Annotated in this window: 48 protein-coding genes and 1 pseudogene; 32 read left to right on the top strand and 17 right to left on the bottom strand. The window is 66.2% G+C overall.

Going from position 1 to position 54,459, the window contains the following annotated elements; genetic code table 11:
* The 7 genes from hrpB to VF631_RS06670 form a co-directional block, all read right to left on the bottom strand.
* A partial coding sequence (gene hrpB / locus VF631_RS06700) for an ATP-dependent helicase HrpB (RefSeq protein WP_431849505.1) occupies positions 1-1,493 on the bottom strand: 1,493 nt, incomplete at its 3' end.
* A gap of 65 nt (positions 1,494-1,558) precedes the next feature.
* Positions 1,559-2,500, bottom strand: a complete 942-nt coding sequence (mmsB, locus tag VF631_RS06695) for a 3-hydroxyisobutyrate dehydrogenase (protein ID WP_431849504.1) — start codon at positions 2,498-2,500, stop codon at positions 1,559-1,561.
* Between the two features lie 202 nt (positions 2,501-2,702).
* The gene (locus VF631_RS06690; protein ID WP_431849503.1) at positions 2,703-3,479 is read right to left on the bottom strand and encodes an enoyl-CoA hydratase; all 777 of its coding nucleotides are present in this window, start codon (positions 3,477-3,479) and stop codon (positions 2,703-2,705) included.
* A gap of 2 nt (positions 3,480-3,481) precedes the next feature.
* Positions 3,482-4,528, bottom strand: coding sequence for an enoyl-CoA hydratase/isomerase family protein (locus VF631_RS06685; RefSeq protein WP_431849502.1), 1,047 nt, complete (start codon positions 4,526-4,528; stop codon positions 3,482-3,484).
* Complete coding sequence (locus tag VF631_RS06680; RefSeq protein WP_431849501.1) at positions 4,525-5,667, bottom strand: acyl-CoA dehydrogenase family protein; 1,143 nt, start codon at positions 5,665-5,667, stop codon at positions 4,525-4,527. Before VF631_RS06680 ends, VF631_RS06685 begins: the two co-directional genes overlap by 4 nt.
* Before the next feature lies 1 nt (position 5,668).
* Positions 5,669-6,274: a glutathione transferase GstA gene (gene gstA, locus VF631_RS06675; RefSeq protein WP_431849500.1), complete on the bottom strand. Its 606-nt coding sequence runs from the start codon at positions 6,272-6,274 to the stop codon at positions 5,669-5,671.
* An 11-nt stretch (positions 6,275-6,285) separates the two neighbouring features.
* On the bottom strand, positions 6,286-7,782 hold the full coding sequence (locus VF631_RS06670) for a CoA-acylating methylmalonate-semialdehyde dehydrogenase (RefSeq protein WP_431849499.1): 1,497 nt from the start codon (positions 7,780-7,782) through the stop codon (positions 6,286-6,288).
* A gap of 116 nt (positions 7,783-7,898) precedes the next feature.
* On the opposite strand from VF631_RS06670, the gene VF631_RS06665 reads away from it, so the two are divergent.
* Together VF631_RS06665 and VF631_RS06660 are read left to right on the top strand one after the other, a co-directional pair.
* The gene (locus VF631_RS06665) at positions 7,899-8,228 is read left to right on the top strand and encodes a hypothetical protein (RefSeq protein ID WP_431849498.1); all 330 of its coding nucleotides are present in this window, start codon (positions 7,899-7,901) and stop codon (positions 8,226-8,228) included.
* A 30-nt stretch (positions 8,229-8,258) separates the two neighbouring features.
* Complete coding sequence (locus tag VF631_RS06660; RefSeq protein ID WP_431849497.1) at positions 8,259-9,266, top strand: fumarylacetoacetate hydrolase family protein; 1,008 nt, start codon at positions 8,259-8,261, stop codon at positions 9,264-9,266.
* Here VF631_RS06660 and VF631_RS06655 read toward each other — a convergent pair.
* Positions 9,263-12,862, bottom strand: coding sequence for an ABC transporter permease/M1 family aminopeptidase (locus tag VF631_RS06655; protein ID WP_431849496.1), 3,600 nt, complete (start codon positions 12,860-12,862; stop codon positions 9,263-9,265). The two genes, VF631_RS06660 and VF631_RS06655, sit on opposite strands and share 4 nt — an antisense overlap.
* Positions 12,859-13,737, bottom strand: a complete 879-nt coding sequence (locus tag VF631_RS06650; protein ID WP_431849495.1) for an ABC transporter ATP-binding protein — start codon at positions 13,735-13,737, stop codon at positions 12,859-12,861. Before VF631_RS06650 ends, VF631_RS06655 begins: the two co-directional genes overlap by 4 nt.
* Before the next feature lie 171 nt (positions 13,738-13,908).
* Here VF631_RS06650 and VF631_RS06645 point away from each other — a divergent pair, with 171 nt between their 5' ends.
* Positions 13,909-15,330, top strand: coding sequence for a M28 family peptidase (locus VF631_RS06645; protein ID WP_431849494.1), 1,422 nt, complete (start codon positions 13,909-13,911; stop codon positions 15,328-15,330).
* A 44-nt stretch (positions 15,331-15,374) separates the two neighbouring features.
* On the top strand, positions 15,375-17,696 hold the full coding sequence (locus VF631_RS06640) for a ribonuclease R family protein (protein WP_431849493.1): 2,322 nt from the start codon (positions 15,375-15,377) through the stop codon (positions 17,694-17,696).
* Here the strand turns inward: VF631_RS06640 and VF631_RS06635 are convergent.
* Positions 17,689-17,967 carry an usg protein gene (locus tag VF631_RS06635; RefSeq protein WP_431849492.1) on the bottom strand — a complete coding sequence of 93 codons (279 nt, stop codon included), beginning with the start codon at positions 17,965-17,967 and terminating at the stop codon, positions 17,689-17,691. The two genes, VF631_RS06640 and VF631_RS06635, sit on opposite strands and share 8 nt — an antisense overlap.
* A 131-nt stretch (positions 17,968-18,098) precedes the next feature.
* On the opposite strand from VF631_RS06635, the gene VF631_RS06630 reads away from it, so the two are divergent.
* Positions 18,099-19,343, top strand: a complete 1,245-nt coding sequence (locus VF631_RS06630) for an amidohydrolase family protein (RefSeq protein WP_431849491.1) — start codon at positions 18,099-18,101, stop codon at positions 19,341-19,343.
* Between the two features lie 13 nt (positions 19,344-19,356).
* On the opposite strand, the gene VF631_RS06625 is transcribed toward VF631_RS06630, so the two are convergent.
* From VF631_RS06625 to VF631_RS06615, 3 genes are all read right to left on the bottom strand, one after another.
* Positions 19,357-19,590 (bottom strand): hypothetical protein, encoded by a 234-nt coding sequence (locus VF631_RS06625; RefSeq protein ID WP_431849490.1) that lies wholly within the window; start codon positions 19,588-19,590, stop codon positions 19,357-19,359.
* A gap of 153 nt (positions 19,591-19,743) precedes the next feature.
* Positions 19,744-20,298, bottom strand: a complete 555-nt coding sequence (gene dcd, locus VF631_RS06620; RefSeq protein WP_431849489.1) for a dCTP deaminase — start codon at positions 20,296-20,298, stop codon at positions 19,744-19,746.
* Positions 20,299-20,302: 4 nt separating this feature from the next.
* A complete protein-coding gene (locus tag VF631_RS06615) occupies positions 20,303-20,770 on the bottom strand; it encodes a UPF0262 family protein (protein WP_431849488.1) in 468 nt (155 codons plus the stop codon).
* 134 nt (positions 20,771-20,904) lie between these two features.
* Here VF631_RS06615 and VF631_RS06610 point away from each other — a divergent pair, with 134 nt between their 5' ends.
* Positions 20,905-22,416 carry a replicative DNA helicase gene (locus VF631_RS06610; RefSeq protein WP_431849487.1) on the top strand — a complete coding sequence of 504 codons (1,512 nt, stop codon included), beginning with the start codon at positions 20,905-20,907 and terminating at the stop codon, positions 22,414-22,416.
* A 70-nt stretch (positions 22,417-22,486) separates the two neighbouring features.
* Here the strand turns inward: VF631_RS06610 and VF631_RS06605 are convergent, their stop codons facing one another.
* Both VF631_RS06605 and astD read right to left on the bottom strand, forming a co-directional pair.
* Complete coding sequence (locus VF631_RS06605) at positions 22,487-22,780, bottom strand: GIY-YIG nuclease family protein (RefSeq protein WP_431849486.1); 294 nt, start codon at positions 22,778-22,780, stop codon at positions 22,487-22,489.
* A gap of 89 nt (positions 22,781-22,869) precedes the next feature.
* The gene (gene astD / locus VF631_RS06600; RefSeq protein ID WP_431849485.1) at positions 22,870-24,306 is read right to left on the bottom strand and encodes a succinylglutamate-semialdehyde dehydrogenase; all 1,437 of its coding nucleotides are present in this window, start codon (positions 24,304-24,306) and stop codon (positions 22,870-22,872) included.
* 273 nt (positions 24,307-24,579) lie between these two features.
* On the opposite strand from astD, the gene VF631_RS06595 reads away from it, so the two are divergent.
* The 10 genes from VF631_RS06595 to VF631_RS06550 all read left to right on the top strand — a co-directional run bounded on the left by VF631_RS06595 (position 24,580) and on the right by VF631_RS06550 (position 33,977).
* A complete protein-coding gene (locus VF631_RS06595) occupies positions 24,580-25,455 on the top strand; it encodes an alpha/beta fold hydrolase (protein ID WP_431849484.1) in 876 nt (291 codons plus the stop codon).
* Positions 25,452-25,730: a GNAT family N-acetyltransferase gene (locus VF631_RS06590; protein ID WP_431849483.1), complete on the top strand. Its 279-nt coding sequence runs from the start codon at positions 25,452-25,454 to the stop codon at positions 25,728-25,730. The genes VF631_RS06595 and VF631_RS06590 overlap by 4 nt, the downstream gene beginning before the upstream one ends.
* A 26-nt stretch (positions 25,731-25,756) precedes the next feature.
* Positions 25,757-26,890 carry a glycosyltransferase family 4 protein gene (locus VF631_RS06585; protein ID WP_431849482.1) on the top strand — a complete coding sequence of 378 codons (1,134 nt, stop codon included), beginning with the start codon at positions 25,757-25,759 and terminating at the stop codon, positions 26,888-26,890.
* 49 nt (positions 26,891-26,939) lie between these two features.
* On the top strand, positions 26,940-28,346 hold the full coding sequence (locus VF631_RS06580; protein ID WP_431849481.1) for an NAD(P)H-dependent flavin oxidoreductase: 1,407 nt from the start codon (positions 26,940-26,942) through the stop codon (positions 28,344-28,346).
* 95 nt (positions 28,347-28,441) lie between these two features.
* Positions 28,442-28,927: an SH3 domain-containing protein gene (locus VF631_RS06575; protein ID WP_431849480.1), complete on the top strand. Its 486-nt coding sequence runs from the start codon at positions 28,442-28,444 to the stop codon at positions 28,925-28,927.
* A gap of 40 nt (positions 28,928-28,967) precedes the next feature.
* Positions 28,968-29,708, top strand: a complete 741-nt coding sequence (gene otsB / locus VF631_RS06570) for a trehalose-phosphatase (protein ID WP_431849479.1) — start codon at positions 28,968-28,970, stop codon at positions 29,706-29,708.
* A complete protein-coding gene (locus tag VF631_RS06565) occupies positions 29,705-31,495 on the top strand; it encodes a glycoside hydrolase family 15 protein (RefSeq protein WP_431849478.1) in 1,791 nt (596 codons plus the stop codon). The genes otsB and VF631_RS06565 overlap by 4 nt, the downstream gene beginning before the upstream one ends.
* 15 nt (positions 31,496-31,510) lie before the next feature.
* Positions 31,511-32,902, top strand: a complete 1,392-nt coding sequence (gene otsA, locus VF631_RS06560) for an alpha,alpha-trehalose-phosphate synthase (UDP-forming) (protein ID WP_431849477.1) — start codon at positions 31,511-31,513, stop codon at positions 32,900-32,902.
* Between the two features lie 37 nt (positions 32,903-32,939).
* Complete coding sequence (locus tag VF631_RS06555) at positions 32,940-33,566, top strand: L,D-transpeptidase family protein (protein ID WP_431849476.1); 627 nt, start codon at positions 32,940-32,942, stop codon at positions 33,564-33,566.
* Between the two features lie 72 nt (positions 33,567-33,638).
* Positions 33,639-33,977: a DUF6481 family protein gene (locus VF631_RS06550; protein WP_431849475.1), complete on the top strand. Its 339-nt coding sequence runs from the start codon at positions 33,639-33,641 to the stop codon at positions 33,975-33,977.
* Positions 33,978-33,993: 16 nt separating this feature from the next.
* On the opposite strand, the gene VF631_RS06545 is transcribed toward VF631_RS06550, so the two are convergent.
* Entirely contained in the window at positions 33,994-35,190 is a 1,197-nt protein-coding gene (locus VF631_RS06545; RefSeq protein ID WP_431849474.1) for an acetyl-CoA C-acyltransferase, read from the bottom strand.
* A gap of 107 nt (positions 35,191-35,297) precedes the next feature.
* Between VF631_RS06545 and VF631_RS06540 the strand changes: the two genes are divergently transcribed.
* The 12 genes from VF631_RS06540 (at position 35,298) to VF631_RS06485 (ending at position 48,941) form a co-directional block, all read left to right on the top strand.
* Entirely contained in the window at positions 35,298-36,449 is a 1,152-nt protein-coding gene (locus VF631_RS06540) for an isovaleryl-CoA dehydrogenase (RefSeq protein ID WP_431849473.1), read from the top strand.
* Positions 36,446-36,769, top strand: coding sequence for a hypothetical protein (locus tag VF631_RS06535; protein WP_431849472.1), 324 nt, complete (start codon positions 36,446-36,448; stop codon positions 36,767-36,769). The genes VF631_RS06540 and VF631_RS06535 overlap by 4 nt, the downstream gene beginning before the upstream one ends.
* Positions 36,766-38,361 (top strand): carboxyl transferase domain-containing protein, encoded by a 1,596-nt coding sequence (locus VF631_RS06530; protein ID WP_431849471.1) that lies wholly within the window; start codon positions 36,766-36,768, stop codon positions 38,359-38,361. The genes VF631_RS06535 and VF631_RS06530 overlap by 4 nt, the downstream gene beginning before the upstream one ends.
* A 3-nt stretch (positions 38,362-38,364) precedes the next feature.
* Entirely contained in the window at positions 38,365-38,793 is a 429-nt protein-coding gene (locus VF631_RS06525; protein WP_431849470.1) for a hypothetical protein, read from the top strand.
* Positions 38,790-40,694 (top strand): acetyl/propionyl/methylcrotonyl-CoA carboxylase subunit alpha, encoded by a 1,905-nt coding sequence (locus VF631_RS06520; RefSeq protein ID WP_431849469.1) that lies wholly within the window; start codon positions 38,790-38,792, stop codon positions 40,692-40,694. The genes VF631_RS06525 and VF631_RS06520 overlap by 4 nt, the downstream gene beginning before the upstream one ends.
* Before the next feature lie 180 nt (positions 40,695-40,874).
* On the top strand, positions 40,875-41,330 hold the full coding sequence (locus VF631_RS06515; protein WP_431849468.1) for a MaoC family dehydratase: 456 nt from the start codon (positions 40,875-40,877) through the stop codon (positions 41,328-41,330).
* On the top strand, positions 41,327-42,172 hold the full coding sequence (locus VF631_RS06510) for an HpcH/HpaI aldolase/citrate lyase family protein (protein ID WP_431849467.1): 846 nt from the start codon (positions 41,327-41,329) through the stop codon (positions 42,170-42,172). Before VF631_RS06515 ends, VF631_RS06510 begins: the two co-directional genes overlap by 4 nt.
* 106 nt (positions 42,173-42,278) lie before the next feature.
* A complete protein-coding gene (locus VF631_RS06505; protein ID WP_431849466.1) occupies positions 42,279-42,662 on the top strand; it encodes a hypothetical protein in 384 nt (127 codons plus the stop codon).
* Positions 42,663-42,712: 50 nt separating this feature from the next.
* The gene (locus VF631_RS06500; RefSeq protein ID WP_431849465.1) at positions 42,713-43,510 is read left to right on the top strand and encodes a prepilin peptidase; all 798 of its coding nucleotides are present in this window, start codon (positions 42,713-42,715) and stop codon (positions 43,508-43,510) included.
* A gap of 21 nt (positions 43,511-43,531) precedes the next feature.
* Positions 43,532-44,356 carry a hypothetical protein gene (locus VF631_RS06495; protein WP_431849464.1) on the top strand — a complete coding sequence of 275 codons (825 nt, stop codon included), beginning with the start codon at positions 43,532-43,534 and terminating at the stop codon, positions 44,354-44,356.
* 189 nt (positions 44,357-44,545) lie between these two features.
* On the top strand, positions 44,546-46,126 hold the full coding sequence (locus VF631_RS06490; RefSeq protein ID WP_431849463.1) for a hypothetical protein: 1,581 nt from the start codon (positions 44,546-44,548) through the stop codon (positions 46,124-46,126).
* 64 nt (positions 46,127-46,190) lie between these two features.
* Positions 46,191-48,941, top strand: coding sequence for a TonB-dependent receptor domain-containing protein (locus VF631_RS06485; RefSeq protein WP_431849462.1), 2,751 nt, complete (start codon positions 46,191-46,193; stop codon positions 48,939-48,941).
* Between the two features lie 3 nt (positions 48,942-48,944).
* Here the strand turns inward: VF631_RS06485 and VF631_RS06480 are convergent, their stop codons facing one another.
* Complete coding sequence (locus VF631_RS06480) at positions 48,945-49,565, bottom strand: prolyl hydroxylase family protein (RefSeq protein ID WP_431849461.1); 621 nt, start codon at positions 49,563-49,565, stop codon at positions 48,945-48,947.
* 194 nt (positions 49,566-49,759) lie between these two features.
* Here VF631_RS06480 and VF631_RS06475 point away from each other — a divergent pair, with 194 nt between their 5' ends.
* The 4 genes and pseudogenes from VF631_RS06475 to VF631_RS06460 all read left to right on the top strand — a co-directional run.
* Complete coding sequence (locus tag VF631_RS06475; protein WP_431849460.1) at positions 49,760-50,596, top strand: type II secretion system protein N; 837 nt, start codon at positions 49,760-49,762, stop codon at positions 50,594-50,596.
* Positions 50,593-52,761: a type II secretion system secretin GspD gene (gene gspD, locus VF631_RS06470; protein WP_431849459.1), complete on the top strand. Its 2,169-nt coding sequence runs from the start codon at positions 50,593-50,595 to the stop codon at positions 52,759-52,761. The genes VF631_RS06475 and gspD overlap by 4 nt, the downstream gene beginning before the upstream one ends.
* A 5-nt stretch (positions 52,762-52,766) precedes the next feature.
* Positions 52,767-54,275 carry a type II secretion system ATPase GspE gene (gene gspE, locus VF631_RS06465; RefSeq protein ID WP_431849506.1) on the top strand — a complete coding sequence of 503 codons (1,509 nt, stop codon included), beginning with the start codon at positions 52,767-52,769 and terminating at the stop codon, positions 54,273-54,275.
* Positions 54,268-54,459: pseudogene (locus tag VF631_RS06460) on the top strand (type II secretion system protein GspF); the annotation flags it as partial. The gene gspE and the pseudogene VF631_RS06460, both read left to right, overlap by 8 nt.

Below are 54,459 nucleotides of genomic sequence, written 5' to 3'. Positions count from 1 at the left end.
CCCTCTCCCAACCCTCTCCCCTGAAGGGGAGAGGGCTTGAGGAGCCGTAGCCACCGCCGCGCAAGACCTCGCGCGGCATCGGCTCGCTTGCCGCGGTCGGAGCGCCAGCGGCGATGCCTCAACTCCAGGTCCGTGTCATTCCCGCCCAGACCACGCTCCGACAGCAGCACGGCCACTTCAGCCCCGGTTTCGCCCCAGCCGCGCGCCTCCGCCTCGATCAGCATGTGCGCGAGCCGGGGCGGGAGGGGCAGGGCGGCGATGCGGCGCCCATGCGCAGTCACGCGCCCGCTCTCGTCGAGGGCGCCGAGCGAGAGCAGGCGCTTGCGTGCTTCCTCGACGGCCGCGGCCGGGGGCGGATCGATCCAGCGGAGGGTGCGCGGGTCCGAGACGCCCCAGAGCGCGCAATCGAGCAGCAGGGCGCTGAGGTCCGCCTCCAGGATTTCCGGCGGATCGAAGCGGGGCAGGCCGGCGGTGGCGGCTTCCTCCCACAGGCGGTAGACGGTTCCGGGGCCCTGCCGTCCGGCGCGGCCAGCGCGCTGGGTGACCGACGCCTGACTCGCCCGCTCCGTGACGAGCCGGGTAATGCCGGCGCCGCGATCGTAGCGCGGGCGACGGGCAAGGCCGCTGTCCACGACAACGCGAACGCCGTCCAGCGTCAGGCTGGTCTCGGCGATCGAGGTGGCGAGCACGATCTTGCGCCGGCCCGGCGGAGCGGCGCGGATCGCCGCGCGCTGCTCGGCCGGATCGAGCGTGCCGTGCAAGCGGTGCAGGTCGACGTCCGTCGGCAGCCGGTTGAGCCGTTCGGCGGTGCGCTCGATTTCGGCCACGCCGGGCAGAAAGGCGAGCAGCGACCCTGCGCTCTCGCCCAGCGCGCGGCGGATCGCGCCCGCCATCTCCTCTTCCACGCGCCGTTCCGCCGTACGTCCAAGATGGACAAGCGCGATGGGATGGCTGCGGCCCTGGCTTTCGATCACCGGCGCATCGTTCATCAGAGCGGCGAACCGTACCCCGTCGAGCGTTGCCGACATGGCGAGGACGCGGAGGTCCGGCCGCAGCGCCGCCTGCGCATCGAGCGCAAGCGCCAGCCCGAAATCGCTGTCGAGGCTGCGCTCATGCACCTCGTCGAACAGCACGGCCGAGACCCCGGCGAGCTCGGGATCGGCCTGGATGCGGTTGCGGAAGATGCCCTCGGTCAGCACCAGGATGCGCGTGCGCGCCGATCGCTTGCTGTCAAGGCGGGTGAGGTAGCCTATCGTCCCGCCGACCGGCTCTCCCGCAAGCTCCGCCATCCGCTCAGCCGCCGCGCGCGCGGCTAGGCGGCGGGGCGAAAGCAGCAGGATCTCGCCCGCGCACCAGGGCTCGGCCAGCAGGGCGGGCGCAACCGCCGTGGTCTTGCCGGCGCCCGGCGGTGCGACGAGCACGGCGTTCGGAAAGTCGCGCAAAGCGGCGAGCAGGTCCGGGAGAACCGCGTCGATCGGCAGGGGAGCAGCCATCAGCGTTCCTTAGCGGGCGGCTCGATCGAACAGCAGGCCCGCATTCTCCTCGACGCGCTTCGAAGCTATTTCGGCAAGCGCAATCCAGGTGGCGGTGCGGCCGGATCGCTGGTGGGCGGGGACCAGCTGTCGTCGATCATCTTGATGATGCCGGAAAAGTCCTTTCCCGCCCCGCCGAGCTTCTCGGCGAAGCGAGTGTAAAGCTCCTCCGCCTCCGACCCCATTGGCGTGTAGGCGTCCACGCTCGTGGCCGCCTCCATCGCCAGCCGAAGGTCCTTCAACATCAATGCAGCCGCGAAGCCGCCGTCATAGTTGCGGTCGGCCGGGGTCTCCGGACCGACGCCGGGCAGCGGGCAATAGCTCGTCATCGACCAGCATTGGCCGGACGCCCTGGACGCGATGTCGAAAAAGGTCTGCGGATCGAGCCCGAGCTTCTGCGCCAGGACGAAGGTCTCGCAGGTGGCGATCATCGAGGCGCCGAGCAGCATGTTGTTGCAGATCTTGGCGGCCTGACCGGCACCCGGGCCGCCGGCGTGGATCACCGCCTTGCCCATCTGCTCCAGGAACGGCCGGGCGCGCTCGAACGCCTCGGCCTCGCCCCCGACCATGAAGGTGAGGGTGCCGCCCTCCGCGGCCGCGATGCCGCCGGATACCGGCGCGTCGACCATGTCATAGCCTTGCGCCGCAGCTTTCCCGGTCTCCTCGCGGGCCGTCGTGACATCGATGGTGGAGCAATCGATCAGGATTGCGGTAGCCGGAGCGACGCCGATCACGTTGGCCTCGTAGACATCGCGAACATGCTTGCCGGCCGGGAGCATCGTCACCACCGCCTCAGCCTCGGCTACCGCTTCCGCCGCGGAGCCCGCGCGCCGGCAGCCGCGCTCCTCCGCCTTGGCGAGCGCCGCTACGGAAAGATCAAATGCGCGCACCTCGTGCCCCGCCTTGGCAAGGTTCGCGGCCATCCCGCCGCCCATATTGCCGAGCCCGATAAATGCTACGCGTGCCATGTATCTGCCTCTCTTACTGCCCCTCTCCCCTTGCGGGAGAGGGTTGCGCAGACTTGGCAGCTTGCTGCCTAGTCGAAGCTGGGAGAGGGGTCATGCGCTCGCACTTGCGAGCGCGCGAAGCTTCGCTTCGCACCCCTCTCCAACTCCGCCTAAGCGCTGCGCGCCAAGGCTGCGTATCCTCTCCCGCAAGGGGAGAGGAGATTCACTTACCCGTCCACTGCGCCTTACGCTTGGCGACGAAGGCGCTCATGCCTTCCTTCTGATCCTCGGTGCCGAACAGGCCGTGGAACAGCCGCCGCTCGAAGTTGATGCCTTGCGCCAGCGTCATCTCGTAAGCGGCGTTGACCTGCTCCTTGGTCGCGATCGCGGCGAGCGGGGCCATGGAGGCGATAGCCTCGGCAGTATTCAGCGCCTCTTCCACCAAGCTGACCGCTGGCACGACCCGGGCGACGAGCCCGGCGCGTTCCGCCTCCTCCGCGCCCATCATCCGGCCGGTGAGGCACATCTCCATCGCCTTGGCCTTGCCGACCGCATGCGTGAGCCGCTGCGATCCGCCCATGCCGGGCGTGACGCCGAGCTTGATCTCCGGCTGGCCGAATTGGGCGTTGTCGCCGGCGATGATGAAATCCGCCATCATCGCCACCTCGCAGCCGCCGCCGAGCGCGTAACCGGCAACCGCCGCGATCCACGGTTTGCGGGTCGCGGTCACCTTTTCCCAGCCCTGGAAGAAGTTGGACTGATACATCGAGGCGAAGCCCTGGCTCTCCATCTCCTTGATGTCCGCGCCGGCGGCGAACGCCTTTTCACTGCCCGTCAGCACCGCGCAGCGCTGGTTTTCGTCCGCGTCATATTCAGCGAAGGCCGCGATCAATTCGCGCAGCACGGAGGTGTTGAGGGCGTTCAGCGCCTTTGGCCGGTTCAGCGTGATCAAAGTCACCGCGCCACGCTGCTCGACCAGGATGTTCTCGTATTCAGCCATGCTCAAACTCCAAGTGGGGTCCACTGCTGCTCATCCGGCAGCGGCGCGAAGATGATGTCGATCATGTGATCGGTGACAGCGCCCGGCGTGGCCGGCTCCCAGCGCGGGGTGGCGTCCTTGTCGATCAGCACCGAGCGGACCCCTTCGACGAAATCGTGGCGCTGCACGACGTGCGAGGCCACCGAATATTCCTGCCGCATCTCGTCGGCGAAATCGGCCATCCGCGCACCATCCGAAAGAAGCCGGAGTGAGACCTTGCACGCCTGGGGGCTCTTGCACCTCAGCGTCACCAGTTCGGCTTTGGCCCAGTCGGAGCCGTCATGCTCGAGCGCGGCGATGATATCCTCAAGGCGGTCGGAGGCGAACAACCGGTCGATGCGCTCCCGGTTTTCCGCGATGCGGGCTGGGGGAGGGGGCGTGCTCGCCTCGTTGAGGATCGGTTCCAGCTGCTCGGGCTCGGCGGCGATCCGCGCCTTTACCTCATCCAGGCCTGCGCTCGGCAGATAATGGGTCGCGAGGCCCAGGTGCTGGCACTCGGCACCATCAAGCCGCGCTCCGGTCAAGGCCAGGAACTGCCCGGTCCGGCCGGGCAGGCGCGAGAGATACCAGCCGCCGCCAACGTCCGGGAACAGCCCGATCGCCGTCTCCGGCATGGCGAAGCGGGTATTTTCAGTCGCCACCCGGTATCGGCAAGGCTGCGAGATGCCGACGCCGCCGCCCATCGTGATCCCGTCCATGAAGGCCACGATCGGCTTTACCGAGCTGAACAGCAGGTGGTTGAGCCGATATTCGACCATGAAAAAGGCCCGCGCCTCCGATCCATTGCCCGCGCCGCTCTCGGCGAGCATGCGGATGTCTCCTCCGGCGCAGAAGCCGCGGCCCTCTGCGTGATCGATGAGAATCACCTGGGTGGTGGGATCGCTGCGCCAAGCCACGAGCGCGTCGGTCATCTTCTGGCACATGTCTCGGGTCAGCGCATGCAGCGCCTTGGGCCGGTTGAGCCTGATCCGCCCAGCCTTGCCGTCAACCTCCGTTCGAACGTCGCTCACTGGCGCAGCATTTCCCGTGCGACGACGTGGCGCATGATCTGGTTGGTGCCTTCCAGGATCGAATGGACGCGAAGGTCGCGCCAGAAGCGTTCGATCGGGTAATCCTGGAGGTAGCCGTAGCCGCCGTGAAGCTGCAGCGCACGATCAACAACGGATGAGCCGGTGTCCGTCGCCAGCCGCTTCGCCATGGCGGCGAAGCGGGTCTTGTCCGGCGCGTTCTCCGTCACCTTCACGGCCGCCGCGTAGAGCAGCATCCGGGCCGCCTGGAGCTCCGTCTCCATGTCCGCGAGCGTGAACTGCGTGTTCTGGAAGTCGGCGAGCGGCTGGCCGAACGCCTTGCGTTCCTTGGTGTAGCGCACCGATTCATCGAGGCAGCGCTGGGCGCCGCCGAGCGAGCAGGCGCCGATGTTAAGACGGCCACCGTCCAGACCCATCATCGCAATGCGGAAGCCCTCGCCCTCCGTCCCGACCAGATTCTCTGCGGGCACACGCACTTCGTCGAAATTGACCTGGCAGGTCGGCTGCGAATGCCAGCCGAGCTTCTTCTCCTGCGCGCCGAAGCTCACGCCCGGCATGTCCTTCTCAATGACCAGCGCGCTGATGCCCTTGGGCCCGTCGACGCCGGTGCGGGCCATGGTGACGTAAATCTCGTTCTCGCCGCCGCCCGAGATGAAAGCCTTGGAGCCGGAGACCACGTAGAAGTCGCCGTCCTTGACCGCCTTGGTCTTCAAGGCCGCCGCGTCCGAGCCGGAGCCGGGCTCGGTCAGCGCATAGGAGCCGAGCTGGTCCATGCTGACCATCTGCGGCAGATACTTCTGCTTGACCGCCGCCGACCCGAATCGGTCGATCATCCAGGCGGCCATGTTGTGGATCGAGATGAACGCGCTGGTCGAAGGATCGCCATAGGCCATCGCCTCCATGATCAGCGCGGCCTCGAGCCGCCCAAGCCCGATCCCGCCGCTTTCCTCCGATACATAGATGGCGCCGAAGCCGAGCTCGGCTGCCGCCTTGATCGTGTCGCGCGGGAAGATGTGCTTCTCGTCCCACTCCGCCGCGTGCGGGGTGAGCGCATCAGCCGTAAATTGCTGCGCCAACTCCTGGATCTGGCGCTGATCGTCGGTAAGATCGAATTGATTCATCTCAGCCTGCCAGCCCTTCAGCTTTCAACGCCGCTTTAACGGACGGCCGCTCGCCGACCCGCGCGACGAAGCCCGCCAGGCCCGGCCAGCGCTGAAGATCGATCCCGTGGATGCGCGTCCAGTTCAGGATCACGAACAGGTAGGCGTCGGCGATCGTGAACTCCGGGCCGGTGAGAAACGGCCCTTCGCCCATGCCCTGCTGGACGAAATCGAACTTCGTGCCGATCAGCTTGCGAGTCGATTCCTTCTGCTCCTCCGGCGTGGACGGGTTCCAGAGCGGGCCGAAGCCCTTGTGCAGTTCGGTCGCGATATAGTTGAGCCACTCGAGCAGGCGGTAGCGGCGGATGCCCGACAGCGGGATCAGTTCACCGCCGCTATGCTCGTCGGCGATATATTGCAGGATCGCCGCATTTTCCGTCAGCACCGAGCCGTCGGCCAATTTGAGCGCAGGCACCGCTCCCTTGGAGTTGATTGCGCGATAATCGGCACCATCCTCCGTCTTCTTGGCAGCAAGATCGACCTTCACGAGAGTGATCTCGGCCCCGGTCTCACGAAGCGCGATGTGCGGCGCCTGTGAGCAGGCGCCCGGTGCGTAGTACAGCTTCATAACGGGTCTCCTCAGCCCATGGTCGGAATAACGAACGCATTCTCGCCGGTGACGGAGCCGTCCGGCCAGCGCTGTGTGATCGTCTTGGTCTTGGTGTAGAAGCGCACGCCTTCCATGCCGTGCTGGTTGATGTCGCCGAAGCCGGAGCGCTTCCAGCCGCCAAACGTGTGGTAGGCGACGGGGACCGGAATCGGCACGTTGATGCCCACCATGCCGACTTGCACTCGGCTGGCGAATTCGCGCGCGGCGTGGCCGTTGCGAGTGAAGATTGCGACGCCGTTGCCGTATTGGTGATCGGAGGGGAGGCGGACCGCTTCGTCGAAGCTGTCGGCGCGGACCATCTGGAGGACGGGGCCGAAAATCTCCTCCTGGTAGGAGCGGAAGCTGGGCTTCACCCGGTCGAAGAAGGTCGGGCCGATGAAGAAGCCCTCCTCATGCCCTTGGAGCTTGAAGCCGCGGCCGTCGACGACGAGTTCGCCGCCTTCGTCGACGCACATCTCGATATAGCCCTCGATCCGCTCCTTGTGCACCTGCGTGACGACCGGACCGTAATGCGCCTCGGTATCGGTGGAGACGCCGACGCGCAGTGCGTTGATCGCCGGGATCAGCTTTTCGCGCAGATTGTCGGCGGTTTTTTCGCCCACCGGGACTACAACCGGTAGCGCCATGCAGCGCTCCCCCGCCGAGCCGAAAGCGGCGCCGGCGAGGTCGTTCACCACCATGTCGAGATCGGCATCGGGCATGACGATGCCATGATTCTTGGCGCCGCCGAAGGCCTGGACGCGCTTTCCGTTCGCTGTGCCGCGGCTGTAGATATGTTGGGCGATGTCGGAGGAGCCGACGAAGCTCACCGCCATGATGTCCGGCTCGTCCAGGATCGCGTCGACCATCTCCTTGTCGCCGTGCACGACCTGAAGGATGCCGTCGGGGAGCCCCGCCTCCTGCATCAGCTCGGCAAGCCGCACCGGCACCGACGGGTCGCGCTCGGACGGCTTGAGGATGAACGCATTGCCGCAGGCGATCGCGACGCCGAACATCCACATTGGGATCATCGCAGGGAAGTTGAACGGCGTGATGCCGGCGACGATGCCGAGCGGCTGGCGCATCGAATAGACGTCGATGCCGGGGCCGGCGCCTTGAGTGTACTCGCCCTTCAGCGCATGCGGGATGCCGCAGGCGAACTCGATCACCTCAAGACCGCGCTGGATGTCGCCCTTGGAATCGGCGATCACCTTGCCGTGCTCGGAGGAGAGCAGGTGGGCGAGGGCGTCCATATTGGATTCGACCAGGTCCTTGAACTTGAACATCACGCGCGCCCGGCGCTGCGGATTGGTCGCAGCCCATGCGGGTTGCGCGGCGCGGGCATTATCCATGGCGCGGGCGAGATCGGCCGCATTGCCGAGGCCGACGCGGGCCTGCACGCCGCCATTGTTCGGGTCGAAGATGTCGCCCTGGCGCTCGCCGGACGCGTGAGGCACGCCGCCGATGAAATGATCGATTTGCCGCATGGAGGTCCTTCGGGGGTGATGGGATCGTGGCGGCACTAGCCAAGCCACGATGGAAATGCCAGTTGCGTCGAGGCCGCGCCCGAGAGCAGGGCGTGCCCGGCTCGGGAGTTCGTGAGGTGGCGGATTACAAGCTGCAGGGCTTCGAGAACGAGACCTTCAACGAGTTCATGCTGGTCGCGACACACCCGGCGCCGGTCGGCACGCACCTCGTCTATGCGCACAAGGACGGCAGCTCGCACCGGGTGCCGGTCGTGCTGTGGGGCGTGCTGCAGGACGGAAGCCCGGTCCCGATCACCATGTCAGGCGTGTGGGACGGCGTGCAGAACGACAACGTCTTCATCCTGCACCCCGACGGATATTGCTCGGCCTTGGAAAGGTCGTGGACCAGTCTCGAAGAAGCGGTCGGCGAGATGAAGAGCATGGACGAACCGCAGGGCTCGGCCTGAATTGGCGCTCCCCTACAAATCAGAGGTGACATGAAGCTCGGATCATTGAAGGGCGGCCGCGATGGACGCCTCGTCGTCGTCAGCCGCGATCTCGCCTGGTGCGCGGAGGCGACGCACATCGCGCCGACGCTGCAGGCTGCGCTCGACGATTGGGCGAACGTCGCCCCGGCCCTGGAGCTGCTCGCGACCGACCTTGCCCATGAGGCGATCCCGATGATGCGCTTCCACGAGCGTGCAGCCGCCGCGCCGCTGCCGCGCGCCTACCAGTGGGCGGACGGCTCGGCTTATGTGAACCACGTCCAGCTGGTCCGGCAGGCGCGGGGCGCGAAGATGCCCGAAAGTTTCTGGACCGACCCGCTCATGTACCAAGGCGCGTCCGACGAGATGCTGGCGCCGCGCGATCCGATCCCGCTGGCTGATGAGAGCTGGGGATGCGATCTGGAAGCGGAGGTGGTGGTGGTGACTGGCGATGTCCCGCGCGGCGTCACCCCAAGCCAAGCGCGCGAGCACATCCTGCTGGTCGGGCTCGTCAACGACGTGAGCTTGCGCAACCTCATCCCGGCCGAGCTCGCCAAGGGCTTCGGTTTTCTGCAGTCCAAGCCCGCCTCGGCTCTCTCACCGGTGCTGGTCACCCCCGACGAGCTCGGCGACCGTTGGAAGGACGGCAAGCTGCACGGGCCGCTCAAGGTCGATCTGAACGGCCAGCCGTTCGGCCGGGCCGATACGGGCGTCGACATGACCTTCGATTTCGGCACCCTTATCGCCCACCTCGCCAAGACCCGGAAGCTGGGCGCGGGCTCGATCATCGGCTCAGGCACCGTCTCCAACCGCGGCGAGGACGGCGGCCCCGGCAAGCCGATCGCGGCGGGCGGCCTGGGCTATAGCTGCATCGCCGAGGTGCGGACGGTCGAGACGATCCTGGATGGCAAGGCGTCGACGCCGTTCCTCAAGACCGGCGACACCGTCCGGATCTGGATGGACGACGGACAGGGCCACGCCATCTTCGGCACGATCGAGCAGACCGTGGCGGCGGCCTAACTCACCGCCCCGACGTTGTCCGCCGAATTGCGGTCGACGTAGAAGTTGTACGGATCGACGCCGGCATGGGTCGGCTTCCTGTCGGTCACGAACTTCAGGACCTGGTTGCCCGAGCGGATAGGCTGGCGTTCCATGCGGATCACGTTCTTGGCGTCGAACGCGCCGCGGCCGGGCTCGGCGGTGAAGAGGCCGATCTCGATCGGCTCGGCCAGCCGCGCCTCTTTCTCGACACCCTTGCCGTCGGCGTAGAACTTCTTGGCCTCGACCGGAACGCTCACCTCCCACTTGCCGTCGGGACGGCGCACCGCAGTGGGTTCGGCGACCTTGAGGTCATACAGGGTGATCCGCTCGAACAGGTCGGTGATCAGCGCCTGCTGCTCGGGCGTCTTCGCTTCGAGGCGAAGTGCTTGGATGACATCGAGCGAGCGGGGATAAGGAGCACCCTTGAACTTGTAGCGCTCCAAAACGCTCCTGAGCGCCCGATTGACCGCCTCCTCGCCGAGCCGCTCCTGAAGCAGGTACATGGCGACCGAGCCCTTGCGGTAGTGGATATATTGCTGGTTCTCGACGCGGCCGAGGGGCAGTTCCTCGAGCGCTTCGCTCGTGCGGCCGCGCAGATAGCTGTCCAGCTCATATTTGAGGAAGCGCCGGATCTGGTCCTCGCCATGCAGCTTCTTCATGACCATCAGCGCCGAATATTGCGACAGCGTCTCGACCAGCAGGGTGCCGCCCTGCATCTCGGCGCCGGCGATCTGGTGACCCCAATATTGATGCGCGAGCTCGTGCGCGGTGATGTAGGTGACGTAATCGATCTTCTCCGGATCGCTGAAATCCCCCGCGAAGCCGAAATTCTCGGTGTATGGAATGGTATTGGCGAAGGCCTGCGCGAAACTCTGGTAGCCGGGGAATTCGATGATCCGGACCTGGTCGAACTGGTAGGGTCCGAAGGCGGGCCGGTAGTAATCGAGCCCCGCGACCAGCGCATTCAGCATCCGGTCGACGTTCTGGCCATGCCCCGGATGATGGTAGATGGTGAGATCGACGCCCTTATGGCGCCGTTTGCGCTCGGCATAGCGGGCGGACTGGACGGAGAAGAAGTTCAGGATCGGCGCGTCCGACACGAAACGAACGGTCCGGCGATTGCCCTGGACGACGTCCGAGACCTTTTTGCCGGGTGCGATCGGCGTCTGGTCGGCGCTGGTCGAGACGGTGATCTCGGCGCGCGTCCAATCGCCGATGTAGTTCTTGTTGGTGGCCGTGAGGTCCTCGAGCTTGGGCACCCGCAACTCGGCGGGGAGGCCGAACTTGCGGCGCTTGGATCGGTCGCTGAGTAGAAAGCCCCGGTCCATCCCGATCATCGGCGCGAATTCGGAATTGTTCAGGAAGGTGCCGTTGCGGACCAGTCGGGTGTCATAGCCGCTGTTGCGAAAGCCTCGTTGCCAGCGCTGCGTGCGGAACGAGAAGGCGCGGGTTTCGCCAGGCATCATCGGCCGGTCGAGCCGGAAGATGCGGTAATCAAATGCTTGGTCGTGACTGACCAGCTTGGCGCCCTCGATCGCCACGGACTTGATGGCGAGATCAACATCGGCCTTGCGGACGTGAACGTCCCGGATCGGCGCGGCGGTGTTGTTCCTGAGCAGATAGTTGCCGCTGATCTCCGCCCGCGTCTCGGACGGGAACAGGTCCACCCGTAGTTTCACGTCCACGACCGAGGGCTGCGGCAGCTTCTCGTACTTCAGATACTTCTTCTCGAAGTCCGCCCGGAGCTGGTCCAGCTCGTCGCTGGTGCGATACTCGTTCAGGACATTGGTGTTGTGGTAGATGTAGGCGCCCGCGCCGCTCGCGACGAGCAAGCCGCCAAGCGCGATCACGCCGGGAACGCCGACCAGCGCGCGCGGCAACCGCGCGAGGCGAGGCTTCAGTCGCTGCTCCGTGCCACGCCGCCAGAGCAGGTGGGCGACGACCAGCATGATGAGCGCGATCGCGCCCCAGTACAGGCCGAACCACCGGGTCCCGGCGAAAAAGCCGCCGCTCCCGTTCAGGTCCGACAGGGGAGCGATGCCGACGCTGCCATAGTCGTACAGATTATGCTCGAAGCCGAGGCTCTCCATCGTGACGCTGAGCACGATGTAGAGAACCATGATGCCCCAACCCGCGTACTTGTTCGGGCTGAGCGCCTGGACCACGACCGCCAATATGGCGGTGAACGCCGTGTTGATGCCGAGCGGCACCATGTACCAGACGAGATACTGGCCCAGCGATATGTCGGTGTAGCCCCGCACCAGCTGGATGGTGATCGCGACAACAGCTCCGATCGCGATCGTGGACAGCAGGACCATGATCACGCCCAGCATCTTGGGGACCAGGAAGGCCCAGTTCGCGATCGGCGTAGCGTCCACGATCTCGTTCATCTTGCGCTCGCGCTCGCGCCAGACGACTTCGCCCGCATAATAGATCGCGATGATGATCGAGATCAGGCCGAATGCGGCGGACAGGTTCGGAATGATCAGCACCGTGCGCGGCAGGGACGGAGTGCCGTAAATCTCGCCCCCCGACCACAAGTTCGTAACGACCAGCACCGCCGCGAGCAGCAGAAGAACCAGATAGGCAGGGCTCCGGAAGATATGCCGCATCTCGAACCGCGTCCGCGTGACGAGCTGCTGCCAGGCGGGCGGGCGGGCCGCCGCGTTCGGCAGGGGACCCGCCGCGATGGACGGGGAAGGTTCGGCGAACGCCTGTGCTTCCGCCCGCTTCTGCTTGCGCTGCTTTCGCGGCGACAGACCTCGCTCCGCGAACCGGAAAATCGAATAAGCCGCGGCGAGGCAGGCGAGACCGATCCCGATCCAGAGCACGCGGTTCCATAACAGGAACCCGAAAAGGCTGGGATTGCCCGCATTACGCTCGGCGGTTGTCCAGTATCGCGTCTCGAGACCGTAGGCGGCGAGGCCCCACGCATCGCCGATGGCCAGCAGCTCTTCGAGTTGAGGTTGTTGCTGAAGGGCGGAGTTGGCGATCGAGTACAGGATGAAGAAGGCGACTACGCCCAGATAGGTCCACATCATCGATCGCGTCGCCGTCGCGAGCGCAAAGAAAATTGCGCACATCGCGAACAGGTTCGGCACCGCGAGCAGGAAGAAAGAGTAAGCGTAATCGAGCGGGCGGTTCGGTCCCAGCGTCTCCTTGTCCAGCCACGGCATCAGCGAGCCGAGCAGGATCGCGAGCGGAATGCTCGCCAGCACGAGGGTGGCCGCGCCGAACGCGCCCAGGAAGCGCCCGAAAAGATAGTCGAATTTGGTGATCTGCGTGGAGCGCAGGATTGGCCCGAACTTGGTCTCGTCGTCGCGCACGATCACGTTGGCCACGAACGCGGTCGAGGCGAACATGAAGAACAGGCTCCACACCATGTGCTGGGTCGAGATGGCGAACGGGCTGTTGGCGTGGACGTTGCCGCCCGAGCCGACCTGGATCTCGTCGATCGTCATGCCCGCGAAGGCGAGCAGGAAGAACAGGATGAACGTCACCCAGAAGACCGGGCTGCGGGTCTGGAAGCCGAATTCGAACTTGGCGATCTGGCCGAGCATGTCGTCGCCCCTCAAGCCGCGCGGCGCGATTGCGCGAGCGTCGAGAAGTAGACGTCTTCCAGGCCGCCCGCGACGGAGGCGAAGCCCTCGCCGGGATCACCGTCCGACATGATGTGGACGACGGTGCGACCGGCGAACAACCGGGTCGAGATGACCTCGTAGCGCTGCTTGTATTCGGCCAACTCGGAGCGATCGATCACCTTCATCCAGATCCGCCCCTTAGTGGATTGGATGAGTTCGAGCGGGGCGCCTTCCAGCTGAATGCGGCCGCCGGCCAGCACCGCCATGCGCGGGCAAAGGTCTGAGACGTCCTCGACGATGTGGGTGGAAAGGATGATCACCACATTCTCACCGATCTCGGCGAGTAGGTTGAGAAAGCGGTTGCGCTCCTCGGGGTCGAGGCCGGCGGTCGGCTCGTCGACGATGATGAGCTCGGGATTCCCGATGAGCGCCTGCGCGATGCCGAAGCGCTGCCGCATGCCGCCTGAAAAGCCGGCCAGGGCCTTCTTCCGGACCGACCAGAGATTGGTTTGGTTGAGCAGCGTTTCGACCGTGGTCCGACGATCCGAGGCCGAGGCGATGCCTTTCAGCACCGCCATGTGATCGAGCATGTCGTAGGCCGAGACTCGCGGATAGACGCCGAAATCCTGGGGCAGGTAGCCGAGCGTGCGCCGCAGCCGCTCGGGCTCGCGGATCACGTCGATGTCGCCAAAGCGGATCGCGCCCTCGGTCGGGGTCTGAAGGGTCGCGACCGTGCGCATCAAGGTCGACTTGCCGGCGCCGTTGGGGCCGAGCAGGCCGTACATGCCGCGCGGAATGGTGAGAGTCACATGATCGAGCGCGCGTGTGCCGTTCGCATAGACATGGCTAACGTCGTTCAGCTCAAGCATTTTTCAGTCCCCCCGGAGTGCGCTCGTCTGCCAGCCCGCCCGATCCCTGTAAAGGAGGGTTGGTCGAACCGGCCGGTCGGTTTGCAGACGTCGGGCCTTGCTGGCCTTGCCCTGGGCCGGACCTTGAAGGAGGCCTTGAACGGATCGGTCGGGCGGTTCAGGGGTGATGGCATGAAGCACCTTATCCTCCTCGCCGCAGCGGCTTTTCCGGTCGCTGCTCCGGCTCTTGCCCAGCGTTCCCGCCCGGCGCCCGCGCCGGTTCCCGCCCGCCAGATCGCCGACGATGTGTCCGGGCAGAGTCTGCGCGCGATGGTGGAGCGGCTGGTGAGTTTCGGCACCCGTCACACCTTGTCCTCGCAGACCGACCCGCGGCGCGGGATCGGCGCGTCGCTCCGATGGACCGAGGCCGAATTCCGCCGCTATTCGCGCGCTTGCGGCAATTGCCTCCAGATCGCGACGCCGTCCGACACGGTGACCGGCCGGCGCGTGCCGACGCCAACCCTGATCAAGAACGTCTTCGCCATCCAGCGCGGCACGAGCGAGCCGAACCGGGTCGTCATCATCTCCGGCCATATCGACAGCCGCGTGACCGACGTGCTGGACGCCACCAAGGACGCGCCGGGCGCCAATGACGACGGCTCCGGCACCGCCGCGACTATCGAGGCGGCGCGGGTGCTGAGCCGGTACAAGTTCCCGACCACGATCGTCTATGCCGTGCTGTCGGGTGAGGAGCAGGGCCTGCTCGGCGGCAAGATCATGGCCGACTACGCCAAGGCTCAAGGCTGGGAGGTGATCGCCAACCTCAACAACGACATCATCGGCAACAGCTGCGGCTCGGACGGCAAATGCGACGCCGATCATGTCCGCGTCTTCTCCGAAGGTCCGCGCTGGCAGGGGCGGGAGGACCTTGCGGCGCGCCAGCGCAGCCTCGGCGGCGAGAACGATTCGCCTTCGCGCAACCTGTCGCGCTGGCTGGATGACCTTGCCGACGATCTCAGCCTCGGCCTCGACGTCCGCCAGATCTGGCGCAACGACCGCTTCGGCCGCGGCGGCGACCATACGGAGATGCTGAACGCGGGGTACCCGGCAATCCGCTTCTCGGTCGCGGTCGAGAACTACAATCACCAGCATCAGGATCTGCGGGTCGAGAACGGCATCGAATATGGCGACACGATCGACAAGATGGATTTCGCATACCTGACCAAGGTCGTGAAGCTGAACGTGGCGGCGTTGGCCGCGCTGGCGAGGACCGCAGGGGTGCCCGAGCCAACGGTTGAAGGCGCGGTTTCGACTGATACTACGCTCAAATGGCAGCCGGTCCGGGGCGCTCAGGCTTACGTCGTGCGCTGGCGTCCAACCGACGCGACCAATTGGGAGGACAGCGTCCGGCTGACGGACCCTTGCGTGATCCTCCCCACGGATCCGCCCGTGGACGGCGGGTGCGGTCACGTATTGAAGGGGGTGCGCGTCGATGACTCTGTGTTCGGCGTCTCCTCCGTCTCGGCGGACGGTCATGAAAGCCCGGTCGCCTCTGCCGTGCCGGGCGGTGCATTCCGGCCCTACACACCACCCCCGCCTCCGCCCGCGCAATAAGGTGGAGTCCGGATCAAGTCCGAGGTGACGGGGTTAGACTTCACATGCCAAGCAAGCACCGCACCGGACTGCCCACCCGCGAACAGATTCTCGAGTTCATCGAAACCTCCGACCAGCCCGCGGGCAAGCGCGAGATCGCAAAGGCGTTCGGCTTGTCCGCTCAGGACAAGATCGCGCTCAAGCAGCTGTTGCGCGACATGGGCGACGAAGGGCTGATCGATGCCGGCCCCGGCCGCGCGTACAACAAAATGGGCGGCGTGCCCAAGGTGACGGTGCTCCGCGTCGTGGACGTCGATGACGGCGGCAACGTCTGGGCGGTGCCGGAGCGGTGGGAGAGCGAGGCGCCCGAGCCGCGGCTGCGGATCCTGGAGCGCGGGCGCAAGGGCGCGTTGGCGGTCGGCGATCGCGTCCTCGCCCGCACCGAGGAGAAGGGCAACGGCTTCATCGCGCATCCGATGAAGAAGCTGATGAAGGGCTCCGAACTCGTCCTCGGGGTCGTCCACCAGGAAGGCGAGCGCCACTGGCTGCGCCCCGTCGATAAGCGCGGACGGCGTGAGCTGCCGATCTCCGATTTGGGCAAGGCGGAAGTAGGCGATCTCGTGCTGGCCGAGAAGACCGGCCGCCCGCCGCGGCTCAGCGCGCGCGTCGAGACCATCCTCGGCGATCCGTTCGCGCCCCGCAGCTTCAGCCTGATCGCGATCCACAAGCATGGCATCCCGCACGAGTTCACCGAAGCCCTCCTAGCGGAGGCGGAGCGGGTGGCTGGCCTCGACCTCGGCTCACGCGAGGACCTGACTCACATTCCGATCGTCGCGATCGACCCCGCCGATGCGCGCGACCATGATGATGCCGTCTGGGCCATGCCCGACGACGACCCCTCCAATCCGGGCGGCTGGAGGGCGATCGTCGCCATTGCTGACGTCAGCTTCTACGTCCGCCCCGGCTCGGCGCTCGACAAGGAGGCCCGCAAGCGCGGCAACAGCGTCTACTTCCCGGACCGGGTGGTGCCGATGCTGCCCGAGCGGCTTTCGGCCCACGTTTGCTCCCTGGTCGAGGGCGAGGACCGCGCCGCACTCGCCTGCCATTTGCAAGTAAGCCGCGACGGGCAGCTAAAGAACTGGCGCTTCACCCGCGCGCGCGTCCGCATCGCCGCCAATGTCGCCTACGAAGACGCGCAGGCCGCGATCGACGCGGGCCAGGGGCAGGACCGGATCGAAGTCGCTTCGCCGACGTGCGACATGCCCGAAGTCGAGTCTTCGGGGCAGGCAGTCGAGCCGGAGATCGTTGAGGGTACCCTCAAGCCCCTCTGGGATTGCTGGCGCGCGCTTTACGCTGCGCGCGAGAAGCGCGGACCGCTCGATCTCGACCTGCCCGAACGCCGGGTCCAGCTCGACGAGAAAGGCCGCATCCTGTCCGTCGCCCCGCGCGAACGGCTCGATGCGCACAAGCTGATCGAGGATTACATGATCGCGGCCAATGTCGCGGCCGCCAAGGCGCTGGAAGCCAAGAAAGCGCCCGTCATGTATCGCGACCACGAGCCGCCGAGCCGCGAGAAGCTCGTCGCGCTCAAGGATTATCTCAAGACCTTCGACGTCGAGTTCGCGCTCGGCCAGGTGGTCCGCCCGGAGACGTTCAACCGCATCATCGAACGGGTGGGCGAGGCGGACTTCAAGCCGGAGATCATGCAGCAGATCCTGCGCTCGCAGACCCAGGCCTATTACGGTCCGGAGAATCACGGTCATTTCGGCTTGGCGCTCGGCTCGTACGCGCATTTCACCAGCCCTATCCGGCGCTATGCGGACCTTCTCGTCCACCGCTCGCTGGTCCGCGCCTACCGCCTGGGGGAGGGCGGGCTCACCGACGCCGAGGCCGAAGCTATGGACCTGATCGGCGAAAGCATCAGCCAGTTCGAACGCCGCGCGATGGAAGCGGAGCGGGAGACTATCGACCGCTATGTCGCCGCGTTCCTGTCCGAACGGGTCGGCGATCTGGTGGATTGCCGGATCACCGGCGTCCAGCCGTTCGGCTTCTTCGCGACCGTCGAGGGCCTGGGCGGGGACGGCCTGGTTCCGGTCAGCACGCTCGGCGCCGATTACTTCTGCTACGAGGAGGCGAGCCAGACGCTGATCGGCGACGACACCGGCCAGCGCTTCACGCTCGGCCAGCGCCTGAAGCTCAGACTCGCCGAGGCCAACCCTGTCTCCGGCGGCCTGCGCTTCGAGCTTGCCGACGCCGAAGCGGCTCCGCGCCGCACCATCCGCCGAGACGGCAAGCGGGGGGACGAGAAGAAGGGCAGGGTGCAAGGCAGACGCGGTCGCCCGGGCAACATCCGGCACCAGGGCAAGAGGTCGAAGCGGCCTAGTTGATCGTGATCACGCCATCCACCGCCCGGAACTCGGCGGGGCGGATCAGATGTTGGTGCGCCACCCTGATGGAATGAAGCGTCGCCTCGATCTCGCGCCTCCAATGGTCGAGGAAGCGATGGAGCTCCGGAAAGCCCGGAGCGAGATCGTAGGTCTGCCAGACGAACAGCTGGATGAGCTTGGGGTGGTCCGGCATCCAATAGCTGATCTCGGCGGTGGTCAGGCCATAGCCTCTGACTTGGGCCAGGAAATCGGGGCTGGGCTTTGCGACCATTTTGCTCTCCCAATCGAAACCGGGGCTTACGAAACTCAGCGCATGCAATCTCGTTCCGTTACCATATCGAATGCTTGTTAACAGCGGCAAAACGTGCGTGTTCTACCGGTCGCCTCTGCTAGGGACGGAGGATGCGACTTTTCCTGTTCCTGCTCATCCTGATTAGCGCCCCTGCTGCTGCCCAGGACATCATCCTGCTCCGCCCCGCGCGGGTGTTCGACGGCCTGAACCCTCGTCTCCACGAAGGCTGGTCCGTGATCGTGCGGGGCGAGCGCATCGAAGCGGTCGGGCCGGGGCTCTCCGCACCACCGGGCGCGCGGGTGATCGAATTGCCCAGAACGACCCTGATGCCGGGCATGATCGAGGGTCACAGTCACCTGTTCCTCCACCCCTATAACGAGACGAGCTGGGACGATCAGGTCCTGCGCGAGCCCGAATCGCTGCGCACCGCGCGGGCGGTGAACCACGCCAGGGCGACGCTGCTGGCCGGATTCACGACCGTGCGCGATCTCGGCACGGAAGGAGCGGGCTATGCGGATGTCGGCCTGAAACAAGCGATCGAGCAGGGCATCGTTCCCGGGCCGCGCATGCTGATCGCGACCCGCGCCCTCGTCACGACGGGCAGCTACGGCCCGAAGACCGGACCGGAAGAGCCGGTCAAGGGCGCCGAGGAGGCAGACGGGCCGAACCTCGTCGTCGCGGCGCGCCGGCAGATCGGCGCAGGGGCGGACGTGGTCAAGCTCTACGGCGACTATCGCTGGCGTCCCGGCGAGGACAGCCGGCCGACCTACACGCTCGGCGAACTGCGGGCCGTTGTGGAAGCCTCGCATGCGGCTGGCCGGGACGTGGCCGTCCACGCCAGCACCCCCGAGGGCATGCGCAACGCCATCCTGGCGGGCGCAGACACGATCGAGCATGGCAATTCAGGCACGGCCGAAATCTTCCGGCTCATGCGGGAGCATGGCGTCGCCCTGTGCCCGACGCTGGCAGCGACGGACGCGATCTCCCGATATCGGGGCTGGAACGGCGCGGCGCCGGAACCGGCGGCAGTTGCCGAGAAGCGGAGAAGCTTCGCCGCCGCGCTCGCCGCGCGGGTCCCGATCTGCATGGGTGGTGACGTCGGAGTCTACGCTCATGGCGACAATGCGCGCGAGATGGAGCTGATGGTCGCCTACGGAATGCCGCCTGCCGATGTGCTGATCGCCGCCACATCCGGCAATGCCCGGCTGTTCGGTCTGGCTGAGAAGCTCGGCTCGGTCCGCTCAGGCTTGCTCGCCGATCTCGTCGCGGTCGAAGGTGATCCGACCCGAGACATCGCCGCCGTCCGGGCTGTGCGCCTGGTCATGAAGGGTGGCGTGGTCGTCCGCGCTCCTTAGGCGCAGCGCAGACTTAGTTCCGGCGGGATCCACCTTGCGTCACGCTGCGGAGCGTGCACCCGCCAGCCGAAAGCTGGGCCATCGAGACGCACACCAGCACCGGATCATTCTTGGACGCGCGCGGATCGACAATCACAGTCGGGGGTGACATGCTACCCGCCTCGGGGATGAGGACGATGGTCTGCGCCTGTGCGGCGCTCAGCGGCGCCATCGCCAACAAGCTCGCGATCAAGACACGCTTCAGCATTTTCGGTCCCCTTCGAAGCGAACAAGCGCCTCACCTTCTGAACGCATAGTGAACCAAAGCTAAGCGATTGGAAAGACGGCTGCCGAAACTTTGTGGGCGGCCAGCAAACCCGGCGAACGAGTTCCGAGTCGCGACTCGGGCTGCCGAGAGAGCTCAAAGCTTCGGGAGCGTCACCCCGCGCTGACCCATATATTTGCCGGCCCTATCTGCGTAGCTCACTTCACACGGTTCGTTGCCCTGGAGGAACAGGAACTGACATGCGCCCTCGTTGGCGTAGACTTTCGCTGGAAGCGGCGTGGTGTTGGAGAATTCCAACGTGACATGGCCTTCCCAGCCGGGCTCCAGCGGTGTCACATTCACGATGATCCCGCAGCGCGCATAGGTCGATTTGCCGAGGCAGATGACGAGCACGTCGCGCGGCACCCTGAAATATTCGACCGTATGGGCGAGCGCGAAACTGTTCGGCGGGATGATGCACACGTCGGTCTTGCGATCGACGAAGCTGTTGGCCTTGAAATCCTTCGGGTCGACGATCGCGCTGTCGACGTTGGTGAAGATTTTGAACTCGTCGGCGACGCGCGCGTCGTATCCGTAGGAGCTAAGGCCGTAGCTGATCTTTCCGTGGCGCCGCTGCCCGTCCTCGAACGGCTCGATCATGCCGTCCCGAAGCGCGCGCTCGCGGATCCAGCGGTCGGCCATGATGCTCATGCAATTACCCCCTTATGTGCAGCACGCAGATCAGCGTGAACAGGCGCCGCGCCGTGTCGAAGTCGAGCTCGATCTTGCCCGACAAGCATTCCATCAGCAGTTCAGCCGCCTCGTTGTGGAGACCGCGCCGGGCCATGTCGACAGCCTCGATCCGGTGCGGCGTATCGGATCGCACCGCCTTGTAGTAGCTGTCGCAGATCGCGAAATAATCCCGGATCAGACGACGGAAGCGAGCGAGGCCGAGCCGGATCGTGTCGAGCGGCCGGTCGGCTTCGTCTTGGACGTCGATGGCGAGCCGGTTGTCCTCGACGCGAAGCAGGATGCGAAACGGCCCCTCCAGCCCCGCCGGGGCGAAGTGGTTGCCCTCGAGCAGATCGAAGATCGCGATGCGGCGCTCCTGCTCGACATCCTCGTTGCGGCGGATGATGGTGCGCTCGTCGAGACGGACGTCGATGATGCGGGGCTCGCCCATGGCCCGGGCCTGTTAGCGGGCGCAGCATCGGCTTGGAAGAGCGGGAGATTATCCACAGCGCGTCCACAGCGGCCTTCCGGAAATAAGACCCGCGACGCTAGGCGTTGAGCCCGTGGCGGTTTAGGGTCGCCACTATGGCCGACATCATCAGACTTGCCGATCCCGGACCCGCCGCCGCGCCTGCGCTTCCCCAGAATGCGGACGCCGAGGCCGCCCTGCTCGGCGCGTTGATGATCGACAATCGGCTCGCCGAAGACATCCAGATGAAGCTTCGGCCCGACCATTTCTTCGAGCCGCTCCATGCCCGCATCTACGAAGCGATCCTGAAGCTGATCGATCGCAACATGATCGCTTCGCCCGTCACTCTCCGCCCGATGTTCGAGGCGGACGAGGAAATGAAGGAGCTGGGCGGGCCGGTTTATCTCGCCAAGCTGACCGGGAGCGGCGCGACGGTGATCGGTGCGCGCGACTTCGCCGATCAGGTCTACGATCTCGCGCTGCTCCGCGCGCTGATCGGCGTCGGCCGCGAGATGGTCGAGGAGGCGCTCGACACCAGCCAGGATGTCGATCCCAAGGCGCAGATCGAATCGGCCGAAAGCGCGCTCTATCGCGTCGCGGAAGAAGGCGGCGGCGAAGGCTCGGTCCGGACCTTCGCGCAGGCTACGCGCATGGCCGTGCAGATGGCGGAGAAGGCCCTCAACACCGGCGGCGGCCTGTCCGGCGTCACCACCGGCCTCGAAGGCATCAACGCAAAGACCGGCGGCCTGCACCATAGCGATCTGCTGATCCTCGCCGGCCGGCCCGGCATGGGGAAGACCGCGCTTGCGACCAACATCGCTTTCAACGCCGCTCAGCGGCTGCGGCGCGACATGGAGGACGACATCACTGCCGAGAAGTCGGCAGGCGCCGCGGTGGCCTTTTTCAGCCTGGAAATGAGCGCCGACCAGCTCGCCACCCGTATCCTGTCGGAGCAATCGGGGATCAGCTCCGAGAATCTTCGCATGGGCAAGATCAGCCAGCAGGATTTCCGCAACCTTGCCCGCGCCGCCGCCGAGCTGGAGAGCCTGCCGTTGTACATCGACGACACGCCGGGCCTGACCATCGCCGCGCTTCGCACCCGCGCGCGGCGGCTCAAGCGCCAGCGGCAGATCGGCTTCATCGTCGTCGATTACCTCCAGTTGCTCCAGGGCAGCGGCAAGGCCGGCGATGGCAACCGCGTACAGGAGATTTCCGAGATATCGCGTGGTCTAAAAACGTTGGCCAAGGAGCTGAACGTGCCGGTGCTGGCGCTGTCGCAGCTCAGCCGCGCAGTCGAGCAGCGCGAGGATAAGCGCCCCCAGCTGTCCGACCTTCGCGAATCCGGCTCGATCGAGCAGGACGCCGACATCGTCATGTTCGTCTATCGCGACGAATATTATGTCGCCTCGCGCGAGCCCAAGCGGCCGATGGAAGGCGACGACGCCAAGGTCTGGGACGACCACGCCAAGTGGATGCTGGACATGGAGCGCGCGTCGGGAATGTCGGAGCTGATCGTCGCCAAGCAGCGTCACGGCGCGACCGGCAAGGTCAAGCTGCGCTTCGAAGCGAAGATCACGCGCTTCAGCGACTATATCGAGGACAGCTACGTGCCGGAGATGCGGGGCTGATTGCTTCCGGTTCGCTGAACCTGCTCAAGCTCTATTCGTCACCCCCGCGAAGGCGGGGGTCCCGCTGAATTTAAGCGCCGATCACGTGCTCGTACAGGTCCAGCCAATCCGGATTGCCTTCCTCAATCAGCCTGATCTTCCAGGCACGGTTCCACTTCTTGACCGCTTTCTCGCGCGCGATTGCCTCGTCGATTGTCTCGTAGGGCTCGGCGTGAACAAGGCGGAGAAGGCAGTACTTGCGGACGTGGGCGGAACCGCGCCCATGCCGATGCGCGTATACGCGCGCAGCTAAATCAGCCGTGACGCCGATATAAGTTGCCCCTCGGTAGCGGTCGGCCATGATGTACACCCAGCCGCCGCGCATGGGGGGTTAGCCAGGCAGCGGGACCCCCGCCTTCGCGGGGGTGACGGGGAAGTTGCGGGGCATGATAAATAGGGACGTTGGCGAGTACGTCACCCCTCCAGCTCGTTGGCCGCGTAAGGATCGCGCAGACCGACGCCGATGCTCGCCCGCGCTTGCTCGGCTTCGGAGCTGGTGACGGGGTAGGCGCAATAATCGGCCGCATAGTAAGCGCTCGGGCGGTGATTGCCGCTGAGGCCGACGCCACCGAACGGGGCGTTGGAGGGGGCGCCGTTGGTGGGCTTGTTCCAGTTGATCACGCCCGCCCGAACATTCGCCCAGAAGCGGTCGTAAAGCTGTGGGCTGCCGCCGACCAGGGAGGCGGCGAGGCCGTAGCGGGTGTTGTTCGCCTCCGCGAGCGCAGCATCGAAGTCGGGAACGCGAATTACCTGCAGCACCGGGCCGAACAGTTCGGCGTCCGAGCGTTTCTCGACCGCGGTCACATCGATGATGGCGGGCGTCAGGAACGGCTTGCTCTCGTCCGGGCGGCTGAGTTGCTTGATCGGGCGCCCGCCCTTGATGAGCAGGTCCAGAAAGTTTTCCTGGAGCTGGTCGGCCGCCTGATTGTCGATCACCGGGCCCATGAACGGCGGCGGCGTGGCGTGCGGATGATCTACGATCAACCGTTCGGCGAGCTTCACCACCGTGGCCAGCAGCTCCTCGTGCGCCCCGTCCTGCACGATCAGCCGCCGCGCCGCCGTGCAACGCTGACCGGCGGACAGGAACGCCGATTGCACAACAATGGTGGCAGCGGTGAACGCGTCGGCCATGTCCCAGACCACGAGCGGATTGTTGCCGCCCAGTTCGAGCGCGAGGATCTTGTGCGGCGCATCGGCGAACTGGCGGTGGAGCGACATGCCCGCGCGAGCGGAGCCGGTGAAGAGCAGGCCGTCGATACCGGCGTGCGCGGCAAGCGCCTTGCCTTGCTCGGGTCCGCCGGCAAGCAGCCGGACGACGCCCTCCGGTACGCCCGCTTCGTGAAACAGCTCAACCAGACGAGCGCCGACGGCGGGAGTCTTCTCGCTTGGCTTGAACACCACCGTGTTGCCGGCAAGCAATGCGGGGATGATATGGCCGTTGGGCAGGTGGGCCGGGAAATTGTACGGCCCGAGCACCGCCAGCACGCCGTGCGGCTTGTGCCGGACGGCGACGCGTGAGCCGAGCGCGCCTTCCAGTCGGCGCTGCGAGGTGCGCTCGCCATAGGCCGAGACCGAGATATCGACCTTGTTCACGACCGCATCGACTTCGGTGAGCGACTCCCAAACCGGCTTGCCGGTTTCGCGCGCGATGAGATCGGCGAATTTCTCCTTGTGCCCGCGTACGACATTGCCGAAGCGGCGCAGCGCTTCCACACGAACCGTGAGCGGGCGCGAGGCCCAGCCCGCCCAGGCGGCGCGCGCAGCCGCCACCTCCCGGTCGGCATCGCCGATCTCGCCCGTCCAGAGCAGGTCCCCGGTCGCCGGCTCGAACGAGGAAAGGGTGGCTGCCATGTTTGTAAGTCGCTCCCGAGCCGCACCCACCATTTTCAGCGCGCCCGGTCAAGTTTCCGCCAAAGGCCCCGCCCAGCCGGCGGATCGCGCCCACTATATCGTGGAGCGGCGCTCAATCGTGGTTGCGACTGATCTCCGACCGGAGCGCGACCGCCGATCATCGCGCAAGCGCAGGCCGGGCGCTCCAGGCGGCTGCGGCGTCGCCATGGCAGCAGCGTGAGCATTGCCCCCGCGAACGCATCCGTGGATAGGAGGCCGGGCAAGGGGTATCGCATGGCAGCTTGGAGCGACGGCTATTGGTGGTCCAATGACGGTCTTCGGCTTCATTATCGCGACCATGCTGGGCCGGCCGACAGGCCGCCGATCATCTGCATCCCTGGGCTGACTCGAAACGCGCGGGACTTCGAGGGCGTGGCGGCGAGGCTCGGCGGCACCTGGCGGGTGATCTGCGTGGAGCTGAGGGGGCGTGGCGAGAGCGCCTACGCGAAGGATCCGATGAGCTATGTCCCACTCACCTACCTTCAGGACATGGAAGCGCTGATCCGGGAGCTCGCGCTTACGCGGTTCATCCTGTTGGGGACTTCGCTCGGCGGCCTGATCACCATGCTGCTGGCGATGAGCGAAGGGCCACGGATCGCCGGGGCGCTTATCAACGACATCGGTCCGACGATCGACGAGCGCGGGCTCGAGCGCATCCGCTCCTATGTCGGGCGGACGCAAAGCTGGCCGACCTGGCTGCACGCCGCGCGTCATTTCGCCGAAACCCTTCGCGAGGTTTACCCCGACTGGACGCTGGAACAGTGGCTGATCTTCGCAAAGCGGCTGTGCAAGCTCGGCTCGGGCGGGCGGATCGGCTTCGATTACGACATGCGTATCGCCGAGCCGTTCCGCATCCCGGGCGGCGCGACCGGCTTCGACCTGGAACGCGCCTTCCACGGGCTTCGAGGCATCCCTTCGCTTGTCGTTCGGGGCGAGCTGTCGGACCTGCTCTCCACGGCCACGGTCGAGCGCATGATTGCGGCGGTCCCGGAGATGGAGGCGGTTACCGTTCCCGGCGTCGGCCACGCGCCCACCCTCGACGAGCCTGAGGCGATCGCGGGCATCGAGCGTTTGCTTGAGCGGATTTGCCGCAGGGAGCATCAAGCATGAGCAGGAGCGAGGTGCGCCACAATGAGGAGCGCGGCTGGTATGAGCTGGAGGCGGGCGGGGCCACGGCGATCACCGCTTACCGGCGCGAAGGCGATACGCTCCTCTTCACGCATACCGAAGTGCCGGTCGAGCTTGAAGGGCAGGGCATCGGGAGCAGGCTCATAGCCGGCGCCCTGGCGGACGTTCGGGAGAAGGGGCTGAATATTTCCCCGCTCTGCTCGTTCGTGCGCCACTATGTGGACACCCATCCCGAGACGCAGGACCTGCTGGCCTAAGCAGACACCCCGCCTCATAAGGGCGCATGCCCGTCCGCATCCTTCATGCGCACTCGACCTTCTCGCTTGGCGGGAAGGAAGCGAGGGCAGTCCAGCTGATGAACGCCTGGGGGGACGCCGCGCACCATAGTGTGCTGAGCGGCATGCCGGACCAGCTCGGCGCAAGGGAGGCAATCGCGCCGGGCATCAGGGTCAACTTTCCGAAGAACGCGCCCTCTCTCACAGGCCACTTCGGACTGGCCCGCCTGTTCCGGCTGTCACGCTACATGCGCGAGTTCGATCTCGTCCTGACCTACAATTGGGGCGCGTTCGACGCGGTGATGGCCAAATATCTGTTTCGCGGACCGCCTCTCGTGCACCACGAGGACGGCTTCAACGAGGACGAGGCGAACGGCCTGAAGCCAAGCCGTAACCTCTATCGTCGCCTGGGGCTGAGCGGCGCGCACCGGCTGGTCGTTCCGTCCCGGCGTTTGGAAGAGATCGCCCGCACAGCCTGGGCGCAGGGCGAGGAGCGGGTGACCCGCATCCCCAACGGCATTCCGCTCGATTCCTTCAGCGAAAAGCCAGCCACGGACGCTATCCCGGGTCTCGTCCCCCGCGAAGGCGAGCTGATCGTCGGAACTGTCGCCGGGCTGCGCAAGGTGAAGAACCTGCCACGACTGGTCCGCGCCTTCGCGACGGTCGGCCAGCCGGCGCGCCTCGTCATTGTCGGCGAGGGACCGGAAAAAGGGGCGATCCTAGCCGAGGCGGCTCGCCTTGGCGTCGCAGAGCGCGTTCATCTCCCCGGATTTCTGCCAAACCCGGCCCGCTACATGGGCCTGTTCGATATCTTCGCCCTATCGTCGGACAGCGAGCAGTTTCCGATCTCGCTGCTCGAAGCGATGGCGGCGGGACTGCCGGCCGCGTCGACCGCTGTCGGCGACGTCCCGCACATGGTCGCCAAAGAGAATGCCGGCTTGATCGTCCCGGTGGAAAACGAGCAGGCGCTCGGCGATGCGCTCGGCCGTCTTGCCGGTGATGCTGGTCTCCGGCAGCGCCTGGGCCGGGCCAATCGTGCAAAGGCGCGGGACGAATATGACGAATCCGCGATGATCCGGGCCTATGCGGACCTTTATAGCGAAGCCATCGGCCGCACTGGTGCGTTTCCGTACCAACTTTGACGGCTTTGCCGCTTCGGGCTTATAGGCGCGCCACTTGTTTGGAGGACGGATGTTCAAGGGTATAAACGCGATCCGATATGGCGGCCGCGAAGTGTTGCCGCTGGTGGAAGGCGGAAAAGGCGTTTCGGCCACCAATCATCTGAGCTCGGGCGCCTGGGCAGCCGCGGGCGGTATCGGCACCGTCTCCGCCGTCAATGCCGACAGCTACGATCCGGAAGGCAAGATCGTCCCGCAGATCTATTCCGCGCTGACCCGCCGGGACCGGCATGAAGAGCTGATCAACTACGCGATCGAAGGCGCGTCCGAGCAGGTCCGCCGCGCCTATGAAGTGGCCGGGGGGAAGGGTGCGATCAACATCAACGTGCTCTGGGAGATGGGCGGTGCCCAGCGCATTCTCCACGGTGTGCTGGAACGCACCCGCGGGATGGTCGCGGGCGTAACCTGCGGCGCCGGCATGCCGTACAAACTGTCCGAGATTGCGGCGTCCTACGGCGTTTCCTACCTGCCGATCATCAGCTCCGCGCGTGCGTTCAGCGCGCTGTGGAAGCGCGCCTATTCCAAGTTCGCCGACTATCTTTCCGCGGTGGTCTATGAAGACCCATGGTTGGCCGGCGGCCACAACGGCCTGTCCAACGCCGAGGACCCGCTACAGCCCCAGGACCCCTATCCCCGCGTCAAGGCGTTGCGCGACACCATGCGCCAGGGCGGCATCTCCGACGAGGTGCCGATCGTCATGGCCGGCGGCGTCTGGAACCTGAAGGAATGGGAGCACTGGATCGACAATCCGGAGCTTGGCCAGATCGTCTTCCAGTTCGGCACGCGCCCGCTGCTGACGCAGGAAAGCCCGATCCCGGAGGGCTGGAAGCAGCGGCTGATGACCTTGGAGGAAGGCGACATACTCCTCCACCGCTTCTCGCCGACCGGCTTCTATTCGTCCGCGGTGCGCAATCCGTTCCTGAGGAGCCTCGAGTCCCGCTCGCACCGCCAGATCGCCTTCACGAAGGAGTCGCTTGGCGACCACGCGTTCGAGCTCGACGTCGGCATCGGCACCAAGAAGAATTATTGGGTCACCCGCGGCGATCTGCTCCACGCCCGCGAATGGTACGCCCAGGGCTATACCGAAGCGCTCAAGACGCCTGACGAGACGCTGGTCTTCGTCACGCCCGAAGAAAAGACGATCATCCGCAAGGACCAGGCCGACTGCATGGGCTGTCTCAGCCAGTGCGCCTTCTCCTCCTGGGCGGACAATGAGAAGAACTCGACCGGCCGCCTCGCCGACCCGCGCTCCTTCTGCATCCAGAAGACGCTGCAGGACATTGCCCATGGAGGCCCTGTCGAGGAGAACCTCATGTTCGCCGGCCACTCGGCGTTTCGATTCAAAAAGGACCCGTTCTATTCGAACGGCTTCGTGCCGACCGTGAAGCAACTGGTCGAGCGCATCCAGACGGGCGACTGAACCGTCCCAAGCTGAACCATTCGCACCACAAGCCGATTGAACCGCCACCGCAGCCGCGCTTAATTGAACGCTGCGGCCGAAGGAGTTGACTGATCATGCGCAAGGCGTTCGCTCTCGCCCTGCTTCCTGTCCTAGCGGCCCTGTCTTCGCCGAGCGCCGTCGCGCAGGAGAAGCGGCAGACCCCCTATTGGGCCTCGATCTCGGCGGGCAAGGCGCTGATGCGCACGGGGCCGGGGAAGAATTATCCTGCGATCTGGCTTTATCAGCGCGCCGACCTGCCGGTGAAGGTGCTGGAAGTCTATCCCAGCTGGCGCAAGGTGCAGGATCCGGACGGGACGTCCGGCTGGATGCTGGTCAACCTGCTCAGCGACACCCGCACTGCGATCGTTCGCGGCACGGAGCCGCGCCCGCTGCACGAAGCGCCGCAAGCCGGCTCCCGCGTCAGCTTCCGGGTCGAGCCCGGAGTCGTCGGCCGCCTGTCCGAATGCGCGAACAATTGGTGCCGCCTCGATGTCGCGGGCCGCGGCGGCTTCGTCAGCACCGACCATATCTGGGGCACCAATCCAGGCGAGAAGTTCTAGCCGCCTTGAGTTTCGCCGCCCGGCTTGCCAACGGGCGGGCGTGAACATCGCGTACCAGACACTCCCGCCTGCCTCGCTTGCCGATGCGGCGCTGTTCCTCGATTTCGACGGCACGTTGGTCGAGCTTGCGGAAACGCCGGACGCCATTCGCGTCTCGCCTCAGTTGCCGCATCTGCTCCAGCGGTTGGCCCAGCGGCTCGACGGTCGCCTTGCCGTCGTCAGTGGCCGCTCCATTCAGGATCTCGAACGCTATCTCTCATGCCGCGGGCTGGCTGTTTCCGGCTCGCACGGCCTGGAGCTGCGCCTGGCTGACGGCAGCTTCGTCCCGCTCGCGGCGCCTCGCGAGCTCGACGGCGTCTGCGAGGAGGTCGGCCGATTCGCGGAGTGCGAGCCGGGGCTGCTCGTCGAGGAGAAACCGTTCAGCGTCGCCGTTCATTATCGCCGCGCCCCGGACCGCGAGCGGCAGGTGCGCGAGTTCATGGCCCGGCTCGCGGTCGAAAGCGGCCTGTCCGTACAGCAGGGAAAGATGGTGACCGAACTCCGGCCGGCCGGGGCGGACAAAGGCGATGCAGTACGTGCCTTCATGCTCCAATCCCCGTTCGCCGGCTCGCGGCCGATCTTCGTCGGCGACGATCTGACCGACGAGGACGCCTTTCACGCCGCTGCCGAACTCGGTGGAGGAGGCGTCCTGGTCGGCCACGGGCGGGACAGCGCGGCACAGTGGCGGCTCGACGGGGTCTGCGCCGTCGCGGACTGGCTCGAGCGTCTCGCCTCCGCATGAGCGATCTCAATCTCTGGCCGATCGGCAATTGTCAGGTCAGCGCGCTCGTCGACTCCGCGGCGGGCCTGGTGTGGGGCTGCGCGCCGCAGGTCGACGGCGATCCGCTCTTCTGCGCCTTGCTGTCGCCTGTGGGGGAGGAGGGAGGCCCTCGCGGCGTGTGGCGGATCGCGCTGGAGAACCAGGTCGCGGCCGAGCAGCATTATCTGCGCAATACCCCCATTCTCGTCACGCGCCTCACCGACGCGGACGGGGCGGTGGCGGAGGTTTTCGACTTCTGCCCACGGTTCGAGCGCACCGGCCGCACCTACCGGCCGGTCGCCTTCGTCCGGATCGTCCGCGCGATCCGCGGCGCGCCCCGCGTCCGGGTGCTGCTGAACCCCGCGCGCAACTGGGGCGGGCGCGACGCCGAGCGGACCAGCGGCAGCAATCACATCCGCTATCTGCTGGAAGGGCAGCCGCTCCGGCTCACCACCGACGCGCCGGTCAGCCATGTGCTCGACGGCCGCTCCTTCCGCCTCGAGAAGACGCTGAACTTCTTCCTCGGCCCCGACGAGCCGTTCAGCGGCCATGTCGGCCACACGCTCGCGACAATGCTGCACCAGACGTCCGATCATTGGCGGGACTGGGTGCGCGGCCTGGCCGTCCCACTCGAATGGCAGACCCAGGTGATTCGGGCCGCGATCACGCTCAAGCTGTGCCAGCATGAGGAGACGGGCGCGATCGTCGCGGCGCTCACCACCTCGATCCCGGAAGCGGCGAACAGCGGACGCAACTGGGATTATCGCTACTGTTGGATCCGCGACGCCTACTACACCGTCCAGGCGCTGAACCGCTTGGGCGCGCTGGACGTGCTGGAGGGCTATCTCGGCTACCTGCGCAACATCGTCGATGCGGCCCAGGGCGGGCAGATCCAGCCGCTCTACGCCGTCTCCGGCGAGCCCCGGCTTGACGAGTGGGTCGCCGAGGGACTGGCCGGCTATCGCGGCATGGGCCCGGTCCGGGTCGGCAACGCAGCCTACACTCAGATCCAGCACGACGCCTACGGCCAGATCATCCTGTCCAACGTCCAAGCCTTCTTCGACGAACGCCTGCTGCGCCGCGCCACCGTCGAGGATTTCGAGGCTCTGGAGAAGGTCGGCGAGCGCGCCTGGGCGATGCACGACCAGCCAGATGCGGGCTTGTGGGAATATCGCACCCGCACCTCCGTCCACACCTACAGCTCGGTGATGAGCTGGGCGGCCTGCGACCGGCTCGGTAACGCCGCCGAGACGCTGCGTCTCCCGGAGCGCGCCGCCTTCTGGCGGGACCGGGCGGCCGCGATCCGGGAGCGGATCGAGCGTGACGCATGGTTCGAGCCGGGCAAGCGCTTCGGCGCGAGCTTCGGGGGCGGCGAGACCGACGCCAGCCTGCTCCAGCTCGTCGACATGCGCTTTCTCGCGCCCGACGATCCGCGCTTCGCCGCCACTTTCGAAGCGGTCGAGCGGGAGCTCCGCCGCGGCGAGCACATGCTGCGCTACGCCGCCGAGGACGATTTCGGCTTGCCGGAGACCGCGTTCAACTTCTGCACCTTCTGGCTGATCGAGGCGCTGCATCTTTCCGGCCGCTCGGAAGAGGCGCGCGAGCTGTACGAGCGCACGCTGCAGCGGCTCACGCCCGCCGGCCTGCTGTCCGAAGACACGGACTTCGAGACCGGCGAGCTGTGGGGCAACTATCCGCAGACCTATTCGCTGGTCGGACTGATCAACTGCGCCGTCATGTTGAGCCAGCCGTGGAGTTCCGTGCGATGACTGTTCGAGGTTGATGTGAGCCGGCTAATTGTCATCTCGAACCGCGTCGCCGCGCCCAAGCCGGAAGGCGAGGGCGGGGCGCAGGGCGGCCTCGCCGTGGCCCTGTCTGCCGCGCTCAGGGAGTATCGCGGCCTCTGGTTCGGCTGGTCGGGGAACGTAACCGACCAGTTCACCGGCCAGATCAACTTCCAGCGCCATGAGGGCGTGACCTCTGCCACTATTGACCTCGAACCGCAGGACATCGACGAATATTATAACGGATACGCCAACCGCACTTTGTGGCCGCTCTTCCACTACCGCATCGATCTTGCCGAATATGATCGCAGCTTCGCCGGCGGCTATGAGCGGGTCAACGAGCGCTTTGCCGAGACCGTCGCGCCGCTGATCGAGCCGGACGACCTCGTCTGGATCCACGACTATCATCTGATCCCGCTCGCCGCACAGCTTCGCGAGCGCGGCCTCCCCAACCGCATGGGCTTCTTCCTCCACATCCCGTTCCCGCCGTCGCGGCTCTTGGTGTCGCTGCCCTTCCACGAAGGGCTGGTGCTCTCGATGCTGGCCTATGACGTGATCGGCTTCCAGACCGAGGAGTGGCTGGAATCCTTCCGCCACTATGTCGAACGCGAGCTTGGCGGCCGTTGCGATCCGGACGGTACCGTTCATGTCGGCGATCGCTCGGTCCATGCCGCCGCCTACCCGATCGGCATCGACTATCAGGAATTCAGCGAAGCCGCGAACAGCGAAGGCGCGCGCGCTGCGTTCGATCGGCTGCGGGCGAGCGCCACGGGGCGGCACACCATCATCGGCGTCGACCGTCTGGATTACTCCAAGGGGCTGGAAGAGCGCTTTCTCGGCTATCGCCGTTTCCTGGAGGAGCATGAGGAGTGCCAGAGCAAGGTCTTCCTGCTTCAGATCGCGCCGCCAAGCCGGGGCGAGGTCGATACCTACGAGATCATCCGAACCGATCTTGATGAGCTGAGCGGCCGCATCAACGGCGAGTTCGCCAGCGTCGACTGGGTGCCGATCCGCTACGTCAACCAGGGTTATGGCCGCGAGGACCTGGCCGGCTTTTACCGCGCGTCCGAAATCGCACTGGTGACCCCCCTGCGCGACGGCATGAATCTGGTCGCCAAGGAATATGTCGCGGCGCAGGATCCGGAAAATCCGGGCGTGCTCATCCTGTCCCGCTTCGCCGGCGCAGCGTTGCAGCTCAAGGACGCGCTGTTGGTCAATCCCTACTCGAAGGAGGAGATCAGCGACGCCATCCACCGCGCGCTGCAGATGCCGCTGGAGGAGCGCGTGCGGCGATGGCAGGCGATGCACGAATGCGTCCGCGACCAGGACGTGGTATGGTGGCGGCGCAGCTTCGTGGAGGCGCTGCAGGGGAATGCGGCGGATGGGAATTGATGGCACCGGAGCGCCGGCCGCTCGTTGTGCGGGTCCGATGATGGCAAAGAACTCGTTTCGAACAGCGCTGACTGCCCTGCTGCTCGCCTTCACGCCGGTCGCGATCGCCGCGCCGCCGGAGCCGATCGAAGTCCGTGCCGAAAAGCTCAAGGCCGGCGGCCATATCTGGCAGCCGGAGCTGGCCACCGAAGGTCCGGTCGAAATCGTGATCGGCCTGGCCGAACAGCGCGCCTACGTCTTCCGCGGCGGCGCCCTGATCGGCGCGGCGTCCGTGTCGAGCGGCGTCAAGGGCCGCGAGTCCCCGATCGGCCGGTTCCAGATCCTGGAGAAGAAGCGCTTCCACCGTTCAAACCGCTATTCCAACGCGCCGATGCCGTGGATGCAGCGCCTGAACTGGTACGGGATCGCGCTCCATGCCGGGGAGGTCACCGGTCGCCCCGCCTCCCACGGCTGCTTTCGCCTGCCGGCCACCTTTGCCCAGAAGCTGTTCGGCGTAACCGAGCTTGGCGGCTTCGTGTTCGTGACGGAGGACCGCATCGCCACCGCCGAGGCCGCGCTTAAGCTGGCCCGCCTCAACGCCAATGCGCCTTATGGACCTGCGCGGACCTTCGAAAGTGCGCCAGGCAGACGCAAGCCAGCGGAAGCGGCACTGCCCACGCCCTAGACGAACGGGAGCTCAGGCCCTTATGGCGGGGCGATGCTGCCGGAACTTTTCTGTCCGGCCCAGGAGCAATGAATGAAGCCTCTCAAAGACACATTCCAGGACCGCGTCGGTCGCGCCGCCGAGGCGAAGCAGAAGGCCCTGGATAAGCTCAAGGCCAAGCCCGAGATCGACCCTCAGGTCGCCGCCGAACGCCAGGCGGCCAGGCTCGCCAAGGAAGCCAAGCAGGCCGAAGCGCGCGCGGCCAAACAGGCCGAACGCGAGCGGCTGGCCGTCGAGAAGGAAGCCGCCGCCAAGGCCAAGGAAGACGCGGCGCAGGCCAAGGAAGCAGCCAAGGTGGTGCCGCCCACGCAAGCCGAACTGAAGGCGGCCCGCGACGCGAAGTACGCGGCGCGCAAGGGCCGGAAGTCCTGAGCCGAGCTTTAGCGCGTTAGTCGACAAGTTCGACCGCCATAGCCGTCGCCTCACCGCCACCAATACACAGCGTCGCAAGCCCGCGCTTCTGCCCATGGGTGTCCAGCGCGCTGAGCAAGGTCGCGAGTATCCGAGCCCCGCTCGCCCCAATCGGATGACCGAGCGCGGTCGCCCCGCCGTGGACGTTGAGCGCCTCGCGGGAAATGCCGAGGTCGCGCATTGCGATCATAGCGACGCAGGCGAAGGCCTCGTTGACCTCCCATAAGTCGACGTCGCCGACCTGCCAGCCGGCTTTCTCGAGCGCCTTGCGCACGGCGGGAACGGGGGCGGTGGTGAATTTGCTCGGCTCGGCGGCGTGGGCGGCATGGGAGACGATGCGGGCGACCGGCTTGACCCCAAGCCGATCGGCGACGCTCTGGCGGGTCAGCACCAGCGCCGCGGCGCCGTCCGAAATGGACGAGGCATTGGCGGCGGTGATCGTGCCGTCCTTGGCGAAGGCCGGCCTAAGGCCTGGGATCTTTTCCGGATTCGCTTTGCCGGGCTGCTCGTCGCAGGTGACCACTTCCTCGCCCTTGCGGGTCTTGACCGTCACGGACGTGGTCTCGCGGTCGAAGGCGCCGCTGCGGATCGCCTCGGTGGCGCGGCGGAGGGACTCGATCGCATATTCATCCTGGTGGCCGCGGGTAAACTGGTACTCGCGCGCGCTATCCTCGGCGAATGTGCCCATTGCGCGGCCGCGATCATACGCGTCCTCGAGACCGTCTAGCATCATATGGTCATAGACGGTGTCGTGGCCGATCCGAGCGCCCGCGCGGTGCTTCATCATGAGGTATGGCGAGTTCGACATCGACTCCATTCCGCCCGCGACGATCAGATCGGCGGAGCCGGCCGCGATCATGTCATGCGCGAACATCGCGGCCTGCATGCCCGAGCCGCAGACCTTGTTAATGGTGGTCGCCTCGACCGAACGCGGGAGGCCGGCGCCGAGAGCCGCCTGGCGCGCAGGCGCTTGCCCTAGGCCGGCCGGGAGCACGCAGCCCATGAAGATCTTGTCGACATGATCGCCCGTGATCCCCGCCCGCTCGACCGCAGCCCGAACCGCGGCGGCACCGAGTTCTGTCGCGGGCGTGCCGGCTAGCTGCCCCTGGAACGCGCCCATCGGCGTGCGGGCGTAGGAGAGGATGACGATTGGGTCGTGCGCGGCGGTGGCCATGGAAGTCTCCGAACGGTGCGGGCTTAGCTTCAACGGAAATAGAGGCTTCGCTCGCCTTGTTCAAATCGCAACCCCTCTGCTAGGGCCGCCGCGCAACAGGAGGACACATGGTCGATATCGGGCTGGACTTCGCGCTCGGCGAGATGGCGGACGCGATCCGGGAGACCACCGCCCGGTTCGCCGCCGACCGGATCGCGCCGCTCGCCCCCCGCATCGACGAGGAGGACTGGTTCCCGATCGAGCTGTGGCCGGAAATGGGCGCGCTCGGCCTGCACGGCATCACCGTCGCTGAGGAGGATGGAGGGCTTGGCCTCGGCTATCTCGAACATGTCGTCGCGCAGGAGGAAGTCGCGCGGGCCTCGGCCTCGGTGGGCTTGAGCTACGGCGCGCATTCCAACCTCTGCATCAACCAGATTCGCCGCTGGGCCAACCCGGAGCAGAAGGCGAAGTATCTCCCCAAGCTGATCTCCGGCGAGCATGTCGGATCGCTCGCCATGTCCGAGGCAGGGGCGGGCTCCGACGTCGTGTCGATGAAGCTCAAGGCGGACAAGGTTCAGGGCGGCTATGTCCTGAACGGCACCAAATTCTGGATCACAAACGCGCCTTATGCCGACACGTTGGTCGTCTACGCCAAGACCGGCGACGGCTCGAAAGGCATCACCACCTTCCTCATCGAGAAAGGGATGCCGGGCTTCTCGATCGGCCAGAAGATCCCGAAGATGGGGATGCGCGGGTCTCCCACCGCCGAGCTCGTCTTCAACGATTGCGAAGTGCCCGAAGAGAATGTGATGGGCCCCGTCAATGGCGGCGTCGGCGTGCTGATGAGTGGGCTGGATTACGAGCGCACCGTGCTCGCCGGCATCCAGCTCGGCATTATGCAGGCGTGCCTGGATTGGGTGCTGCCCTATATTCGCGACCGCAAGCAGTTCGGCAAGCCGATCGGCGCGTTCCAGCTGATGCAGGCCAAGATCGCGGACATGTACGTCGCGCTGAATTCTTCGCGAGCTTACGTCTACACCGTCGCCAAGAATTGCGACGCCGGCAAGACGACGCGTTTCGACGCCGCCGGTGCGATCCTGCTGGCAAGCGAGAATGCGGTGAAGGTCAGCCTGGAGGCGATCCAGGCGCTGGGCGGGGCAGGCTATACCAAGGATTGGCCGGTCGAACGCTTCATGCGCGATGCAAAGCTGCTCGACATCGGCGCCGGCACCAACGAGATCCGGCGCATGCTGATCGGCCGGGAACTGATCGGCGCATGAGCAGCTCCGAGCTCATCGAATGGTATGCTACGATAAGCGGCATCGTCGCCGCGATCATGCTCGCCGGGGATTTCGGGCGAAAGGTGACGGGCTTCGGCTTCATCCTGTTCTGCACGATGAACATCGCCTGGATCCTGTTCGCGCAGACTCAGCCGGACGGCGGTGGCCTAACCTGGCAGAACGGCATCCTGTTCTTCGTCAACCTGCTCGGCGTGTACCAGTATCTGCTCAGCGCCAAGAACCGCCGCAGGATGGAGGTGGTCGAGAAAGCCGTTGAGAAGTTCGAAGCCAAGGAAGCCAAGGCGGAAGGCGCCGCGTGACGCAGCTGACCAGCAAGATCGACGAGGGATCAGAGGCTTACCGCAAGTTCGCCGCGCACAATCGCGGGCTGGTCGAGGAGCTTCGCGCCAAGGTCGCCGCCGCGGCGCTGGGCGGCCCGGAGAAGCATCGCGAGCGCCATGTTGGCCGCGGCAAGCTGCTCCCGCGCGACCGGGTAACGCGGCTGCTCGATCCCGGCTCCCCGTTTCTTGAGGTCGGCCAGCTTGCCGCCAACGGAATGTACGGCGACGAAGCACCCGGCGCCGGAGTGATCGCCGGCATCGGCCGCGTCTCCGGGCGCGAGACCATGATCGTCGCCAACGATCCGACGGTGAAGGGCGGCGCCTACTTCCCGCTCACCGTGAAGAAGCACCTGCGCGCGCAGGAAATCGCGATGCAGAACCGGCTGCCTTGCGTTTACCTGGTGGACTCAGGCGGCGCCAACCTCCCGCACCAGGCCGAGGTCTTCCCGGATCGCGATCATTTCGGCCGCATCTTCTACAATCAGGCGCAGATGTCTTCGCAAGGCATCGCCCAGATCGCCTGCGTAATGGGCAGCTGCACCGCCGGCGGCGCCTACGTCCCGGCGATGAGCGACGAGACGGTGATCGTGCGCAACCAGGGCACGATATTCCTCGGCGGCCCGCCGCTGGTGAAAGCGGCGACCGGCGAGGTCATCAGCGCCGAGGATCTCGGCGGCGGCGATCTGCATGCGCGCAAGTCGGGCGTGGTCGATCACCTGGCCGACAATGACGAGCATGCGCTCTCGATCGTGCGCAGCATCGTCGCGCGGCTGAACACGACCAAGCCGATTGACATCGACCTAGCCGATCCGGTCCCGCCGAGGCACGATCCCGACGAGCTATACGGCATCATCCCCGACGACGTCCGCACCCCGTACGATGTGCGCGAGGTGATCGCCCGCATCGTCGACGGCTCCGAGCTGCACGAATTCAAGCAGCTCTACGGCACGACTTTGGTCTGCGGCTTCGCGCGTATCTGGGGCATGCCGGTCGCGATCCTGGCCAATAACGGCATCCTGTTCAGCGAAAGCGCGCTGAAAGGCGCCCATTTCGTCGAGCTCGCCTGCCAGCGCCGCACGCCCTTGCTGTTCCTGCAGAACATCTCCGGCTTCATGGTCGGCGGCAAATATGAAGCGGGCGGCATCGCCAAGGACGGCGCCAAGCTCGTCACCGCCGTCGCGACCGCGCAGGTGCCCAAGATTACCGTCCTGATCGGCGGCAGCTTCGGCGCCGGCAATTACGGCATGAACGGCCGCGCCTACGGCCCGCGCTTTCTGTTCACCTGGCCCAACAGCCGGATCAGCGTGATGGGCGGCGAGCAGGCGGCGAGTGTGCTCGCGACGGTGCACAAGGATGCGGAGAGCTGGACGCCACAAGAAGCGGAGGCGTTCAAGGCGCCGATCCGCCAGCGTTACGAAGACGAGGGCAATCCTTACTACGCCACCGCGCGCCTGTGGGACGACGGCATCATCGACCCGGCCCAGACCCGGGATGTCCTGGGCCTCGCCTTCGCGGCGACGCTGAACGCGCCGATCCCGGAGCGGGCGCAGTTCGGTTTGTTCAGGATGTGATCGATGCGGCTTGAGATGGAGAACGGCGCCAGTCATGATGTGACGACCGAGGCGGACGTTCGTAGCAGTCTCGCCAAGTTGAATGGTGAGACAAATACTTTCGCGATTTTGACATCGGGTGGTGAGAATTACGTTCAAGCGGCGGTTCAGAAGGCTGGCTTCCTAGTCGAGAGAAGAAGCGGCAGTTTCGAAAGCCATCGAAGCGCTCGCGTCCGAGGCAGTGATGCCCTTACTCAAGAGATCGTTGCGGAGATCTTTTCTGCATACCTCATGGGCAGGCCTATGCCGGCCGAGGTTGAGTGGAGAAAAGTGGAATTGCCGGCTCCCGATTCAATCCAAGCTGCCACACATTCAGCACGAGGGTATCTTCTGCTCGCCTTGCCCTTTGTTCTGCTCGCAGCGATCCTCGTCTGGAGATATTACCCTCGATGATCCGCTCGCTCCTCATCGCCAATCGCGGCGAGATCGCGGTTCGGATCATCCGCACCGCGCGCCGCCTCGGGGTTCGCACCGTTGCGGTCTACTCCGACGCGGACGCCAAGGCGCTGCATGTCCGCCAAGCGGATGAGGCGGTGCATATCGGGCCTTCGCCGGCGCGGGAAAGCTACCTAGTCGGCGAGAAGATCATCGGGGCAGCCAAGTCCACGGGCGCGGAGGCGATCCATCCCGGTTATGGCTTCCTCTCCGAAAATGCCGACTTCGCGCAGGCGGTGATCGACGCGGGGCTGATCTGGGTCGGGCCGAACCCGTCCTCGATCCGGGCGATGGGCCTCAAGGACGCGGCCAAGAAGCTGATGGATGCGGCGGGGGTGCCGACCACGCCCGGCTATCTCGGCGAGGATCAGGCGCCGGAGCGGCTGCAGGCCGAGGCGGACGCGATCGGCTATCCGGTGCTGATCAAGGCGGTCGCGGGCGGCGGCGGGAAGGGAATGCGGCGGGTCAACGCCTCTGCCGAGTTCGCCGACATGCTGCTCTCCTGCAAGCGCGAGGCGGCCGCCTCGTTCGGCGACGATCGCGTGCTCATCGAGAAATACATCCTCTCGCCGCGCCACATCGAGGTGCAGGTGTTCGGCGACACGCACGGCAACGTGGTCCACCTGTTCGAGCGCGATTGCTCGCTCCAGCGTCGCCACCAGAAGGTGATCGAGGAAGCGCCCGCGCCTGGCATGGACGAGGCGACGCGCGCGGCGGTGTGCGGCGCGGCGGTCAAGGCGGCGCGGGCGGTCGACTATGTCGGCGCGGGCACGATCGAGTTCATCGCCGATGCGTCCGAGGGCCTGCGCGCCGACTGCATCTGGTTTATGGAAATGAACACGCGGCTCCAGGTCGAGCATCCGGTGACGGAGGAGATCACCAACCAGGATTTGGTGGAGTGGCAGCTGCGCGTAGCCAGCGGGGAGACGCTGCCGAAGCGGCAGGACGAACTCAGCATCAGCGGCTGGGCGATCGAAGCTCGTCTCTATGCGGAGGATCCGGCCAACGGATTTCTGCCGTCGACGGGAAGGCTCGATCATTTCGTCCTTGAAGCACCCAAAGACGGCTTCGCTCGCGCTGCCCGCATCGACGCGGGTGTTCAGGAAGGTGGCAGCGTCAGCCATTATTATGATCCGATGATCGCCAAGATCATCGGGCGAGGCGAAGACCGATCGTCGGCGTCGATCTCGTTGGTGGAGGCGCTTGATGGCGTCCAGGTGTGGCCGGTCAAAACCAACGCCTATTTTCTGAGCGAAGCGGTCTGCCACCCGTCCTTCATTGCCGCCGAGATCGACACCGGCTTCATCGCCCGGCACCTCGACCAGCTCATCCTTCCCGCACAGGCGGGGGACGACATCTGGAACGCAGCCGCGGCGGCGATGCGTTCGCTCGATTTCGGAAAACCGGGCGAGAATGGTCCGTGGCGGGAGCTTGAGGGCTTTCGAGCCAATGCGGCCCCCGATCCTTCCGTCGCGCTTCAACACCGGGAAGAGACCCGCCTCGCCGGAGTGGAATATCCCAGCGCCTGCGCTGATCATGCCGCCATCGGGCAAGAGCTGGTGATCTTCTACGAAGGGCGCGCCTTCGCCTTTCGCTCTCCCGGTTCGGCCGGCGGCGCTGGCGGCGGCGCCGCTTCGGACGGAACCATGATCTCGCCCATGCCGGGCCGGGTGATCGCGGTCGAGGTGCGGCAGGGCGACAGGGTAGCGAAGGGGCAAAGGCTGCTGACGCTGGAGGCGATGAAGATGGAGCATAGCCTCGCCGCGCCATTCGACGGGATCGTGGCGGAGCTGCACGCGAGCGAAGGCGCGCAGGTGACGGAAGGGACGGTGCTGGCGCGGGTGGAGAAGGGGGAGTGAGCGGGATTGCGCTTCTCCCTTCCCCCCGTGCGGGGGAAGGTGGCCCGCAGGGTCGGATAGGGGGTGCGCTCCGAAGGAGCGCGCGCTCGCAACCGCGAGCGCTGACCCCCCACCCAGCTTCGACTAGGCAGCAAGCTGCCAAGTCTGCGCAACCCTCCCCCGCAAGGGGGGAGGGGTAAGGTGCCCGGCCGCTACTTCGACGAATGGACCGTCGGCGACAAGCTTGCCCACCAGCCGCATCGCACTGTAACGGAGACCGACAATCTCCTCACCTCCACGCTCACCCATAACCCTCAGCCGCTTCACCTCGATGCCGAATATGCGAGTGCGACCGAGTTTGGGCGGATCGTCGTCAACGGCACCTTCACCTTCGCATTGATGGTCGGATTGTCCGTCGGCGACACGACGCTCGGCACGCTGGTCGCGAACCTCGGCTACGACAAGGTGCGCATGCCAAAGCCCGTCTTCATTGGAGACACGCTCCGCGCCGAAACCGAGGTGATCGCGCTCAAGGAGTCGCGCTCGCGCCCGGGCGCCGGCATCGTCACCTTTGAACATCGCATGCTCAACCAGCGTGGCGAACTGGTTTGCGTATGCGAACGGACGGCCCTGATGCAGCGGCGGCGACCGGCGTGAGGCTGCGCTCGCTCCTGTTCGTCCCCGGCGATCGCCCGGACCGGATGGAAAAGGCGCTCGGATCCGGTGCGGACGCGTTGATCCTGGATCTCGAAGACGCGGTTGCGCCCGCAGCGAAGCCGGAGGCGCGGCGGCACGTGGCGACGTTCGTGGCGGCGCATCCGGAGGCGAACCTCTGGGTGAGGGTCAATCCGCTCGACGGCGGCGAGACGGATCGGGACCTGGACGCCGTCATCGGCGCGCATCCCAAGGGGCTCGTGCTACCCAAGGCCGAAGGCGGCGCTTCGGTGGGTGAACTGGCTCGGCGCCTCACCGAGCGGGGGAATGCAACCGCGCAGATCCTGGCGATCGCAACGGAGACTCCGGCCGCGATGTTCCAGCTCGGCACCTATGGCGGAGCCAAGCGCCTGTTGGGCCTCACTTGGGGCGCGGAGGACCTGCCCGCCGCGATCGGCGCCGCGACCTCGCGCGAACCTGACGGGCGCTTCACCCCGCCATATGAGCTCGCCCGCTCGCTGTGCCTGTTTGGCGCGGCGGCGGCGGGGGTGGCGCCGATCGAGACGGTTTATCCCGCGTTCCGCGATCTGGATGGGCTTGCGGCCTACGCAGCCCGCGCCCGCCGCGACGGCTTCACCGGGATGATGGCGATCCACCCCGCTCAGATCGATGTGATCAACGCCGCTTTCAGCCCGAGCGAAACCGAGCTTGCCCATGCCTGCGCGGTCGTTGCGGCGTTCGACGCGAACCCGGGAGCCGGTGCGCTGTCTCTGGACGGCAGGATGATCGATCGGCCGCATCTTGTTCAGGCAAGGCGGGTGCTGGCTTCCGCAGCGCCCGGATAACCCTGCTCAACTGGGTCCGAGGGGACAATATTACAGAATTGTTGCAATCGTGTCATAAAAGCGTAACACTCCTCTCATGCCCGGGTCCGGTGGTGGGAGAAGTTTCATGCGTGTTTCAGCTGTTTTCATCTTGGCGGCAGCAACTCTCTCCGCGTGCGCGACGGCGCCCAAGGCGCAGCTCGTCGAAAACGGATATGAACGCGGCGCGCTTGGAGTCGCGGCGATCGCGCGCGGCGACTGGCAGGCCGCGGAAGAGTCGATCGAGAAGAGCCGCGTCGCACAGAGCGATCCGGCGCGACTGATCAACCTTGGGAAGGTGTATATGGAGACGGATCGGCCTGGCATGGCTTTGTCCGCCTGGCGGCTTGCGCTCGCTTCACCGAACCACTTCATGGTGGAGACGGCGGACGGGCAATGGGTTTCCACCAAAACTGTCGCAGAACGCGCGCTCGCCAAGCATGAAGGGGCAGTGCGCAGCGCCACCCGCTGAGCCTGCGTTCCGGACTCGCTTTGTTGGTTCACTCCCCGCAATGACGGGTGGTGGCGCAAGCGTTCATCGAGTTCATGTCTGCGGGAGCGGCGGGCGAGCTCGTCCGCGGCGGCCTTGGCATTGTGCTCGGTCTCCTGGTCGGATCGTTTCTCGCCACCGTCCTGCTGCGTTGGCCTGAAGGCCGGTCGGCACTTCGAGGCCGCTCGGCATGCGACGGGTGCGGTCGCCAGCTCACGCCAGCCGAGCTGGTTCCGACCGTCTCATGGGCGGTGCTGAACGGGCGATGCCGAACATGCGGCACCCGCATTGCCCCGGAACATCTCATCGTGGAGCTTGCCGCGGCGCTGATCGGGGCGGTCGCGCTGCTCGCGCACTCCGGGCTGGCCGGAGGAATTGCGGCGCTGTTCGGCTGGTGGCTGCTGCTGGTCGCCGCGCTGGACGCGAAACACCATTGGTTACCGGATCGCCTGACGCTGCCACTGATCCCCGCCGGCCTCGCCGTCGCCGTCGCTGGCATCGGGGCCGATTGGCAGGAGCGGGCGGTCGGGGCGGCGGTGGGATTTTTCGTATTGGCCGGGGTCGCGCTCGGCTATCGACTGCTTCGCAGGCGGGAAGGAATGGGCGGTGGCGATCCCAAGCTGCTGGCCGGGATTGGCGCCTGGCTTGGCTGGCAACAGCTTCCGTTCGTGCTCCTCGGCGCCGGGCTGCTCGGGCTTGCGGCGGTGCTGCTGAAGCGGCTGCGCGGTGGGGAGGTCAAGGCGACGGACCGGCTTGCGCTCGGCGCCCTGATGGCGCTCGCCGCCTGGCCGCTCTGGCTGCTGTCCGTCGCCGTCACACAACTGACATGAAGCGATCCTAGCGCGGGCGACATGAACGCGCCGGCAGTCAGGACCGTCATCTTGCGCGACAGGCTTGCCGCGTTCACGCCTCGCGAGCGCCTCTTCCTCCTGGTCGGCGGGCTGGTGCTGACTTCGTTCCTGGTCTGGCTCTTCTTCCTGCGCGGCGGCGGGGAAGATGATCCGGTCTTACTGGCCGACGCTCCGCCGCCGCCAGCCGCGATCGCCCCGCCGCCCGTGCAGCCCATCTCGGTTACGCCGCCCCCGCCGCTTCCGGTGGTCACCGCACCCGCAGCCGCGGGCGGTTCGGGCGCGGGCTTGAGCTTGCAAGGCGTGTCCGGAGGCGGACCGAGCGGCGGCGCGGCCTTGATACAATACCAGGCCGGAACGCAACGCCTCATCCGGGTCGGGCGGGAGATCGCGCCGGGGATGATGCTGAAGAGCGTCGGCCCGACCTATGCGATCGCAAGCTCGGGCGGAGGCGAAGTGCGACTCGACCTGAACCGTCCAGGAGCGACCCCGGTCTCCACCGCGTCCACCTCGCTTCCCACCGCCGCTCCACCCGCGGCGATCGCCGAGCGGGCCGAGACCATGGACCTGCGCCTTGGCCTGGAACCGGTAAGAACAGGCGGCAGAACCAGCGGCTACGTGGTCAGGCCCGGTGCGGGCCTGGCGCGACTCGGACAGGCGGGGCTGCAGGCGGGCGACGTCATCGCCCGCGTCAATGGCAGCGAGCTCGATGAGGAACGGCTTCTCGAACTCTCCTCGCAAATGTCGAGCTCGCAGCGGATGGACCTGGATGTGATCCGCGGCGGGCGGAAGCTGAAGCTGTCCTTCGTTCCGCAACAGCTCAGGTAAGCATTGTGACAGTCCGGTTTCAGTTCCGAGACTCTTTCGCGTAGTAGCGCCAAGGCAACATCCACGCGGCTTCGGTCGTCTGTAACAATAGCATCACAGAACGTCCCTAGCTGACGACATCGACAAGGGACTCGCAGGAAGTGCGGGGCCTTGATCGTCACGCCTGTCCTTCTCCCAAAGGGGTCATCGATGTCGACACTGCGCATGCTTTTTCTCGCCAGCACTTTGATTCCGCTCGCCGCCTGCGGGGCCGACGACATCGCCTCGCCGGGCGAGGGGGTGATCGTGGTTCCGGCTCCGGCGCCGAGCGCGCCCGCACCGACGCCGACTCCCCCCCCACCAACGGGCGGACCGTTCACCGGCCAGACTCCGGCCGGTATGGTGGATCGCGGCGTGATCGGGAACCGGCGCGTGTTCGAGCTGCCGGCGCGCTTCACCCAGGATACGACGATCCAGAACCTGCCCGGCGCGGTTTACCAGATCGCAGGACCCGTCAATGTCGGCACGGATGTCGGCGGCGATGGCGCGGCGGCGGGCGGCCAGTCGGTCACGCTCACCATCCAGCCCGGCACGGTGTTCGTGGCCACCGACGGCACCAGCTACCTGGCCGTCAATCGCGGCTCGCGCCTGAACGCGGTCGGGTCGGCCAGCCAGCCGATCATCTTCACCGCCGACGACCAGCTCGCCGGGACGGTGACCGACTCGAGCCAGGGCCTGTGGGGCGGGATCATCCTGCTTGGCCGCGCGCCGATCTCCGACTGCAACGCGCAGGTGCCGGGCGGATCGGTCCAGTGCCAGCAGGTGATCGAGGGCACGACCGCATCGCTCTATGGCGGCAATCAGCCGAACGATAATTCGGGCAGCCTGCGCTTCGTCCAAATCCGCTATTCGGGCGTGGTGATCGCGCCCGGCAACGAGCTGCAGGGCCTCTCCATGGGCGGCGTCGGCCAGCTCACCACGATCGACCACGTCCAGGTCCACAACAGCTCCGACGACGGCATCGAGATTTTCGGCGGCCGCGTGAACACGAAGTATCTCGCCATCACCGGGCCGGACGACGACGCGTTCGATACGGACCTCGGCTATCGCGGAACCACCCAGTTCATGATCGCAGTCCAGCGCGACCAGAATAACGGCGATTCGATGATCGAGGCCGATTCGAACGGCAACGAGGATGCGCTTCCGCGGCAATATACGCGCGTTTCGAACGCCACTCTGGTGCAACGCTCGACCGTTCAGGGCGGCAACGCGATCCTGCTGCGCGGCGGCACGGATTATGCGCTGATCAACAGCATCGTCACCGGCCCCTCCGCCTGCATCGACATCGACGAGACCGGCGGCACCACGACGCGCGCCGCCGACGCCAACCTGCAGGACCTTGGCCCGCCGATCTTCCGCTCGGTCGTACTTGCCTGTCCCACCGCCTTCCGCAGCGACAACAATGTCACTCCCGAAGCGATCGCGACCATCTTCGGATCCGGCAGCAACAACAACAACTCCGCCTTCACGATCTCGCTCACCAGCGTGTTCGTGAACGGCGCCAACGAGACGGCGGTCACCGCGACCGATCCGACCACGTTCAACGCGGATCAGTTCGCCGGCACGGGCCAGCCCAACACGGCCGCCCCGAACCGGCTCGAAGCGGTCAACTTCATCGGCGCGGTCCGCAACGCGCAGGACACCAACTTCTCCGGCTGGACCTGCAATGCAGCTTACGTGAACTTCGGCAGCCAGAGCGGCAGCTGCACCGCGCTGCCCGCCACCTCCTGATCCTCCTGCGAACGGGGCGGCGCTCGACCGGCGCCGCCCACGCGACAAGCCCCCGGGGGACCTAATGACCAGACACATCTCGTTCGGCAGCCTGCTGCTCCTGAGTTCGGCCCTCGTGGCGCCGGCCGCTCTTGCCCAGTCGGGAGCGACGCAAGGGGCGGGCAGCAACACCACGCCTGCCCAGACCGCTACTCCGGACCAGCCGACCGCCGATCAGGCGGATGATCCGCAGGAAGAGATTCAGGTCTCGGCTCCCGGAGCCGATGCTGGCGACAGCGACCAGGAGATTGTCGTCGTCGGGCGCAACATCCCGAACGCGATCCGGTCGACCCCGGAGGTGATTTCGGTTCTCTCCGCCGAGGATATCGCCCGCACCGGCGAAGGCGACGTCGCCGGCGCACTGCAGCGCGTGACCGGCCTCAGCGTCGTCGGCAACGGCTTCGTGTTCGTGCGCGGTCTTGGGGATCGTTACTCGTCGGCCCTGCTCAACGGCTCGCCCTTGCCGAGCCCTGAGCCGCTCCGCCGCGTGGTCCCCCTCGACATCTTCCCGACCAGCGTGATCGCCAGCGCGGTCGTGCAGAAGAGCTATTCGGTCAACTATCCCGGCGAGTTCGGCGGCGGCGTCATCAACCTCACCTCCGTCTCCATCCCGCGCGAGCCCTTCTTCAGCTTCGGCGTCTCGGGCCAGGTCGACACCGACACGACCGGGCGGCTGGGCTACACCTATTTCGGCAGCGACCTGGATTTCCTTGGCTTCGACGACGGCACCCGCGACTTTCCGAGCGGCCTGCGTGACGCGGTCACGAGCGGGACGTTCGCTCAGACCACGGCCGCCCAGCGCCGCGATTTCGCCGCCTCGCTGCGTAATTCCGAGACCACGATCGTCCAGCGCAACGGCGATATCCCGGCCAACTTCTCGGCCGACGTCAGCGGCGGCTACACCTGGGAAATCGGTGGCGGACGTGTCGGCGTGATCGCTGCTGCCGGCTACAGCAGCAACTGGCGCACGCGCGACGCGATCCAGCAGACCTCGCTCGACCCGGAGCTTGCCGGTACGCCGCAGACCAGCTTCAACACGGTGATCACCGACAATCGCGTGGTGGTGAACGGGCTGCTCGGCCTCGGCGTCGAGTTCGGCGATCACGAGATCCGCTGGACCAACCTGTACATCCGCGACACCCTGAAGCAGGCGCGGCTCGCCTCCGGCTTCAATCGCAGCGTCCAGGATCAGGACCCGAATCTGCCGCCTTCGGTGATCGAGCAGAACACCTATTTCTTCGAACGGCAGCTGATCGACACGCAGCTGGTCGGCGAGTTCAAGTTCGACGATCTCAGCATCGATCTTCGCGGCACTTACGCCAAGTCGGAGCGCGAATCCCCTTACGAGCGGGATCTCAGCTACACTTATCTGGGCGACGGCAACCCCAGCACCAAGACCAGCTCGGATGTCGACGATTACATCAACAACCTGTCCTCGATCGGCCAGTCCGCCAACGTCGCGTTCAACGATCTGAGCGAGAACGTCTATGCCGGCGGCATTGACTTCGCCTACCGGTTCCAGGGCGCTTTCCCGACCACGATCTCCGCCGGCTATGCCTACAACAAGACGGATCGGACCTCGTCGCGTTACCAATTCCAGTACTTCCGCCCGGAAGGCGCGCTGCCGATCAGCGTGGCGCAGGAACGGCCCGACTTCCTCCTCTCCGATTTCAACGTCTACACTTACAATATCCAGCTGCGCGACGTCTCCGGTGCCGAGGGCGCGGCGGCTTATGAAGCCGACCTTCGCGTCCACGCGGGCTACGCCCAGGCCGAGATCGACTTCGGCGAGACCGGGCTGCGCGGCCAGTTCGGTGTGCGCTACGAGGACGGGGTGCAAAGGGTGCAGCCGATCGGCGCGGGCACCAGTGCGAGCTTGATCGAGAACGACTACTTCGTGCCGGCCGCGACCCTGACCTGGAATTTCGCGGAGAACATGCAGCTTCGCGCCCACGCGTCCAAGACGATCGCGCGGCCGCAATTCCGTGAACTCGCGCCGCAGATCTTCCAGGATTTCGAGTCCGACCGCGAGTTCACCGGCAATCCGTTCCTGCAGGATAGCGAGCTCTTCAACGCCGAAGCGCGCTACGAATGGTATTTCGCGCGCGGCCAGCGCTTCTCCTTGTCCGGCTTTTACAAGAAGATCGACAAGCCGATCGAGGCCGCGGCCTTCTTCGCCGGCGGCGGCCAGCTGCGCACCGGCTTTGCGAACGCGCCTTCGGCCAATCTCTATGGCGCCGAGGTCGAGCTGCAATACTATCTGCCGCTGGAGGGGCTTGGCGACTCCTTCGGCACGCGGCGCCTGCTGCTGATCGGCAATTACACCTATACGAAGTCCGAGCTGAAGGTGGACGATTCGGCGATCGTCGGGCCGAACCTTCAGCCGCTGCCCGCCAACCTGCTGTTCCAGGACGGCGCTCCGCTGACCGGCCAGTCCGACCATCTCGCCAATCTCCAGATCGGCATCGAGGATACCGACCGGATCAGCCAGGCGACGATCCTGATCACCTATGCCAGCGAGCGCGTCACCAACCGCGGACCAATCCAGGGTTCGGCGCGCCAGCCGGACATCATCGAGAAGCCAGGCTTCCGGCTCGACTTCGTCGCGCGCGAGGCGGTCGAGCTGTTCGGCGCCAACGCCGAAATCCGCTTCGAAGCGCGCAACCTGCTCCGCCAGGATTACGAAGAGTTCCAGAAGTTCGAAGACCGCCGGATCGACATCAACCGCTACGATCTGGGCGCAACGTTCAGCCTGGGAATCTCATTCAACCTGTAAGACTCACCAGCCCCAGGGCTTCTCGCGGAACCACTTGGTGACGACATATTTGGTGCCCGCCCGCACCTTCATGCCGTGATGGAGGGTGTTGACGTTCGGGCGGCCATCGGCACGCAAATTGTTCCAGGCGAGCAGCTTGCCGGTTTCGGGCTGGATGGTCTTGCCGATCGTCTTGAAGCGGGTCGCCCCTCCGGCTTCGGGCTCGTTGAGGTAGATCATCACCGTCCAGGTGCGCTGGCCGGCGACGCGGGTCATCGCGGCATAATCCAGCCCGCCCGTCTCGAAATAGTCGGTATGCGGCTTGAACTCCTGCCCGACGGCGTAGCGTTGGCCCTGGATCGGCTCGCCGTGAGCTGGATCGAGCCCGGTGAGCTCGGCGATCCTGGCGTTGAGAGCCACAACTTCAGGCGCGTCGACGCTGAGGTCGCAGGTCTCGCTGGTGCGGAAGGTGGGGTCGCCCATGTCGTCGGCGATCGTGGAAGGGCGGCGCTGACGGTCGATCATGGCGATGATCGGCGCGCACTCGTCGGGCGTGAGGAAGCCGCGGCGGATGAAGAGATCGAGCTTGGGGCTCGGCACCTTCTGCACTGCGGGCCGGGAGGCGAGGAGTTCGGCGGTCTGCATGGCGCAAGTCTACTAGCCTGTGCGCGACCAAGCCAAGCTCCGCCGGTACGGTTGGCGATCAAGAGGCCGGATGACTCTCCGATGCAAAGGCTCTAGGTTGCACCCGACAGGGGAGCTTAACCAGTCACGCCGTTGTAACATTTCGGTTCTTTGTGACAGACGGGGTCTTGGGCCGAGCGGGGTGGGAGTATCGGATGAGATTAGCCTTGGACCCGCGGGCGCGCCGCCTGCTGCGGCGATTGCCTCGGACCACAATTTTCTCCGTGCTGGAGCTGATCCTGCTTTCGCTGCTCGCGATGCAATGCGCCCGGCTGGTGTGGACGCTGGTGACGCCGCTCGGCCCGGTGGGGGACTGGAAGACCGAAGCGGCGCTGCGGCCTGCGCAGCCGAGCGCTTCCGCGTTGCTCGGCAGCTTCGATCCCTTCTTCCGCGCGGGCGCCAGCACCGCCGCAGCCCCTGCAGTCGTGACCTCGCTCAATCTCAAGCTGTTTGGAGTGCGTGAAGATCGCGCTTCCGGCCGGGGCTCGGCCATAATCGGCGTCGGCGAGGGCCAGCAGCGCAGCTTCCTGGTCGGCGAGGAGATCATGCCGGGGGTGACCTTGACAGCCGTCAGCTTCGACAGCGTCACCGTGTCGCGCGCAGGCGCGACTGAGCAGCTGTTCCTGGATCAGTCGCCGCCGGCCACGACGGTTGGCCCCGGTGTGACAACGCCGCTCGGCACGCCCATGTCGACCAGCACGACGATTTCGCCGCCGCCGCCCTTGCCGGTCGTGGTTGCTCCGCCCCCGCCGCCGCCCGCCCTGTCAACGACAAGCTCGCCGAACCCGCCTCCGAACGGTGGGGAAACCCTGCGCGCGGCTGGAATGCAGCCGGGCGACATCATTACGCGGGTGAGTGGGCAGCCGGTCCGTTCGCAGCAAGAGGCCAGATCAATGCTAGAACTCGGCGCGCAGTTGAAGGGCGTCGATACCATCGTCGAAGTGGAGCGCGGCGGACGCACCGTTCCGATTCGATTGAGGACGCCGCAGTGAAGCGCTTGTTTGTTGCTCTGGCACTGGCAGCCGCGGCAGCACCGCTGACGCCGGCTGTTTCGCAATATGTGCTGAACCTGCGCGAGGCCGATATCCGCGCGTTCATCGAGGATGCGGCGCGGGTAACGGGCCGCACCTTCATCATCGACCAGGGGGTGCAGGGCAGGGTGTCCGTGGTCACCCAGCGGCCGCTGTCGCGCTCAGAATATTTCGAGGTGTTCCTTTCCACTTTGCGGGCCAACGGCCTGGTCGCAGTGCCGGCGCCAGGTGGCGCGTTGCGCATCCAGCCGGTCGCGACCGCGGCGACCTCCGGCGGCCGCGTGAACCGGCGCGCGGCGTCCCCAAGCAGCTTCGTCACCGAGATCATTCGCCTGCGCAACATCGACGCGTCACAAGCGATCGAGGCGGTGCGGCCGCTCGTCAGTCGCGAGGGCTCCGTGACCGGCAGCCGCAACTCCATCGTCGTCGCCGATTTCGCGGACAATGTCGCGCGGGTGCGGCAGATCATCTCCAGTATCGATCGCGACACCGCAGCCACCGACGTGGTCGAGCTGCGGAACGCCGGCGCGCGCGAAATCGCGGAGGCGCTGAATGCGCTCGGCCAGAGCGGGGCGCAAAATGGCCGGGGCGGCGTCTCGGTGGTGCCGGTCGACAGCGCCAATTCTATCGCCCTGCGCGGCGACGCGGCGACGGTGGCGCGGCTGGCGCAGGTTGCCCGCGATCTGGATCGGAGGGCTGCGAACGGGACCGAGCTTCGCGTCATCTTCCTCGAACATGCCGATGCCGAGCAGCTGCTGCCGGTGTTGCAGCAATTGCTGGGACAGACACCGACGCCGGTCAGCAACCAGACGCGGCAGCTGACCCGAAGCTCGACCAGCACCAACGCACGGAGCACTTTCGGCGGCGGCAATACCAGCACGGGAACCATCACACCCACTAACGCGCCCGTCGCCGGGAGCGGGGGCGGGGCGACCGGGCAGAGCATCTTCGGCACGAAGCCCGCCATCGTGACCCGGTTCGAGGGCGCGAACGCGATCGTGATCGCTGCGCCCGCCGACGTGCAGCGCCAGTTGGGCGAGGTCATCCGCCAGCTCGACACGCGTCGCCCGCAGGTGCTGGTCGAGGCGATCATCGTCGAGATATCGGACACGGCCGCCAAGCAGCTCGGTGTGCAGCTGCTGCTGGCAGGAACGGGCGGGAGCGCAGTTCCGTTTGCGCTGACCAACTACTCGAACGCGTCGCCCAACATCGCAACCATTGCCGGCGCGATCGCGGCCGAGGAGCTGCGGACCAACACCACCACGGTGAACGGTCAGGTCGTCACCACCACCAACAGCTCGCCCATTGCCGACGCGCTGCAGGAAGCGGCCGCGCAGGAGATATTGGGCGCGCGGACCGGTCTGCTTGGGGTCGGCTTTCGCGCCGGCAACGCGATCCTCGGCGCGATTGTCAACGCGGTTCAGTCGGACAACAAGTCGAACCTTCTGGCGACGCCCTCCGTCACAGTGATCGACAATCAGCCGGCGCGCTTCCTGGCCGGGCAGGAAGTCCCGGTCACGTCCGGCGAAGCGCTCGGGGACAATTTCGAGAACACGTTCCGCACCGTCCAGCGCCAGAATGTCGGCATCAGTCTGGAGGTCGTGCCTCAGATCAACGCCGGTGACACGGTGAAGCTGGAAATCCGCCAGGAGGTGAGCTCGGTCGCGGGCACGGTCGGCGGGCGCAATTCCGCCGATCTCATCTTGAACAAGCGCGAGATCGAGACCTCGATCGTGGTCGACAATGGCGACATCATCGGCATTGGCGGCCTGCTCAACGACAATGAGCGGCGCACGATCGAGAAGATCCCCTTCCTTGGGGACCTTCCTGCGATAGGCAATCTGTTCCGCTCCAAGGGTCGGTCGCGCGAGAAGACCAACCTGATGGTGTTCATTCGCCCGACGATATTGCGAACGGCGGCGGACGCGCGGGCGATGAGCAGCCGCCGCTACGGCTATATCCGCGACCGGCAATATCTGCAGAACCCGAACGAGGAGCCGAGCCTGGACGAACTCGTCCGCGAGTATATGGGCGCGACCCCGCCAGGGCCGCCTTCCAGCGTCAGGTTCCCCGGCGACCAGGTGATCGCGCCAGTTCCGTCGGCCGTGCCCGGGACCAAGCCGTGACGGACATGCGGGGTGCGCCGGTCGAGACAGCAGCCTCGCCGCTGGTCAACATCCCGTACGGCTTCGCCAAGCGCTTCGGCGTAGCCTTGCTCGGCGAAGAGGATGGACGGCTCCAGGTCGCGATGCGCGAGGGCGGCGATCCGCGCGCCTTGATCGAGGTGCGGCGCTTCCTCGCGCGCTCGTTCGAGATCCAATATTCGCCGCCCGAGCGGTTCGATCGCATCCTCTCCGAACGCTATGCGCTCGACGGCCAGGCGGCGGCCGACGCGGCGGGCTCGCTTGGCCTCGGCGACGAGCTGATGAGCCTCGCCGCCGACCTGCCGACCGCCGACGACCTGCTCGACAGCGCCGACGACGCGCCCGCCATCCGCCTCATCAACGGCATCATCGCCGATGCCGCCCGGCAGGGCAGCTCCGACATCCACATCGAGCCTTATGAGACGGGCCTCGTCATCCGCATGCGCCTCGATGGCGTGTTGCGCGAGACGTTGCGCATGCCGCCGCACGTCGCGCCCGTGGTAGTCTCGCGCATCAAGGTGATGGCCCGGCTCGACATCGCGGAGCGGCGCGTGCCGCAGGACGGGCGCATTGGCCTGACGCTCGGCGGCAAGCTGCTCGACGTACGCGTCTCTACCCTGCCGAGCCGGGCGGGCGAGCGGGTCGTGCTGCGTATCCTCGACAAGGAGAATGCCGGCCTCGACCTCGATCATCTCGGGATGCCGCCGGCGATCGAGGCCACCTACCGCGCCGCGCTGGCGGAACCGAATGGGATCGTGCTGGTCACGGGTCCAACAGGCTCGGGAAAGACAACTTCGCTGTACGCGGGATTGCGCGTCCTGAACGACAGCACGCGCAACATCCTGACGGTGGAGGACCCGGTCGAATATGCGGTCGATGGTGTCGGCCAGACCCAGGTCAACGACAAGGTCGGGCTGAGTTTCGCCACGGGCCTGCGCGCGATCCTGCGCCAGGATCCGGACGTGGTCATGGTCGGCGAGATCCGCGACCGCGAGACCGCCGACATCGCCGTCCAGGCCTCGCTGACCGGCCACCTCGTCCTTTCCACCGTGCACACCAACGATGCTGTCGGCGCGATCACGCGGCTGCGCGACATGAAGATCGAGCCCTTCCTGCTCGCCTCCACGGTTCGCGCGGTGATCGCGCAGCGGCTGGTGCGCCGGCTTTGCCCGACCTGCCGGCAGCCGGTGGAACTAACGGGCTCGGCCGCGGACCTGCTCGGGATCCAGAGCGGCGCCATCATCTACGAGGCGAGAGGCTGTGCCGAGTGCAAGGGCAGCGGCTATCGCGGCCGGATCGGTGCGTTCGAAGCGGTGCGGATCGACGACACGATCCGCCGCCTGATCAACGCGGGCGGCGACGAAGCCGCGATCGCGGCGCACGCCTTTCGCTCCTCGCCCAATCTCGGCGAGGCGGCCCGGGACCTGGTGCGCGAAGGAGTGACGACCGCCGAGGAAGCCATCAGAATCTCCCGCCGCGAAACCGAGAATGTCTGACTTCGACTATCTGGCGCTGGATACGGCCGGTCGCGAACGGCGCGGATCCGTGCGCGCGCCCAGCATCGAGGATGCCCGCGCAACGCTCAGCGCCCGCAAGCTCTACGTCGTGCGCGTCGAGCGCGCGACCGGCGCGGCCGCCGCGCCGCTCATGTCGGGCGGCGCGCTGTTTCGAAAGAAGCTC

Source organism: Allosphingosinicella sp. (assembly GCF_036387615.1).
Classification (GTDB): Bacteria; Pseudomonadota; Alphaproteobacteria; order Sphingomonadales; family Sphingomonadaceae; genus Allosphingosinicella.
The sequence above is the reverse complement of the archived record's forward strand: the minus strand, read 5'-3'. Positions and strand labels throughout refer to the sequence as shown.

Bases quoted from the DNA above. Each gene is read 5' to 3' on its own strand.
- mmsB (WP_431849504.1), bottom strand. From the start codon at position 2,500: ATGGCACGCGTAGCATTTATCGGGCTCGGCAATATGGGCGGCGGGATG.
- VF631_RS06690 (WP_431849503.1), bottom strand. From the start codon at position 3,479: ATGGCTGAATACGAGAACATCCTGGTCGAGCAGCGTGGCGCGGTGACT.
- VF631_RS06680 (WP_431849501.1), bottom strand. From the start codon at position 5,667: ATGAATCAATTCGATCTTACCGACGATCAGCGCCAGATCCAGGAGTTG.
- gstA (WP_431849500.1), bottom strand. From the start codon at position 6,274: ATGAAGCTGTACTACGCACCGGGCGCCTGCTCACAGGCGCCGCACATC.
- VF631_RS06670 (WP_431849499.1), bottom strand. From the start codon at position 7,782: ATGCGGCAAATCGATCATTTCATCGGCGGCGTGCCTCACGCGTCCGGC.
- VF631_RS06660 (WP_431849497.1), top strand. From the start codon at position 8,259: ATGAAGCTCGGATCATTGAAGGGCGGCCGCGATGGACGCCTCGTCGTC.
- VF631_RS06650 (WP_431849495.1), bottom strand. From the start codon at position 13,737: ATGCTTGAGCTGAACGACGTTAGCCATGTCTATGCGAACGGCACACGC.
- VF631_RS06645 (WP_431849494.1), top strand. From the start codon at position 13,909: ATGAAGCACCTTATCCTCCTCGCCGCAGCGGCTTTTCCGGTCGCTGCT.
- VF631_RS06640 (WP_431849493.1), top strand. From the start codon at position 15,375: ATGCCAAGCAAGCACCGCACCGGACTGCCCACCCGCGAACAGATTCTC.
- VF631_RS06635 (WP_431849492.1), bottom strand. From the start codon at position 17,967: ATGGTCGCAAAGCCCAGCCCCGATTTCCTGGCCCAAGTCAGAGGCTAT.
- VF631_RS06630 (WP_431849491.1), top strand. From the start codon at position 18,099: ATGCGACTTTTCCTGTTCCTGCTCATCCTGATTAGCGCCCCTGCTGCT.
- VF631_RS06625 (WP_431849490.1), bottom strand. From the start codon at position 19,590: ATGCTGAAGCGTGTCTTGATCGCGAGCTTGTTGGCGATGGCGCCGCTG.
- dcd (WP_431849489.1), bottom strand. From the start codon at position 20,298: ATGAGCATCATGGCCGACCGCTGGATCCGCGAGCGCGCGCTTCGGGAC.
- VF631_RS06615 (WP_431849488.1), bottom strand. From the start codon at position 20,770: ATGGGCGAGCCCCGCATCATCGACGTCCGTCTCGACGAGCGCACCATC.
- VF631_RS06610 (WP_431849487.1), top strand. From the start codon at position 20,905: ATGGCCGACATCATCAGACTTGCCGATCCCGGACCCGCCGCCGCGCCT.
- VF631_RS06605 (WP_431849486.1), bottom strand. From the start codon at position 22,780: ATGCGCGGCGGCTGGGTGTACATCATGGCCGACCGCTACCGAGGGGCA.
- astD (WP_431849485.1), bottom strand. From the start codon at position 24,306: ATGGCAGCCACCCTTTCCTCGTTCGAGCCGGCGACCGGGGACCTGCTC.
- VF631_RS06595 (WP_431849484.1), top strand. From the start codon at position 24,580: ATGGCAGCTTGGAGCGACGGCTATTGGTGGTCCAATGACGGTCTTCGG.
- VF631_RS06590 (WP_431849483.1), top strand. From the start codon at position 25,452: ATGAGCAGGAGCGAGGTGCGCCACAATGAGGAGCGCGGCTGGTATGAG.
- VF631_RS06585 (WP_431849482.1), top strand. From the start codon at position 25,757: ATGCCCGTCCGCATCCTTCATGCGCACTCGACCTTCTCGCTTGGCGGG.
- VF631_RS06580 (WP_431849481.1), top strand. From the start codon at position 26,940: ATGTTCAAGGGTATAAACGCGATCCGATATGGCGGCCGCGAAGTGTTG.
- VF631_RS06575 (WP_431849480.1), top strand. From the start codon at position 28,442: ATGCGCAAGGCGTTCGCTCTCGCCCTGCTTCCTGTCCTAGCGGCCCTG.
- VF631_RS06565 (WP_431849478.1), top strand. From the start codon at position 29,705: ATGAGCGATCTCAATCTCTGGCCGATCGGCAATTGTCAGGTCAGCGCG.
- VF631_RS06555 (WP_431849476.1), top strand. From the start codon at position 32,940: ATGATGGCAAAGAACTCGTTTCGAACAGCGCTGACTGCCCTGCTGCTC.
- VF631_RS06550 (WP_431849475.1), top strand. From the start codon at position 33,639: ATGAAGCCTCTCAAAGACACATTCCAGGACCGCGTCGGTCGCGCCGCC.
- VF631_RS06545 (WP_431849474.1), bottom strand. From the start codon at position 35,190: ATGGCCACCGCCGCGCACGACCCAATCGTCATCCTCTCCTACGCCCGC.
- VF631_RS06540 (WP_431849473.1), top strand. From the start codon at position 35,298: ATGGTCGATATCGGGCTGGACTTCGCGCTCGGCGAGATGGCGGACGCG.
- VF631_RS06535 (WP_431849472.1), top strand. From the start codon at position 36,446: ATGAGCAGCTCCGAGCTCATCGAATGGTATGCTACGATAAGCGGCATC.
- VF631_RS06525 (WP_431849470.1), top strand. From the start codon at position 38,365: ATGCGGCTTGAGATGGAGAACGGCGCCAGTCATGATGTGACGACCGAG.
- VF631_RS06520 (WP_431849469.1), top strand. From the start codon at position 38,790: ATGATCCGCTCGCTCCTCATCGCCAATCGCGGCGAGATCGCGGTTCGG.
- VF631_RS06505 (WP_431849466.1), top strand. From the start codon at position 42,279: ATGCGTGTTTCAGCTGTTTTCATCTTGGCGGCAGCAACTCTCTCCGCG.
- VF631_RS06495 (WP_431849464.1), top strand. From the start codon at position 43,532: ATGAACGCGCCGGCAGTCAGGACCGTCATCTTGCGCGACAGGCTTGCC.
- VF631_RS06490 (WP_431849463.1), top strand. From the start codon at position 44,546: ATGTCGACACTGCGCATGCTTTTTCTCGCCAGCACTTTGATTCCGCTC.
- VF631_RS06485 (WP_431849462.1), top strand. From the start codon at position 46,191: ATGACCAGACACATCTCGTTCGGCAGCCTGCTGCTCCTGAGTTCGGCC.
- VF631_RS06480 (WP_431849461.1), bottom strand. From the start codon at position 49,565: ATGCAGACCGCCGAACTCCTCGCCTCCCGGCCCGCAGTGCAGAAGGTG.
- VF631_RS06475 (WP_431849460.1), top strand. From the start codon at position 49,760: ATGAGATTAGCCTTGGACCCGCGGGCGCGCCGCCTGCTGCGGCGATTG.
- gspE (WP_431849506.1), top strand. From the start codon at position 52,767: ATGCGGGGTGCGCCGGTCGAGACAGCAGCCTCGCCGCTGGTCAACATC.